Below are 57,159 nucleotides of genomic sequence, written 5' to 3' on the forward strand. Positions count from 1 at the left end.
TCCACCTCTCCGAGGAATTCCAGCTCCACCCCGAACAGTCCACCGACGCCATCGTCATCCACCACCCCGAAGCCAAATACTTCAACGCACGCTGAGACACGTCTCACCGAGCGCGCTGACCGGATAAGTCGTACACTGGTCGGTCCATCGCAGGCCGGTTCCCCATGTGGGAACCGGCCTGATCGTCCCTCAAGGAGGTGCGCCCGGATGACCAGTACGGTCCCTGCGCCAGACACTCGTACGGCCGAAGGCTCAGCCCTGCAAGCCGTGCTCCTCGACATGGACGGAACCCTGGTGGACACCGAGGGCTTCTGGTGGGACGTCGAGGTCGAGATCTTCGCCGGCCTCGGTCACACCCTCGACGACTCCTGGCGCCATGTCGTGGTCGGCGGCCCCATGAGCCGCAGCGCGGGGTTCCTGATCGAGGCCACCGGTGCCGACATCGCTATCGCGGAGCTCACCGGGCTGCTGAACCAGGGCTTCGAGGACCGTATCGACCGTGCCCTGCCGCTGATGCCGGGCGCGACCCGTTTGTTGGCCGAACTTGCCGCGCACGAGATCCCGACGGCCCTGGTCTCCGCGTCGCACCGGCGCATCATCGACCGGGTGCTCACCTCGCTCGGTCCCCAGTACTTCGCCCTGACGGTCGCCGGTGACGAGGTGGGGCGCACCAAGCCGCACCCCGATCCGTATCTCTTCGCCGCCGCCGGCCTCGGCGTGGATCCGGCCAGATGCGCGGTCGTCGAGGACACCTCGACCGGCGTGGCTGCGGCGGAGGCAGCGGGCTGCCATGTGGTGGCGGTGCCCTCCGTGGCGCCCATCGCCCCGGCCGCCCGGCGCACCGTTGTGACCTCGCTCGAAGAGGTGGACCTGGCATTTCTGCGCGGCCTGATGACGGAAATGCCTTAGGCGTTCACCCAGCGTGCAGCGCCGATAGGGTACTAATTCCACGAGGGTAATTCGGCCGCGACGGACGGCCGAATTCCGGTATTGGATCAGACCGCGGAGGATGTGACGTTCCCCACTCGGCGCGGGGTCGACAGGGTGCCGGGTGCATGGTCTTCGCTCCCTGTCGAGGCGCTGAGGCGTGCCCTTGTGTCCTGATTCGTGAAACCCTGCACTAATCCTTCCGTCCTCGGGTTTTCGGTCTGTCCGCAGCCGGTTTCGCTGCGTGATGGGGCCTCAACTCCGGTGGCTGCGAACCGTCCTGCAGGTGCGGACTAATCTCCTAGCGAGAACCTCGCCCTTACCCCGTGATCCGCTGCGACACCCATGCATGCCGGGTACACGGACTCGACAGCTCTGGAGAAACTCGAGCATGAACCGCAAGACTTTGGTGCTGCCGGCCGTGATCGGCCTGCTCGCGCCGGTGCTCGCCGCCTGCGGTGGGTCCGGCAGCGGGAGTGACAACGACGGTGCGATCGTCGTCGGCACCACGGACCGGTTCACCGCCTCGAAGGACGCCCCCGCGCCTCTCGACCCGGCGTACGCCTACGACGTCGGCACCTGGAACATCCTGCGCCAGACCGTGCAGACCCTGATGATCCAGCCGAAGGGCGAGGGTGAACCCGTACCGGAGGCCGCCCAGAGCTGCGGCTTCACCGACTCCGGCAACGAGCGCTACGCCTGCAAGCTCCGGGACGGCCTGAAGTTCGCCAACGGCGACGCCGTCACCGCCGAGGACGTGAAGTTCTCGATCGACCGCGCCCTCGCCATCAAGGCCGACAGCGGTGTGTTCGCCCTGCTGTCCACCATCGACACCATCGAAACGCAGGGCGACAACGAAGTCATCTTTCATCTCAAGACCGCGGACGCCACCTTCCCGTTCAAGCTGTCGACCCCCGTCGCCGGCATCGTCGACCCGGACGACTACGAGAAGGGCAAGCTGCGCGACGGCTTCGACGTGGACGGCTCGGGCCCGTACACGCTGCGGGCCGAGGTCAAGAACGACGAGCTCGTCGACGCCGTGTTCACCAAGAACCCCAACTACAAGGGGACGCTGAAGGTGAACAACGACGAGATCAGCCTGCGCTCCTTCGAGGGTGCCGACGCCATGGGGACCGCGCTCGACAAGGGCGACATCGACGTGATGACCCGCACCATGTCGCCGGAGCAGATCAACAAGCTCACCAACGCCACGGACGGCGACATCGACATCGTCGAGACGGCCGGCCTGGAGATCCGCTACCTGGGCTTCGACACCAACGCCCCGACGGTGAAGTCCAAGGCGGTCCGCCAGGCGATGGCCCAGCTGATCAACCGCAGCGAACTCGTCTCCAAGGTCTACGGCTCCCAGGCCGAGCCGCTGTTCTCCATGGTCCCGGCCAGCATCACGGGTCACTCCAACGCGTTCTTCAACAAGTACGGCGACCCGAACGTCACCAAGGCCAAGTCCCTGCTGAGCCAGGCCAACGTCACCGCCCCGGTGAAGCTGACGCTGCACTACACGACCGACCACTACGGCCCGGCCACCAAGCAGGAGTTCGAGGTGCTGCAGAAGCAGCTCAACGACAGCGGCCTGTTCGACGTCAGCATCGAGGGCGCCCCCTGGTCGACCTTCCGCTCCGCCGAGCAGAAGGGCGAGTACGACGTCTACGGCATGGGCTGGTTCCCGGACTTCCCGGACGCCGACAACTACCTCGCGCCGTTCCTGGACAAGGACAACACCATCGGCTCGCCGTATGTGAACAGCGAGATCCGCAACACCCTCATCCCGGAGTCCCGCCGTGAGGCGGACCGGCTGTCCGCGGCCGCCAGCCTGACGGACATTCAGGACATCGTCGCGGACGACGTTCCCGTCCTGCCGCTGTGGCAGGGCAAGCAGTACGTCGCCGCCCGCGACGACGTCACGGGGACCGCGTACGCGCTCAACTCCTCCTCGACTCTTCAGCTGTGGGAGCTCGGCCGTGGTGTGAGCGGCTGAACCTCCCCTGCCCGGGGCCCGGGAGGGTGGCCCCGGGGTCCCGAAATCGACGACAAGGCACCTGCTCGTGAATAAGCGCAACCCGTGGCCGGTCCTGCCCATCGTGGCAGGGCTGGCCTCCGGCCTGTTGACCGGCTGCGGAACGGGGTCCGGCGACTCCGGGGGGAGCGGCTCCTCGGTGGTGATGGGGATGTCCGACGACGTCCTGGCCACCGACCCCGCCTCCGGCTACGACCCCGGCTCCTGGCTGTTGTTCAACAACGTCTTCCAGTCGCTCCTGAGCTTCCCCAGGGGCGCCACGGAACCGCAGCCGGAGGCCGCCGAGGAGTGCTCCTTCACAGACACGCGGACCCAGGTCTACGAGTGCACCCTGAAGGACGGCCTCAAGTTCAGCAACGGTGACTCGCTCACCTCAGAGGACGTCAAGTTCTCCTTCGACCGCATGCTGAAGATCAACGACAACGCCGGTCCCGCGATCATGTTCCCCATGCTGGAGAAGGTCGAGACCCCGGACGAGAAGACGGTGGTCTTCCACCTCAACACGCCGGACGCCACCTTCCCGAGCAAGATCGCCTCGGGTGCCGGCTCCATCGTCGACCACACCCAGTACGACGCCGACGGGCTGCGCGAGGACGGCGAGGCCGTCGGCTCCGGCCCGTACGAGCTGGACTCCTTCGGCGAGGACGAGGCCGTCTTCTCGGTCAACGAGAACTACGAGGGCACCGCCGACCCGCAGAACACCGGCGTCACGCTGAAGTTCTTCCACGGAGACCAGTCCGCACTGAAGAAGTCCCTGCTCGACAACAAGGTCGACATCGCCTACCGCGGCCTGTCCGCGAGCGACATCGCCGACATCGAGCAGGCCGACGACAGCTCCGGCGTGGAGATCGTCGAGGGCAGCAGCGCCGAGGTCCAGCACCTGGTCTTCAACATGGACGACCCGGTCGCCGGACAGCTCGGCGTCCGCAAGGCCATCGCCCACCTGCTCGACCGCGACGCCCTCATCAAGGACGTCTACCAGGGCACCGCCACCCCGCTGTACTCGATCATCCCGGCGGGCATCTCCGGCCACAACACGGCCTACTTCGACACCTACGGCGCCCGCCCCTCCAAGGCCAAGGCCGCCGCCGCCCTCCAGGCCGACGGCATCACCGGCAAGGTGAAGCTGACCCTCTGGTCGACCCCGTCCCGCTACGGCCCCGCCACCGACGACGAGCTGACCGCGATCGCCGAACAGCTCAACGCCAGCGGCCTGTTCGACGCCGAGGTGCAGTCCGTCGCCTTCGACCAGTACGAGCAGGACATCGCCGACGGCAAGTACGGCGTCTACGTCAAGGGCTGGGTGCCCGACTACCCGGACGCCGACAACTTCACGGCCCCCTTCTTCGGCGAGGGCAACGTGCTGAGCAACAACTACGCCAACAAGGCGATCACCGGCACGCTCATCCCGCAGACCGCCGCCCAGAGCGACCGCGCCGCGACCGACGACCCCTACGGCAAGCTCCAGGACATCGTCGCCGACGAACTCCCGGTCCTGCCCGTCTGGCAGGCCAAGCAGTACGCCGTCACCCGCGACGACGTCTACGGCCTGGAGTACTGCCTCGACGCCTCGACCGTGTTCCGGTTCTGGGAGCTCAGCAAGGGCTGAACAACGGCCGTACGAACGCCGAGGGCGCCCCCGCTTGTGAGCGGGGGCGCCCTCGGCGTCGTAGGACCGCTTACTGTGCGCCGGGGCGCACCAGTCCGCTCTCGTACGCGTACACCGCCGCCTGGACCCGGTCGCGCAGCCCCAGCTTGGTGAGGACGTGACCGACGTGCGTCTTGACGGTGGTCTCGCTGACGAAGAGGTCGGCGGCGATCTCCGCGTTGGACAGGCCGCGCGCCACCAGCTTCAGCACCTCCACCTCACGGTCGGTGAGGGTGTGCAGCGTGTCCGGGACCGGTTCCTCGCCGGACGGCAGATGCGTGGCGTACTTGTCGAGAAGCCGGCGCGTGATGCTCGGCGCGAGCATCGCCTCGCCCGCGGCCACCACCCGGATCGCCTGGACCAGCTCGTTGGCCGGGGCGTCCTTGAGCAGGAACCCGCTGGCTCCCGCGCGCAGCGCCTCCACCACGTACTCGTCGAGGTCGAACGTGGTCAGCACCAGCACCTTGGCCGGACCGTCCCGCCCGGGCCCGGTGATCTGCCGCGTCGCCTCCACACCGTCCATCCGCGGCATACGGATGTCCATCAGCACCACATCGGGCTGCAGTGCACGCACCTGGTCGATGGCCTGGAGGCCGTCTCCGGCCTCGCCGACGACCGCGAGATCCTGCTCGGCCTCCAGAATCATCCGGAAGCCGGTACGCAGCAGCGGCTGGTCGTCGACCAGTAGGACGCGGATGGCCACGTAAGTCTCCTTCGCTAGTCCGGCCCCATTCTGCCCTGCGTCGCGTCCCCGGACTCCAGCGCCCTCACCGCCAGCGGATACGGCGGGGGAGTGCCGCCGAACTCCGGGCAGTGGGCCTGGTGGTCGCACCAGCCGCACAGCTTGGTGGGGCGGGGCCGCCATTCGCCGGTGTCCGTGGCCTCCCGGATCGCCTCCCACAGCGCGTGCAGCTTGCGCTCGACGCGCTCCAGGTCCGCGAGGACGGGGTCGTAGGTCAGGACGTCACCGCTGCCGAGGTAGACGAGCTGGAGCCGGCGCGGGATCACGTTCTTCAGCCGCCACACCACCAGGGCGTAGAACTTCATCTGGAACAGGGCACCCTCGGCGTACTCGGGCCGGGGCGCCTTGCCCGTCTTGTAGTCGACGATCCGCACCTCACCGGTGGGCGCCACGTCGACCCGGTCGATGATCCCGCGCAGCTTCAGCCCGGAGTCCAGCTGGGCCTCGATGAACAGCTCGCGCTCGGTGGGCTCGAGCCGGGTGGGGTCCTCCAGCGTGAACCAGCGCTCCACCAGCCGTTCCGCCTCGCCGAGCCAGCGCGCCAGCCGCTCGCCCTCCGGGTCGTCGGCGAACAGCTCGACGACCTCGGGGCGACTCTCCCTGAGCCGGTCCCACTGGCCGGGGATGAGCGACTTGGCGCGGGGCGCGGTCCGCTCCACGGCCGGGGCGTCGAAGAGCCGCTCCAGCACCGCGTGCACCAGCGTGCCTCTGGTCGCCGCCTCGCTCGGCTTCTCGGGCAGCCGGTCGATCACCCGGAACCGGTACAGCAGTGGGCACTGCATGAAGTCACTGGCACGCGAGGGCGACAGGGAGGTCGGCGCTATGGCCGTGGACCGGACCGGGGCCGACGTGGCCGCGGTGTCCACTGCCTCTGTCGCCGCCGGCTCGGCCGTGACCGGCTGCTCCACCTCTGTGGTGTCGCCGCCGGTGGCCGCTGTGACGCCCTCTGCGCTCGTCTCCATGACGACAGACCATACGGCCCGCCACTGACAGTGACCCAGTCGCGGTCGCGGCCGGTGCGAGGACGGAGGAAACACGGGGGTGCCGGGCGGAACGGGTCGCGACTGCCGCATACCATCGACCCGAGACCCTCCCGTCCGGCAGGCGCGGGAGACGCTTCGAACGAGGGGACACCGTGGACGAGAGCGGCGGTAGCGGACAGCCGCGGCCCGGCAACGACGAGTCGGCCGAGCACCACGCAGCACCTGCGACCCCGGCCCCGGATCCCGCACGCCCCGACCCGGCCCCGAAGCCCACCGGCACCGACAAGACCACTCCACCCGACGAACCGACCATGGTCGTACGACGGTTGGACCCGCCCCACGAGGACGAAACGGGGAGCGCCGCGACGGACAGCGACGCCGAGCGCCCCGAGGAGCAGGTCCCCGCAGACCAAGCGCAGGGCCCAGACGCCGCCCCGCCGCCCGCCGCCACGACCCGCCCCGAGGGCCGCCCTCACACCGAACCCCCCGTCGGCGATCATGCGCCCGCCGCCCCCACACCCGGCCCCGAGGACCGCCCCCACCACGACACCACTGCCGCCGACCGCACCCTCGCCCACTCCGGTCTCGCCAAGGGCCGTCCGCCCAGGCGCCCCCGGGAACCCGGGCCCGGCGGTGGGCTGCTGATGGGGCGGCCGTTCGGGGTGCCGGTGTATGTCGCGCCCAGCTGGTTCCTCGTCGCCGCCCTGATCACCTGGGTGTTCGGCGGCCAGCTGGACCGCGTGCTGCCGGAGCTCGGCGCCGCCCGCTACCTGGTCTCCCTCTTCTTCGCGATCGCCTTCTACGCCTCCGTGCTCGTCCACGAACTGGCCCACACGGTCGCGGCCCTCCGCTTCAAGCTGCCCGTCCGCCGCATCCAGCTCCAGTTCTTCGGCGGGGTCTCCGAGATCGAGAAGGAGGCCGAGACCCCGGGACGGGAGTTCTGGCTGGCCTTCGTCGGCCCGCTGCTCTCCCTCGCCCTCTCCGGCCTCTTCTACCTCGCCCTGCTGCCCGTCGAGCCCGGCACGGTCCCGGGCGTGCTGCTGGCCGGCCTGATGATCTCCAACCTCATCGTCGCCGCCTTCAACCTCCTGCCCGGCCTGCCCCTCGACGGCGGCCGCATGCTCCGCGCGATCGTATGGAAGATCACCGGCAAGCCGATGAGCGGCACCATCGCCGCCGCCTGGGTCGGCCGCGCCCTCGCCGTCTGTGTCCTGATCGGCCTTCCCCTGCTCACCCAGTCCGGGGCGCTCGGCTCCAACGCCGAGGACAACGTCGGCATGGACACCGTCATGGACGCCCTGCTCGCCGCGATCCTCGCCGCCATCATCTGGACCGGCGCCGGCAACAGCCTGCGCATGGCCCGCCTGCGCGAGCACCTGCCCGACCTGCGGGCCCGCAACCTCACCCGCCGCGCGGTCCCCGTGGAGACGAACACCCCCCTCTCCGAGGCCCTGCGCCGCGCCAACGCGGCCGGCGCCCGCGCCCTGGTCGTCGTCGACGCCGACGGCAACCCGCTGTCCCTCGTCCGCGAGGCCGCCATCGTGGGCGTGCCGGAGCACCGCCGTCCCTGGGTCGCCGTCAGCGGCCTCGCCCAGGACCTCACCGAGGGGATGCGCGTCTCCGCGGAGCTGGCCGGTGAGGACCTCCTGGAGACCCTGCGCGCCACCCCGGCCACCGAGTACCTGGTCGTCGAGGAGACCGGCGAGATCTACGGTGTCCTGTCGGCGGCCGATGTGGAGCGGGCTTTCGTGAAGGCGATGGCCCGCCCGAACTGAACACCGGGTGGTCGGCGCATCCCCCAAACGCCGGTAGGCTGGTCACATGTCCGAACCGACCGGTGCCGCCCGCAGGCGCGGGCCCTTCAAGGTCGGGGACCAGGTTCAGCTGACCGACCCCAAGGGCCGCCACTACACGTTCACGCTCGAGGCCGGGAAGAACTTCCACACCCACAAGGGTTCCTTCCCGCACGACGAACTGATCGGTGCTCCCGAGGGCAGCGTTGTCCGCACCACCGGGAACGTCGCCTACCTCGCGCTGCGCCCCCTGCTCCCCGACTACGTCCTGTCCATGCCCCGCGGGGCAGCCGTCGTCTACCCGAAGGACGCGGGGCAGATCCTCGCCTTCGCCGACATCTTCCCCGGCGCACGCGTCGTCGAGGCCGGCGTCGGCTCCGGCTCGCTCAGCAGCTTCCTGCTGCGCGCCATCGGCGACCAGGGCATGCTGCACTCCTACGAGCGCCGCGAGGACTTCGCCGAGATCGCCCAGCAGAACGTGGAACGCTACTTCGGCGGCCCGCACCCGGCCTGGCAGCTCACCGTCGGCGACCTCCAGGACAACCTGAGCGATCCCGACGTCGACCGGGTCATCCTGGACATGCTCGCCCCGTGGGAGTGCCTGGAGGCCGTCTCCAAGGCGCTCGTCCCCGGCGGCATCCTGTGCTGCTACGTGGCGACCACCACCCAGCTCGCCCGGACCGTCGAGTCCATCCGCGAGATCGGCTGCTTCAACGAGCCGTCCGCCTGGGAATCGATGATCCGCAACTGGCACGTCGAGGGCCTGGCTGTCCGCCCGGACCACCGGATGATCGGCCACACCGGCTTCCTGCTCACCGCCCGCCGCCTCGCCGACGGCGTCGAGCCGCCCATGCGCCGCCGCCGCCCCGCCAAGGGCGCCTACGGCGATGACTACACGGGCCCCAACGCCGACGCGGGCGCAGGCCGCTAGAGCACGCTCCCGGGGCGGCCCCCTGCCGCGACAACGCACAAACGCCGTGGCCGAGTTCCCCCAGACCTCCGGGAACTCGGCCACTGCGCATCCATGTTGACGCGGAGCCAGAATCCGTGGAAACCATGGCTCGGCCCGCAGAGCCAGTGCCCTGTGAACTGCCACCCCGCCGTTCCCCCGCACTGTGACGTGTGGCACCATGCAGGCCACCCCCACCGGTACAGCCCCACGGGAGACACTCCTAGTGCAGCAATCCGCCGTCCCGGAACTGGCACACACCCACACTCGTCCGATCCACTGGGTCGCCACCGCGACGGCCGTCGCCGCGGTGGTGGCCCTCTCCTCGGTCCTGCAACCCAACCCGGCCACGGCGGCCCAGGCGGCCGGCCCGGAGACCAAGGGCGCCCCGGCCGTCACCGCGCCCCCCGACCCCACGGGTGTCGACTTCCCGATCGAGTGCGGTCGCGTCAAGGAGCTCGTGCTGAAGAAGGCCTCCGGAGACCTTGACGGCGACGGCAGGCCGGAGACGGTGGTCGTGGTGCACTGCGACGCGGCGATGGGAACACCGCCCGACGGCGTGTACGTCCTCACCCGGGCGGCGGAGGGCGGCAAGCCCCGGGTGGTCGCCACCCTGGTCGACCCCAAGGACCGACGCACCGTGACCGACTTCGCCCTCCGGGACGGAGCCGTCCTCGCGACGCTCCTCGGCTACTCGTCCGCCGACGTGCCCAGTTGCTGCCCGGACGTCAAGGACAGCGTGAAGTGGGCGTGGAAGAACGGCGCGTTCGTGCGCTCGGCACCCGCCGGAGCACAGAACGTCTGAACCGCGCAACCCACGCTGTGAGAAATCAGACAGCGGTGACGGGATGTGGCGGCAAGGTCACTCGGCGTCAGGGCCGTAGAGCTCGACCTTGTCCGATACGCGGCGGACGTGGATGCAGTCGCCCGGACATTCCTTCGCGGAGTCCACCACATCGGTGAGAAGCGGCAACGGTACGGGCGTTGTGGCGCCCTTGTCCTGAAGGAGCTCGTCGCCGGAGCCCTTCACGTAGGCCAGGCCGTCGATGTCGAGCTCGAACACCTCGGGCGCGTACTGGGCGCAGATGCCGTCGCCGGTACACAGATCCTGGTCGATCCAGACCTCCAGATCCTCGCTGGTGGCCCCGGCCTGCTGCTGCACGCTCATCTCTCCTGCCGTTTCTGCGTCGAGCCGAACGGGAATCCGGCCAGCTCTGACGGGTGTTGAACACTTTGACCCTACCTCCGGCAGCTTTCCAATCATGTTCGGTGGGTATTCCCCTGGCGTGAGGGAGAGCGCAAGGGTGAAGATCGGACACACCTCGACAGTCTTTTGATCTAGGGGTTTCAATCGACACCCACCCAGGTAGGGTCTGGAAGCGTCCAGCTCCCCTTGGAGGAGGTGAGGACCGTGGCAGCCCACGACGACGACATGAACCGCGGCATCCGCCCGGGACGAGGGTCCGAAGACCCCGTCGGGCAGATTGCCTACCTTGAGCAGGAGATCGCCGTCCTGCGACGTAAGCTCGCCGACTCTCCGCGACACACGAGGATTCTCGAAGAGCGGATCGTCGAGCTGCAGACCAACCTGGCCGGCGTGTCCGCTCAGAACGAGCGGCTCGCCAACACGCTCCGTGAGGCCAGAGACCAGATCGTGGCTCTCAAGGAGGAAGTCGACCGGCTCGCGCAGCCGCCGGCCGGCTTCGGTGTCTTCCTGCAGGCGAACGAGGACGGCACCGCCGACATCTTCACCGGTGGCCGCAAGCTCCGGGTGAACGTCAGCCCCAGCGTCGAGGTCGACGAGCTCCGGCGCGGCCAGGAACTGATGCTCAACGAGGCTCTCAACGTGGTCGAGGCCATGGAGTACGAGAGCGTGGGCGACATCGTCACCCTCAAGGAGATCCTTGAGGACGGCGAGCGCGCCCTCGTGGTGGGGCACACCGACGAGGAACGGGTGGTACGGCTCGCCGAGCCACTGCTGGACGTCGTCATCCGTCCCGGCGACGCCCTCCTGCTCGAACCCCGTTCCGGCTATGTCTACGAGGTCGTACCGAAGAGCGAGGTCGAGGAACTCGTCCTCGAAGAGGTCCCGGACATCGGCTACGAGCAGATCGGCGGTCTGGGCGGCCAGATCGAGGCGATCCGCGACGCGGTCGAGCTGCCGTACCTCTACCCCGACCTCTTCAAGGAGCACGAACTGCGGCCGCCCAAGGGCGTCCTGCTGTACGGGCCTCCCGGATGCGGCAAGACGCTCATCGCCAAGGCCGTCGCCAACTCGCTGGCCAAGAAGGTCGCCGAGGTGACCGGACAGGCCACGGGCAAGAGCTTCTTCCTCAACATCAAGGGCCCCGAGCTCCTGAACAAGTACGTCGGCGAGACCGAGCGGCAGATCCGCCTCGTCTTCCAGCGTGCTCGTGAGAAGGCCAGCGAGGGCACCCCCGTCATCGTCTTCTTCGACGAGATGGAGTCCCTCTTCCGCACCCGTGGCTCCGGTGTCAGCTCGGACGTGGAGAACACCATCGTCCCGCAGCTGCTCGCCGAGATCGACGGTGTGGAGGGTCTGCAGAACGTGGTCGTGATCGGTGCCTCCAACCGTGAGGACATGATCGACCCCGCCATCCTGCGGCCCGGCCGGCTCGACGTGAAGATCAAGATCGAGCGTCCGGACGCCGAGGCGGCGAAGGACATCTTCGGCAAGTACCTCACCGAGCGACTCCCGCTGCACTCCGACGACGTCGGCGAGCACAGCGGCAGCAAGACCAGCACGGTCCAGAGCATGATCCAGACGGCCGTGGAACACATGTACGCCGAATCCGAGGAAAACCGCTTCCTGGAGGTCACGTACGCCAATGGCGACAAGGAAGTCCTCTACTTCAAGGACTTCAATTCCGGCGCCATGATCGAGAACATCGTGGGCCGCGCCAAGAAGATGGCGATCAAGGACTTCCTGGAACACAACCAGAAGGGCCTGAGGGTTTCCCACCTCCTGCAGGCCTGTGTGGACGAGTTCAAGGAAAACGAGGACCTGCCCAACACGACCAACCCGGACGACTGGGCCCGGATCTCCGGAAAGAAGGGCGAGCGGATCGTTTACATCCGAACGCTCATCACCGGAAAGCAGGGTGCGGACACCGGACGCTCCATCGACACGGTGGCGAACACCGGTCAGTACCTGTAAAAGACAGGGCGGCTGCGGGTGCCCTCACCGGGTACCCGCAGCCGACTGTTTTTCGGGCGAGGCTGGAGCAAGGCAATGACGCAAATGATCTCCCCACCAGCGCAGAGGCGTTCTAGGCTCTTCGGTACCGCCGAGTCGCGCAGTGCGGGGACGGGCACCGCACACGCACCGGAGCGCCAGCGGTACTTGAGCGGTGCCCCCGACCGAGGGCGCCGCCGGGCAAGGAGGGCCGCATGACCGTACGGCGAGTAATGGGCATCGAGACGGAGTACGGGATCTCCGTCCCCGGTCACCCCAACGCCAATGCCATGCTCACCTCGTCCCAGATCGTCAACGCCTACGCGGCGGCGATGCACCGGGCCCGCCGGGCCCGCTGGGATTTCGAGGAGGAGAACCCGCTGCGGGACGCGCGAGGCTTCGACCTCGCCCGCGAGGCCGCCGACTCCAGCCAGCTCACCGACGAGGACATCGGCCTGGCCAACGTGATCCTCACCAACGGCGCGCGGCTCTACGTCGACCACGCGCACCCCGAATACAGCTCTCCCGAGGTCACCAACCCCTGGGACGCCGTCCTGTGGGACAAGGCCGGCGAGCGGATCATGGCCGAGGCGGCCGAGCGTGCCGCCCAGCTCCCGGGCGCGCAGCCGATCCACCTCTACAAGAACAACACCGACAACAAGGGCGCCTCCTACGGGACGCACGAGAACTACCTGATGAAGCGGGAAACCGCGTTCTCGGACATCGTGCGCCACCTGACGCCGTTCTTCGTCTCCCGCCAGGTCGTCACCGGCGCGGGGCGCGTCGGCATCGGCCAGGACGGGCACGAGCACGGCTTCCAGCTCAGTCAGCGCGCCGACTACTTCGAGGTCGAGGTGGGCCTGGAGACCACCCTCAAGCGCCCGATCATCAACACCCGCGACGAGCCGCACGCCGACGCCGAGAAGTACCGCCGCCTGCACGTGATCATCGGCGACGCGAACCTCTCGGAGATCTCCACCTACCTGAAGCTGGGCACGACGGCGCTGGTCCTGTCCATGATCGAGGACGGCTTCATCGCCGTCGACCTGGCGGTGGACCAGCCCGTTCGCACCCTCCACCAGGTCTCCCACGACCCGACGCTCAAGCGTCTGGTCACGCTCCGCAGCGGCCGGACCCTCACCGCGGTCCAGCTGCAGATGGAGTACTTCGAGCTGTCGCGCAAGTACGTGGAGGAGCGGTACGGCGCGGACGCCGACGACCAGACCAAGGACGTCCTGGCCCGCTGGGAGGACACGCTCAACCGCCTGGAGAACGACCCCATGAGCCTGGCCGGCGAGCTGGACTGGGTCGCCAAGCGGGAACTCATGGAGGGCTACCGGCGCCGGGACGACCTCGACTGGGATGCCGCCCGGCTGCACCTGGTCGACCTCCAGTACGCCGACGTACGCCCCGAGAAGGGCCTCTACAACCGTCTGGCGGCCCGCGGCCGTATCAAGCGGCTGCTGAGCGACGACCAGGTCGAGCGGGCCCGTACGAAGCCACCGGAGGACACGCGCGCGTACTTCCGCGGCCGCTGCCTGGAGCAGTACGCCGACGACGTCGCCGCGGCCTCCTGGGACTCCGTGATCTTCGATCTGCCGGGCAGGGACTCGCTCCAGCGCGTTCCAACCCTCGAACCGCTTCGCGGAACGCGAAATCACGTCAAGGAGCTCCTGGACCGCTGCCGGACGGCAGAAGACCTGGTCAGGGTGCTGTCGGGCAACTGAGGGGGTACTCGGGGCCGACCCGGTCCCACAGGGTGGAATCCCCGGCGTCCGGGAATCATCGAGGTGGTCCCCGGACGTTGAGGGAACTGCGGGGCCGATCTCGGACCCTGCTTGTAGGGTCTGATCAAGAACGTCGAACCGAGCGGGGTGAGGGTTATGGCGACCAAGGACACCGGCGGCGGACAGCAGAAGGCGACGCGCAACACCGAGGAGGTCGAGGAGGCGCCCGAGGCGCAGGCATCCGAAGACCTCAAGGAGCGCCAGGAGAAGCTGAGCGACGACGTCGACTCGGTACTGGACGAGATCGACGACGTCCTCGAGGAGAACGCCGAGGACTTCGTGCGTTCCTTCGTGCAAAAGGGCGGTCAGTAACGCCCGTTGTCCGTCCCGGAGTCGGCCTGCGCACAGCAGGTCGTCGCCGGGACGGATGACCGGCGTCGGCACGGGTATGGTCCGTGCACAGATTTGATGATCGGCTCGGCCGTTCCCGTCGGGCCGCCGCCTTACGTGGAAGGAATCGCGTGGAAGCCAACCCTCGTAGCACCGGGCGTCTGCCGGCTGCCTTCCTGACGCCAGGCTCGTCCTCCTTCATGGACTTCCTGTCCGAACACCAGCCGGAGATCCTCCCGGGCAACCGGCAGCTCCCGCCCACCCAGGGCGTGATCGAGGCGCCGCACGGCACCACGATCGTGGCCGTGACGTTCCCCGGCGGTGTCGTGCTCGCCGGTGACCGGCGCGCCACGATGGGCAACGTCATCGCACAGCGCGACATCGAGAAGGTCTTCCCGGCCGACGAGTACTCGGCCGTCGGCATCGCCGGCACCGCCGGTCTCGCGGTCGAGATGGTGAAGCTCTTCCAGCTGGAGCTGGAGCACTTCGAGAAGGTCGAGGGTGCGCAGCTCTCGCTGGAGGGCAAGGCGAACCGCCTGTCGACCATGATCCGCTCCAACCTCGGCATGGCCATGCAGGGCCTGGCCGTGGTCCCGCTCTTCGCCGGGTACGACGTGGACCGGGGCAGGGGCCGCATTTTTTCCTACGACGTCACCGGCGGCCGTTCCGAGGAGCACAACTTCGCCGCCACCGGCTCCGGCTCGATCTTCGCCCGGGGCGCCATGAAGAAGTTCTTCCACGACGGCCTGACCGAGGCCGAGGCCACGATGCTCGTGGTGCAGGCCCTCTACGACGCGGCAGACGACGACTCGGCGACCGGCGGTCCCGATGTCGCCCGCCGGATCTACCCGATCGTCACCGTGATCACCGAGGACGGCTTCCGCCGCCTCAACGAGGACGAGTCCTCCGAGATCGCCCGCTCGATCCTGGAACGGCGCCTGGAGCAGCCCGACGGCCCGCGCGCCGCCCTGCTCTAGCCGACGAACCGGTTGGTGACAAGGTGATCCAGGGAATTCGACGGAACTCAGAAGAGAGGGACGGATAACCGGTGTCGACGCCGTTCTATGTCTCACCCCAGCAGGCCATGGCCGACCGGGCGGAGTACGCCCGCAAGGGCATCGCCCGTGGCCGCAGCCTGGTCGTGCTGCAGTACGCCGACGGCATCGTCTTCGTCGGCGAGAACCCGTCCCGTGCGCTGCACAAGTTCAGCGAGATCTACGACCGGATCGGCTTCGCGGCCGCCGGCAAGTACAACGAGTACGAGAACCTCCGCATCGGCGGCGTCCGCTACGCCGACCTGCGGGGCTACACCTACGACCGTGACGACGTGACGGCCCGCGGTCTGGCCAACGTCTACGCACAGACCCTGGGCACGATCTTCTCTTCCGCGGCCGAGAAGCCGTACGAGGTGGAGCTGGTCGTCGCCGAGGTCGGGGAGACGCCCGAGGGCGACCAGATCTACCGGCTGCCGCACGACGGTTCGATCGTGGACGAGCACGGCTCGGTCGCGGTCGGCGGCAACGCCGAGACGATCAGCACCTACCTGGACCAGCGTCACGAGGACGGCATGTCGCTCGCCGGGGCGCTGAAGCTGGCCGTCCAGGCCCTGTCCCGCGACACCAACGGCAGCGAGCGGGAGATCCCCGCGGAGCGGCTGGAAGTCGCGGTGCTGGACCGCACGCGCCCCCAGAAGCGCAAGTTCAAGCGCATCGTCGGCGGCCAGCTCGGCAGGCTGCTGGAGGCCGGCGGAGCGACCACCGAGGCGGAGAGCGCCGAGGAACCCGACGAGAAGTAGCCCACCGGGACCTGCTGTGCCCCGGCCGACCCTCGGCCGGGGCACAGGCGCTTCAGGAGGCCCGCGGTGGCGCCGTGGAGCCCCGTACGACCAGCTCGACGGGAATGTCCCCGGCCTCGGGCGTGCGGCCCTCCAGGACCGCCAGCAGGGCCCGCATCCCGCGTTCGCCGAACAGCTCCGCGTCCAGCCGTACGGTCGTCAGCTCCGGGTCGATGGCGGTGGCCAGGGCGAGGTCGTCGAGCCCGGTGACGGACACGTCGTCGGGCACCCGCAGGCCGAGGCGGCGCAGCGCCTTGTAGGCACCGGCGGCGAGCTTGTCGTCGTCGCAGACCAGCGCGGTCGGCCGGGGGCCGGGGGCGGACAGGGCGGCCTCGGCGGCGGTCACGGCGCCCTCGATGGAGATCGGCGCGCGAGCCGTGCGGACCGTGGTGCCGGGCACGGCGCCGACCCGGGCGGCCAGTTCGTCGGCACGCACCTCGAAGGTCCAGGACGGCACGTCCGCCGCGAGGTGCAGGAAGCGGCGGTGCCCCAGACCGAGAAGGTGCTCGGCGACCTGTCGTACGCCGTCCACGATGTCCAGGTTGACCGTGGCCGCTCCGAGGCTTCCGGAAGGGTCGCTGTCCAGCATCACCAGGGGCAGCTGGTCGCCGCGGATCGCGGTGAGCGCATCGGCGGCCATGGAGGAGGCGATGACGCCGTCCAGGGCGGCCTGCGCGGAGGCGAAGGGGTCCCGCGCGGGGCCGATGCCCTCGGGGGAGGGGTACAGAACCACGCCGAAGCCGTGTTCGGCGGCGACCCGGGCCGCGCCCGTGTAGACCCCCGCGAAGAACTCGGTCGTCAGCGCGGGGACCACCAGCAGCACCGTGCGGGTATGTCCCAGGCGCAGGTTGCGGGCGGCGAGATTGGGCCGGTAGCCCAGCTCGCGAGCGGCCTCCCGGACCCGCTCGGCCGTCGTCTCCGACACCCGTCCGCGCCACTTGTCGCCGAGGACCAGGGAGACCGCGGCCTGGGAGACGCCGGCGACCTGGGCGACGTCACGGCTGGTGGGGCGGGTGCTGCCTCGTGCCACCGGCTGCCTGCTCTTTCGTCTGGACGCGTGAACAGCGCACATGGTACGTATGACGGAGGACGTTATACGTAAAACCTCACGCGTCACCGGCGCACCGGGCGAGCGAAGGGCGGGACATGGCCGCGGGATACCTGGACATCCTCAGGGCGAGGCACGCCGTCCGGCTGCTCGCCGGCACGCTGGTGGGACGGCTGCCGAACGCGACCGCCGCGATCGCGATCGTGCTGTTCGTCCGCGCGGAGGGCGGCACCTACAGCCTGGCCGGCGGGCTCGCGGCCGCGTACGGCGTGGCCAACGCCGTGGGCCAGCCGGTGCTGGGTCGCCTGGTGGACCTGCACGGCCAGCCGCGCGTCCAACTGCCCGCCGCGCTCCTGTCGGCCCTCGCGATGGCCGCCTTCGCCTTCACGGGCACCGACCCGCTGCCGCTCGCCTACGCCGCCGTGGCGGCCGCCGGGCTCTTCACACCGCCCCTGGAGGGCGGCCTGCGCGCGCTGTGGCCGAACGTCCTCGCCAAGGAGGACCAGGTGCACACCGCGTACGCCATGGACGCGGTCGCCCAGGAAATCATGTTCACGGTCGGACCGTTGCTGGTGACGCTGTGCACGTCGCTGTGGTCGGCGCAGGCGGCGCTGCTCGTCCTGAACGCCGTCGGCGTGCTGGGCGCGCTCTCCGTGGTCGTTTCGCCGCCCTCGCGCGCGTGGCGCTCGGCGCCGCGCGAGGCGCACTGGCTCGGCGCCCTCAGGTCCCCAGGACTTCTCGCGCTCCTCGGCGCGTTCCTCTTCGTCGGCATCGCGCTCGGCTCCATCACCGTCGCCTCGGTGCCGTACGCGGACGACAACGGCGGTGACGCGGTGTATGGCTGGCTGATGGCGGGCATCGGCCTGGGCGCGCTCATCGGCGGCGTGTTCTACGGGGCGCGCCGGTGGACCGGCGAGCCTGCCCGGAGACTGCAGGTCCTGGTGGCCTTCCTGGCGGTGTGTTACCTGCCGCTGACGCTGATGCCGGGCGCGGTCGCCATGACACTGCTGACGGTCCTCGCCGGCGTCTTCCTCGCGCCCGCCATCGCCTGCGCGTTCGTACTGGTGGACCGGCACGCCCCGCGCGGGACGGTCACCGAGGCGTTCTCCTGGCTCGTGACGACGTTCACCGTGGGCGCGTCCCTCGGAACGGGCCTCGCGGGTCCGGTCGTCGAGGCGGGCGGGGCCCTGTGGGGCTTCGTCATGCCGGGCGCCGCGGGAGGCGTGTCGCTGCTGGTTCTGCTGGCCACCGGGCGGGTCCTCGCAGCTTCCGCCGGGGGCGCGGTGGTTGCGTCTTCATCGGAAAATGATCCAAACCGTGCTGTCGAACCCCGTTTCAGCTCGGGGGATCGGGCGTAATGTTCACTCATGGACCGCCGCATTTTCGGGCTGGAGAACGAGTACGGCGTCACGTGTACGTTCAGGGGACAGCGGCGCCTGTCTCCCGACGAGGTGGCGCGGTACCTCTTCCGCCGTGTCGTGTCATGGGGCCGCAGCAGCAATGTCTTTCTGCGAAACGGCGCCCGCCTCTATCTCGACGTGGGGTCACATCCGGAATACGCGACACCCGAATGTGACAACGTGACCGAACTGGTCACCCACGACAAAGCAGGCGAGCGCATTCTCGAAGGACTACTGGTGGACGCCGAACGACGCCTGCACGAGGAAGGAATCGCGGGCGACGTCTACCTCTTCAAGAACAACACCGACTCGGCGGGCAACTCCTACGGCTGCCACGAGAACTATCTGGTGGCCCGGCACGGGGAGTTCTCCCGGCTCGCGGACATCCTCATTCCGTTCCTCGTCACGAGGCAGCTTCTCTGCGGCGCCGGCAAGGTGCTGCAGACCCCGCGGGGCGCGGTGTACTGCGTCAGTCAGCGGGCCGAGCACATCTGGGAGGGCGTCTCCTCGGCGACGACCCGCTCCCGGCCGATCATCAACACCCGCGACGAACCGCACGCCGACGCCGAGCGCTACCGCCGCCTGCACGTCATCGTGGGCGACTCCAACATGTCCGAGACGACCATGCTGCTCAAGGTCGGCGCCACCGACCTCGTGCTGCGCATGATCGAGGCGGGCACCGTGATGCGCGACCTCACGCTGGAGAACCCGATCCGGGCGATCCGCGAGGTCAGCCACGACATCACCGGCCGCCGCAAGGTCCGCCTGGCCAGCGGACGCGAGGCCTCCGCCCTGGAGGTGCAGCGCGAGTACTACGAGAAGGCCGTGGACTTCTGCGAGCGCCGCGGCATCCGCACCGGCACCGTGGAACAGGTCCTGGAGCTGTGGGGCCGCACCCTGGACTCCATCGAGGCCGAGGACCTCGACCGGATCGGCACCGAGATCGACTGGGTCATGAAGTACAAGCTCATCGAGCGGTACCGGGCCAAGCACAACATGACCATGTCCCACCCGCGGGTCGCGCAGATAGACCTCGCCTACCACGACATCCACCGGCGTCGTGGCCTGTACTACCTGCTGGAGAAGAAGGGCCAAGCCGCTCGGATCTGCAACGACTTGAAGATCTTCGAAGGCAAGTCGGTTCCGCCGCAGACCACTCGCGCGCGACTGCGCGGCGACTTCATCAGGCGGGCGCAGGAACAGCGCCGTGACTTCACGGTCGACTGGGTCCACCTCAAGCTCAACGACCAGGCTCAGCGCACGGTGTTGTGCAAGGACCCGTTCCGTTCCGTGGACGACCGGGTGGAGAAGCTGATCGCGGGAATGTGAGTCGACGCGTTCCGGAAGAACGTCCGGAACGCAACACGGGCGCCGTACGTTTCACGTACGGCGCCCTTCTCACGCCGTAGAGTTGCGCGCACGCCATCAACAAGATCGATGATTACGAGGCCCCCACCGTGCGCCGACGCTCACTCCTCATCGCCGTACCCACAGGACTGGTCACGCTCGCCGGATGCGGCGACGACGAGTCCGGCTCCAGTGAGGCGAGCGACAGCGCGTCGCCCTCGGCGTCGGCCTCGCAGTCCGTCCCGGCGCCGAAGATCGTCGACGGGCCGCTTCCGGCGATCACCGCGGGCACCAAGTTCGGCGAGAAGCCGACGGTCGCCAAGGGCAGCGGCGACCCCTCCAAGAACCTCGCGGTGAAGACGGTCACTCCGGGCAACGGCACCACCGTGGCCGAGAACGACTACATCCAGGCGAACTACCTCGGTCAGATCTGGGACACGGCGAAGGTCTTCGACAACTCCTACGACCGTAAGACGCCCCTGCTCATCCAGCTCGCCACGAGCAGCATCATCGACGGCTGGCGGTATGCCCTGGCCGGCAAGAAGACCGGCAGCCGGGTCGAGTTCTCCGTGCCGCCCACCTGGGGATACGGCAAGGAGGGCTACGCGGAGGGCGGTATCAAGGGCACCGACACGCTGGTCTTCGTCGTCGACCTGCTGGAGACGTTCAACGCCAAGAGCTCCGCCAAGGGCACGAACGTCGCCCAGGACAACGTGGACGTGCCGAAGGTCGGCACCAACACCGACGGCAAGGCGCCCTCCATCGAGATCCCCAAGAGCGACGCGCCGAAGAAGCTGGTCGCGAACTACGTCATCGAGGGCGACGGCGAAGAGGTCACCGCCGAGAACACCGTCCTCGTGCAGTACAAGGGTGTTCTGTGGGACTCCGGCAAGGAGTTCGACTCGACCTACGGCCGCAAGGCGCTGACGTCGTTCTCGCTCAAGCAGGTCGTCAAGGGCTGGTCGCAGGGCCTGACCGGCAAGAAGGTCGGCAGCCGCGTCCTCGTCGTCGTCCCGCCGGACCTGGGTTACGGCGACAGCCCGCCGGCCGGCAGCGACATCAAGAAGGACTCCACGCTGGTCTTCTCGGTGGACATCCTCGCGAAGATGTGACCCCACCGAGATGCAAGACTGTGTCTGTTGCCTTTCCGTACACAAGCAGGAGCTAGAGACGTGAGCATCGACAAGCCCGAGATCGACTTCCCGGGCGGCGAGCCCCCGGCGGACCTGGAGATCAAGGACATCTGGGAGGGCGACGGCGAGGTGGCGCAGGCGGGCCGGACCGTCACCGTCCACTACGTCGGCGTTGCCTTCAGCACCGGCGAGGAGTTCGACGCCAGCTGGAACCGTGGCACTCCGTTCAGCTTCCCGCTGGGCGGCGGCCGGGTCATCAAGGGCTGGGACCAGGGCGTGCAGGGCATGAAGGTCGGCGGCCGCCGCCAGCTGACCATCCCCGCCCACCTCGCCTACGGCAACCAGAGCCCGACCCCGGCGATCAAGCCCGGCGAGACGCTGATCTTCGTGGTCGACCTCCTCGGAGTCTGATCGCCGCAGACCGGTCTCGACCACCTGGGGCCCATGCCTGTCCGGGCATGGGCCCTCGGCTTTTGCCGCGCCACTTCGGGGCGGTACGGTCATCGTCCGTAAGCACCATAGGGAGGCGAAGGGCGTCGATGGCCATTGCCAAGGCCGAGCGACTGATGAACCTGGCGCTGTGTCTGCTCGGGACGCGGCGGCCGCTCAGCAAGCGCGAGCTGCGTGAGTCCATCGAGGCCTATCTGGAAGCCGGGTCGGACGACTCCTTCAACCGCATGTTCGAGCGCGACAAGGATGATCTGCGCGAACTCGGCCTGGTCATCGAGACCGTCGAGAACCTGGACGGTGAGATCGGCTACCTGGCCCGCCGCGACAGCAACCGCCTCCCGCCCGTCACCCTGGACGCCGAGGAGGCCGCCGCCCTGGGGCTGGCCGCCAAGGTCTGGCAACAGGCACGGCTCGCGGGCGCGGCCAGCGGCGCCCTGCAGAAGCTGCGCGCCGCCGGGCTCCCCGAGGACTTCGACCCGTACGAGACCCATGGCGCCCTGGAACCCCGCATCCCGGTGCACGAGGCCGCGTTCGAACCGCTGATGCTGGCCTGCCGTGACCGCCGCCCGGTCGTCTTCGACTACCGCAAGGCCACCGCCGCCCACCCCGAGCCCCGGCACGTCGAGCCGTGGGCACTGGAATGCTGGCGCGGCCACTGGTACCTGGCGGGCTGGGACCGCGACCGGAACGCCGAGCGGGTGTTCCGGCTGTCCCGGATCACCGGCAAGGTGCGCACCCGCGGCGCCCGGTACACCGCCCCGGTGCCCGACGTCGTCACCGTCCGCGAGACCGTCGCGAGCTGGGCCGGCGAGACCGCCGACCGCTCCGCGCTCATCCGGCTGCGCTCCGGCGCGGGCTTCCCCCTGCGGGCCAAGGCCGTCTCGGTCCGGGAACTGGGGGACGGCTGGGACGAGTTGGAGATTCCGTACGGCCACGGCCTGGACGCCTGGCTGGTGGAGTTCGGGCCGGACGTGGTGGTCCTGGAGCCGGCCGAGCTGCGGGCCGACGTACTGGACCGGCTACGTGCCGTGGCCAAGGGCTGAGGGGGCGTAAGAACGTGGTGGGAAAACCGGCCAGGCCGACGAACGCCATCGACCAGACCCGGCGGATGCTCTCGCTGATGACGTATCTGAGGGAGCGCCCCGGCGCCCGGGTCGAGGACGTCGCCCGGGCCTTCGGGATCACCGAGGACGAGCTGGTCTCCGACCTCGACGTGCTGCCCATGTGCGGCACCAGCTTCCGCGGCGGCGATCTGCTCGACATCGACACCGACGGCGAGCGCATCTGGTGGCACAACCCCGATGACGTCGCCGAGCCCCTGCGGCTCGCCGCCGACGAGGCCACCGCCCTGCTGGTCGCCGCCCGCGCGGTGTCCACGCTGCCCGGCCTGCGTGAGAGCGACCGGCAGGCGCTGCTGCGGGCCACCGCCAAGGTGGAGGCCGCGGCCGGCGAGCAGGCGGGGGCCAGCTCCCGGCTGTCGGTGACCTTCGAGTCCGAGGGCGGCGTCTTCGCGGACGTCGACCGGGCCATCTCCGAGCGGCGCCGCCTGTGGATCCGCTACTACTCGCCCGCCCGCGACGAGGTCACCGAGCGCGAGATCGACCCGATCCGGCTGGTCAGCGTCGGTCACACCTACGTCGAGGCCTGGTGCCGCCGCTCCGAGGCGCGCCGTACGTTCCGGCTCGACCGGGTCGCCGAGATCCGGATCCTCGACGAGCCGTCCGCCCCGCCCGAGATCGAGCTGCGGGACCTGTCCGAGGGGCTCGTGCAGCCCGCCGCCGAGGACCCGGAGGTCGTCGTCGAGGTCGGCCCCGGTGGGCGCTGGGTCGCCGAGTACTACCCGCACGACAGTGCGGACGAGCTTCCGGACGGCGGGCTGCGTATCACCCTGCGCACCCCGGAACCGGCCTCGCTCAAGCGGCTGGCGCTGCGGCTCGGGCGGGACGGCCGGATCGTCTCCCCGCGGGACCTCGCCGACAGCGCCCGCGAGGCGGCCCGCGAGGCGCTGGCGGCGTACGACGGGATCGAGGCGCACGGCGCTGCCGGAGCGCCCGTGGTCCACGACGGGCAGCACGAGAGGCAGGAGCAGGGGCTTTGAGCGAGTCGTCGACGCCCGGCGCGGGAGTCACGGTGGCCGCCGCGTTCGCCGGGATGCGGAACGTGACCCCGGTGACGTTCAGGGCGGGCTGCCCGGACTGCCGAGGCCGCTTCGAGCTCGCCGCGAGCGCCCTGCGCCTGGCCATCGGCGCCACGAGCCGCACCACCTTCTACTCCTTCACCTGCCCCGACTGCGCAACGGTCGTCCGCAAACCGGCGGGAGAGCGGATCGTCGAGCTGCTGACGGGCGGCGGGGTCAGGACCTTGCGGCTCCACTCGACCCTCTAGGCTCGGCACCATGTTCTGGCCGATGTTCGCGGTAGCTGTGGGTTTCCTGGGTCTCGCCGTTCTCGGTGTGCTCGCCGTACGGGTCTTCCTGGAGGCGCAACGTCTGGCCAGGCAGGTCACGGACTCGACGCGGCGCATCAACCGGGCCGCCGAGGACCTGGAGCGTGCCTCCATGAGCGTGGCCCGCTCCGTGGACTCACTGTGAGTCGTCCCGTGTGTTTCCTGTGAGTCACGGGTGTGATGCGCTTTGGGCCACTTCGCCCTGTCAACTTGGTGGTTCCGCCAGGTACGCTGCTCGTCGCGGCCCGGAGAACGAGGCCCGGGCCGCGGACCGGGAGTACGCACAGGGATTGCCACGCGTTTACCCCTGAGCGTTACGATCGCTGTCAGCACGGTCGATCGGACACATGTCCGACCGGTCGGACAGCTCCCCACTCCAGCCGCCTCGGTGAGAAGGTAAAGACTTATGTTCGGAAGGCTCGGCGCCCCCGAGATCATTCTCATCCTCGTCGTCATCATCCTGCTGTTCGGCGCCAAGAAGCTTCCGGACATGGCGCGCTCGCTCGGCAAGTCCGCGCGGATCCTCAAGAGCGAGGCCAAGGCGATGAAGTCCGAGGGCCAGGACAACGCGTCCGCTCCCGCGGCCCCGCCGCACGACGACCAGCAGCCCCCCGTCCAGCGCACCATCCAGGCCGCCCCCGGTGACGTGACGAGCTCGCGCCCGGTCACCGAGCCGACGGACACGACCAAGCGCTGACGCAGGGCCGGTGACCTCCGGCCCGCCGCACGAGATGGGAACGTGGGTTGCTGAAGTCTGCCCGCACAGAGGAGAAGGATCCCGAGGGGCGGATGCCCCTCGCGGAACACCTTCGCGAGCTTCGCAACCGGCTCGCGAAGGCGATGCTGGCCATCGTCGCCATCACTGTCGTTGCCGCCTTCTTCTACAACGACATCATCAATCTCATCACCAGGCCGATCCTGGACTCGGTCGGCTGTGAGCAGACCTTCGAGCAACTGGCCAAGTCGAAGTCCAGCGAACCGTGTGCGCAGATCACCATCAACGGTCTGCTCACCCCCTTCACCCTGGCCTTGAAGGTCTCGCTGATGGCGGGTGTGGTTCTGGCCTCGCCGGTGTGGCTCTACCAGCTGTGGGGCTTCGTCGCGCCCGGACTGCACCGGCACGAGAAGAAGTACGCCTACGCGTTCGTCGGTACCGGTGTTCCGCTGTTCCTCGGCGGTGCCTACTTCGCCTACACGGTGCTGCCCACCACGGCGAAGGTGCTGCTCGAGTTCACGCCGGCCGACGCTTCCAACCTGCTGCCGCTGGACGACCTGCTCGATCTCGTCATCCGCATGGTGCTCGTCTTCGGCCTCTCCTTCGAGCTGCCCCTGCTGCTGGTCTTCCTCAACCTCACCGGGGCGATCACCGGCAAGCGGATGCTCGGCTGGTGGCGCGGCATGATCATGGGCATCACGGTGTTCGCGGCTGTCGCCACGCCCAGCACCGACCCGCTGACGATGCTGGCGCTCGCCGGACCGATCTGGGTCCTGTACTTCGGTGCGGTGCTCTTCTCGCTGCTCAACGACCGGCGCAGGCGCCGCCGCGACGAACTGGGCCCCGACGACGACGAGGCCTCGGAGCTCGACCTCACCCCCGAGGAGATCGGTGAGGTGGAGACCGTCTCGGCCACCCGGGCGCTGCCCGAGCAGGCGAGCACGGAACGGGTCAACGGTTATGACGACGTGACCTGATCGAGTCGGCCGCCCTTGTAACGTCCGGGGCGTGACCAGCGAGATCACCCTCTTCGTCAACCCCACCGCGGGTCGCGGCCGGGGCGCCCACGCGGCGCAGCCGGCCGCTTCGGCTGTCCGGGCGGCCGGCTTCTCGGTGCGTACGGTCGTCGGTGCGAACGCCGAGCACGCCCTCACGCGCGCGCGTGCCGCCGTCGCCGACGGCACCGGCGCTCTGATCGCCGTCGGCGGGGACGGCATGGCGAATCTGGCTCTGCAGGCCGTCGCCGGGACGCGTACTCCGCTCGGCCTGGTCGCCGTCGGCACCGGCAACGACTTCGCCCGTGCCCTTGGTCTGCCGGTGCGCGACCCCGCCGCGGCGGGCCGTCTGATCGCCGACGCCCTCAAGGGCGCGCGGATTCGCGACGTCGACCTCGGCCGGGCGGACGGCCGGTGGTTCGGAACGGTCCTCGCCTCCGGCTTCGACTCCCGGGTCAACGACCGCGGCAACCGCATGCGATGGCCGACAGGGCGTCTCAAGTACGACCTGGCGATGCTCGCCGAACTCGCCGCCTTCCGCCCCTGTCCGTACCGGATCACGCTGGACGACGGCGGCGTCAGGGAGGTCGAGGCGACCCTGGTGGCCGTCGGCAACGGGTCCTCGTACGGCGGCGGCATGCGGATCTGTCCGGGCGCCGACCTCACCGACGGGCTGTTCGACGTCACGGTGGTGGGGGACTGCAGTCGTACGACGCTGCTCAGGGTGTTCCCGACGGTGTACCGGGGCCGGCACGTCGACCACCCGAAGGTCACCGTGCTGCGGGCGGCCAAGGTGGAGATCGCCGCGCAGGGGATCACCGGGTACGCGGACGGCGAGCCGCTCGGGCCGCTGCCGCTGACCGCGCGTTGTATGCCCGCTGCCGTCCGGATCGTAGGGCCGTGAGCTGCGGTAATTCGATGTTTATCGTCATCGGATCCGGATAATGATCGTCCTGTTGTCAGTGGGGCCCGGTAGTCTCGAAAGCACGATGACAGAGGACCTCTCACCGGCCGAGCGGTATGCGGCAGCACGTAGGCGCGCTGTCGAGCAGGCCACCGCGCTCGCCGGCTTCCGCGAGATGTACGACTTCGGCCTCGACCCCTTCCAGATCGAGTCCTGTCAGGCACTCGAGGCCGGCAAGGGCGTCCTGGTGGCCGCGCCCACCGGCTCCGGCAAGACGATCGTCGGCGAGTTCGCCGTCCACCTCGCCCTGCAGCAGGGCAAGAAGTGCTTCTACACGACGCCCATCAAGGCGCTGTCGAACCAGAAGTACGCCGACCTGTGCCGCCGTTACGGCGCGGACAAGGTCGGCCTGCTGACCGGCGACAACAGCGTCAACTCGGACGCCCCGGTGGTCGTGATGACCACCGAGGTGCTGCGGAACATGCTGTACGCGGGCTCGCAGACCCTCCTCGGACTCGGGTACGTGGTCATGGACGAGGTGCACTACCTCTCTGATCGCTTCCGCGGGGCCGTGTGGGAGGAAGTGATCATTCACCTCCCGGAGTCGGTCACGCTGGTGTCGCTGTCGGCGACCGTGTCGAACGCCGAGGAGTTCGGCGACTGGCTCGACACCGTGCGCGGCGACACCGAGGTGATCGTCTCCGAGCACCGGCCCGTGCCGCTGTTCCAGCACGTGCTCGCCGGGCGGCGGATGTACGACCTGTTCGAGGAGGGTGAGGGCCACAAGAAGGCCGTCAATCCCGACCTCGCGCGGCTGGCCCGGATGGAGGCCAGCCGGCCGTCGTACCAGGACCGCAGGCGTGGCCGTGCGATGCGCGAAGCCGACCGTGAGCGGGAGCGCCGGCAGCGCTCCCGCATCTGGACACCGAGCCGGCCCGAGGTCATCGAACGGCTGGACGCCGAGGGTTTGCTGCCCGCCATCACCTTCATCTTCAGTCGTGCCGCCTGCGAGGCCGCCGTCCAGCAGTGCCTGCACGCGGGACTGCGACTCAACGACGACGAGGCGCGGGAGAGGGTGCGCACCCTGGTCGAGGAGCGCACGGACTCCATCCCGACGGAGGATCTGCACGTCCTCGGCTACTACGAGTGGCTGGAGGGCCTGGAGCGCGGCATCGCGGCCCACCACGCGGGCATGCTGCCGACGTTCAAGGAGGTCGTCGAGGAGCTGTTCGTACGCGGCCTGGTCAAGGCGGTGTTCGCGACCGAGACGCTCGCGCTGGGCATCAACATGCCCGCTCGGTCGGTGGTGTTGGAGAAGCTCGTCAAGTGGAACGGCGAGCAGCATGCCGACATCACCCCCGGCGAGTACACCCAGCTGACCGGTCGCGCGGGGCGGCGCGGCATCGACGTCGAGGGTCACGCGGTCGTGCTGTGGCAGCGCGGGATAAGCCCCGACCACCTCGCGGGACTGGCCGGCACGCGCACGTATCCGCTGCGCTCCAGCTTCAAGCCGTCGTACAACATGGCGGTCAATCTGGTGGAGCAGTTCGGGCGGCATCGTTCGCGGGAGCTGCTGGAGACGTCCTTCGCGCAGTTCCAGGCCGACAAGTCGGTTGTCGGCATCTCGCGGCAGGTGCAGCGCAACGAGGAGGGGCTGGAGGGCTACAAAACCTCCATGACCTGCCACCTCGGCGACTTCGAGGACTACGCGCGGCTGCGCCGCGAACTCAAGGACCGGGAGACCGAGCTGGCCCGGCAGGGTGTCAGCGAGCGGCGCGCCGAGGCCGCCGTCGCGCTGGAGAAGCTCAAGCCGGGGGACGTCATCCACGTCCCGACCGGCAAGTACGCGGGCCTCGCGCTGGTGCTGGACCCGGGGCTGCCGGCCGGGCGGTCGAACGGCCATCGCGGCTTCGAGCACCATGACGGCCCGCGCCCGCTGGTGCTGACCGCCGAGCGGCAGGTCAAGCGGCTCGCGTCGATGGACTTCCCGGTGCCCGTCGAGGCGTTGGAGCGGATGCGGATCCCGAAGTCCTTCAACCCCCGCTCCCCGCAGTCCCGTCGGGATCTCGCCTCCGCGCTGCGCACCAAGGCCGGGCACATTCCGCCGGAGCGGGCCCGCAAGAAGCGGTCCCAGGCTGCCGACGACCGGGAGATCGCCCGGCTGCGCACGGCCATCCGCGCGCATCCGTGCCATGGCTGCAACGACCGGGAAGATCATGCGCGTTGGGCCGAGCGCTACCACCGGCTGCTGCGTGACACCTCGCAGCTGGAGCGGCGTATCGAGGGGCGTACGAACACCATCGCTCGGACGTTCGACCGGATCGTCGCGCTGCTGACCGAGCTGGACTACCTGCGCGCCGACGAGGTCACCGAGCACGGCAAGCGGTTGGCCCGGTTGTACGGCGAGCTGGATCTGCTGGCGAGTGAGTGCCTGCGGGCCGGTGTGTGGGAGGGGCTGGCCCCTGCCGAACTGGCCGCATGTGTCTCGGCGTTGGTGTACGAGTCCCGGGTCTCCGACGACGCCATGGCGCCCAAGGTGCCCTCGGGCAAGGCGAAGGCCGCGCTCGGCGAGATGGTCCGGATCTGGGGGCGTCTGGATGCCCTTGAGGAGGACTTCCGGATCACCCAGACCGAGGGCGTGGGCCAGCGTGAGCCGGACCTCGGCTTCGCCTGGGCGGCGTACATGTGGGCTTCAGGGAAGGGCCTCGACGAGGTGCTGCGCGAGGTGGAGATGCCTGCGGGGGACTTCGTGCGGTGGTGCAAGCAGGTGATCGATGTGCTGGGGCAGATCTCGGCGGCGGCGCCGGTTTCCGGCAGTGCGGGGTCGGCTTCGGTGGCGAAAAACGCGCGCAAGGCCGTTGACGAGTTGCTGCGGGGGGTTGTCGCTTATTCGTCGGTGGGCTGAGTCCCTGGCGTCGCGCCTTCGGGTGTGGTGGGGGGTCGGGGCCGTGTCGGGGGGTGTCCGTCCTCGGAACGGCGCGGAATCGGTTGCCTTTCCAGGTGCTCGTGCTGACGTGCCAACCGCTGCGGGCGGACACCCCCCGACACGGCCCCTCGCCGCCGTACGCGGGTGCCGCGCCGCGGGGGCGGGTGCCGGGGCGGGTGCCGGGGTGTTCGTCGGCTGACTTCAGCGGCTCAGGTACGCTCGCCAGCCGCCGTACGAGGTGATGTCCTCGGCGTCTGTGAGAGCGTCCGGTTCGCACAGGAAGCCGGGGAGTCGGCTGCCGTCCGCCAGTTCCACGCTGCCCAGCGTCATCGGGCGGGGGAGGGCGGTCAGGAGTCTGCCGAGGCCCTCTGCGGGGAGGCGCCATACCTCTGTCTCGATGGCGGAACCGCCGTCGCCGATGTGCACGAGGCCCGGCTTCGGCGGTTCGGTGGCCAGGGTGTGCAGGCGGTACAGGGGTGCCGTCGTGGTCGTACGGTCCAGGCGGGCGCCCAGGGCCAGGAGTTGGGGGTTCAGGGGCTGGCCGGACAGGTGGGCGCCCATCACTGCCAGGCGCGTCTCCGGCTGGAGCAGGGCGGCGATCCTCGCCAGGCGTTCGTCCGTGAACGCCGGGCCGATCAGCATCACGCCGAAGGGCAGGCCGTTGACCTCGCCGGCCGGGGCGGCGACCGCCGCGAGGTCGAAGAGGTTGGTGGAGTTGGTGAAGCGGCCCAGGCGGGCGTTGGCGCCCAGGGGGTCGGCGGCCACCTCGGCGAGGGTGGGGTGGCCTGGGGCGGTGGGGAGGAGGAGGGCGTCCGCGTCGGCGAGTTCGGTGCGGGCGCGGGTGCGCAGGGCCGCCAGACGGTCGGCGTCGGCGAAGAGCTGGTGGGCCGGGATGTCGCGGGCGCGGGTGATGATGCCGGCGACCGTGGGGTCGAGGGACGCGTCCCCCTCGGCCATCGCCTTGTCGACAAAGGTGCCGACTGCTGTGTAGCGCTCGGCCACGAACGCGCCCTGGTAGAGCATCGCTGCGGCCTCGGTGAAGGGGCCGAGGTCGAGCTCCTGCACCGATGCGCCCGCCTCGACGAGCTTTGCTACCGCGGCTTCGTACGCCTGTGCCCAGCCGTCGTCCAGTTCGCCGAGCTGGTGGCGTGGCGGCACCGCGATCCGCCACGGGCCCGGCGCTCGCTGGGGGAGCGGTGGGAGGTCTCGGTCGGGCGGGGAGGCCATTTGGGCGAGTGCCTGCTCGGCCTCCGGGAGGGTGCGGGCGAAGACCGTCACGCAGTCGAGGGAGGCGCAGGCCGGGACCACGCCCGTGGTCGGGACCAGGCCGCGGGTCGGCTTCAGACCGACGATGCCGTTGAAGGCGGCCGGGACGCGGCCCGAGCCGGCGGTGTCGGTGCCGAGGGCGAAGTCGACGATGCCCAGGGCCACCGCCACGGCCGAGCCGGAGCTGGAGCCGCCGCTGATCCTGGTCGGGTCGTGGGCGCCTCGGACGGCTCCGTGCGGGGAGCGGGTGCCGACCAGGCCCGTCGCGAACTGGTCCAAATTCGTGGTGCCCAGCACGATCGCGCCCGCGGCACGCAGGCGGGCGACGACCGGCGCGTCGGCCTCGGGGTCGTAGGCGTACGACGGGCAGCCCGCGGTGGTGGGCAGGCCGGCCACGTCGATGTTGCCCTTGGCGGCGAGCAGACGTCCGGCGAGGGGGAGTGGTTCGCGGGAGGCGACTCGTTCGTCGATCGTGCGGGCCTCCGCCTCGACCTCCGGCTGTGGGCGCAGGTCGATCCAGATCTCGGGGCGGTCGACCGCCTCGATGCGGGCGTAGGCGGCGCGGACTCGGGAGAGGGTGGTGGCCATGTGTCGTTCCTCTTTCAGTTCGCGGCAGGGGCCAGGACGACCAGTGCCGTCCCCGCCTCCACCTGGTCCCCGGGCCTGGCCAGGATCTCCGCGACCACGCCGTCCATCGGCGCGTGCACCCTGGACTCCATCTTCATCGCCTCCAGGGCGAGCAATGGCTGTCCGGCCGTCACCTCGTCACCCGGCGTGACGTTCAACTGCCAGACGGAAGCGGCGAACTCGGCCTCGATCAGACGGCCGCCCGGCGGGACGGTCACCTCGGCCGGGGGAGCGGCCGGCGCGGCCGCCGCCTCCGCCCGGGTGAACTCGCCCGCCGCCTCCCACGCGTCCCGCTCCGCCGAGAACGCCGTCTGCTGGCGGGACCGGAACCCGGCGATCGACTCGGCGTTCTCGGCCAGGAAGGCCTGGTACTCGGCCAGCGAGAAGGTGCCCTCCTCGATGCGCGGCACGAAGCGGCCGGACGCGATGTCGGCGCGGAGGTCGAGGAGTTCGTCGGCGTCGACCGGGTACCACTTGATCCGGTCGAAGAAGCGCAGGAGCCACGGGGAGCCGGGCTCGAAGGCGCCGCGCTGCTGCCAGCCCGACCAGACCTGCGTCGTCCGGCCCACGAACTGGTAGCCGCCGGGGCCCTCCATGCCGTAGACGCACAGGTACGCGCCGCCGATGCCGACCGAGTTCTCGGCCGTCCAGGTGCGTGCCGGGTTGTACTTGGTCGTCACCAGGCGGTGGCGGGGGTCGAGGGGGGTGGCGACCGGGGCGCCCAGGTAGACGTCGCCGAGGCCGAGGACCAGGTACTCCGCGTCGAAGACCGTGTCGTACACGTCCGCCACCGACTCCAGGCCGTTGACGCGGCGGATGAACTCGATGTTCCACGGGCACCAGGGCGCGTCGTCGCGGACGCCCGCCATGTAGCGGGCGATCGCCTCGCGGGTCGCCGGGTCGTCCCAGGAGAGGGGGAGGTGGACCGTGCGGGAGGGGACCACCAGTTCGTCGCTCGGGGGGAGGTGTGTGGTGATCTCCCGTACCGCGGTGAGGAGTTCGTGCTGTGGCAGGCGGCGCGGGTCCGTCCGGATCTGGAGGGAGCGGATGCCCGGCGTCAGGTCGGTGATGCCCTCCGGGCCCTGCTCGGCCACCGCCTCCATCAGTGCGTGGACGCGCATGCGCTGGGCGAGGTCGAGCTCCATCGGGCCGAACTCGACCAGGAGGTTGTCGTCGCCGCTGCGGCGGTAGGTCACCTCGCCGTCCCGGGCGAGGATGCCGCCGTCCACGATGGTGGGGCGGGGGGCGCCCGCCACGTCGACCGGCGTGAACCGCACGGTGTCGCCGGGGCGCAGCTGGCCCAGCTTCCAGCGCTCGGTGCTGATCACCGTCGCCGGGCACACGAACCCGCCGAGGGAGGGGCCGTCCGGGCCGAGCAGCACCGGCATGTCGCCGGTGTAGTCGACGGCTCCCACGGAGTACGGGGTGTCGTGGATGTTGGACGGGTGCAGGCCCGCCTCGCCGCCGTCGGTGCGCGCCCAGCGCGGCTTCGGGCCGACCAGGCGGACGCCCGTGCGCGCCGAGTTGAAGTGCACCTTCCACTCGGCGGCGTAGAAGTCGTGGATGTCCTCCTCGGTGAAGAACTCCGGTGCGGCGTGCGGGCCTTCGACAGCCTTGACGTGCCACACGGCGGAGAAGTCCGGGCGGTCCGTCTGCGGGACCGGCGTGCCTTGGACGGTCGTCCCGCCGTGCAGGACGTCGCCCGTGCGCAGCGCCCGGCCGCCGTGTCCGCCGAACCGGCCCAGGGTGAAGGTGCTCGCGCTGCCCAGGAAGGCGGGCACGTCGAGGCCACCGGCGACGAGGACGTACGTCCGCAGGCCGTGCTCGGAGGGCGTGCCGATCTCCAGTACAGCCCCTGCGGGCACCGTCACCGGCTCCCACTGCGCGACCGCCGTACCGTCGACGGTGACCGGGGCCGGTGCGCCCGTCACGCACACGGTCGTGGGGTGGGTGAACCTCAACGACGGGCCCTGGAGGGTGCACTCGAGGCCGGGAGCGCTCTCTTCGTTGCCCAGGGCGCGGTTTCCGAGCCGGAAGGACAGGTCGTCCATCGGTCCGCACGGGGGTACGCCCACCTGCCAGTAGCCGGTGCGGCCCGGCCAGTCCTGCACGGTGGTGAGGGTGCCGCCGGCGACGACCTCGATGCGCGGCGTCGGATCGCTCACGGAGGCGAGCGTCGCGGTGGAGTGCGTGGCCGTGGTGAAGTTCCGGTTCGCGAGTGCCGCCCGGACCAGGCCCAGGTTCGTCTCGATGCCGTCGACGCGGGTGCGGGCCAGCGCCTCGTCCAGCCTGCGCAGGGCGTGTGCCCGGTCCGGGCCGTACGCGACGACCTTCGCGAGCATCGGGTCGTACGACGTCGTGACCTCGGTGCCGGTCTCCACCCAGCCGTCGACGCGCACGCCCGGCGGGAACTCGACCCGTGTCAACAGGCCCGCGCTCGGCCGGTGGTCGCGTGAGGGGTCCTCGGCGTAGACGCGGGCCTCGACGGCGTGACCGCGCGGTGCGCCCGGATCGCGGACGACGTCCCGCTCGCCGCGCGCCAGCCGCAGCATCCAGGCGACCAGGTCGACGCCGTAGATCTCCTCGGTGACCGGGTGCTCCACCTGGAGACGGGTGTTGACCTCCAGGAAGTACGCCTCCTCGCGGGCGGCGTCGTAGACGAACTCGACGGTTCCGGCGGAGCGGTAGCCCACGGAGGCGCACAGGTCGCGGGCGGACACAGCGAGTTGCTCACGGATGCGGTTGGGAAGGCCCGGCGCCGGGGCCTCCTCCAGCACCTTCTGGTTGCGGCGCTGGAGCGAGCAGTCGCGGTCGCCGAAGGTGACGACTTCGCCCTCGCCGTCGCCGAAGACCTGCACCTCGACATGGCGGGCCCGCTCCACCAGGCGCTCCAGGAAGACGCCGGCGGAGGAGAAGGAGGCGGCGGCGACGCGCTGCACGCGCTCCCAGACGTCGGCGAGTTCGTCGGCGGAGCGACATGCCGACATGCCGATTCCGCCGCCACCGCCGGTCGCCTTGAGCATGACCGGGTAGCCGATCCCAGCGGCTTGCGCCTGTGCTTCGTCCAGTGACGCCAGCAGGCCCGTCCCCGGCGCCAGCGGCACCCCGGCCGCCTGGGCCGCCGCCCGGGCCGTGTGCTTGGCCCCGAACAGCTCCAGTTGCTCGGGCGTCGGGCCGACGAACACGATCCCGGCGTCCTCGCAGCGGCGCGCGAAGGACGCGTCCTCGGACAGGAAGCCGTAGCCGGGGTGGATCGCGCCCGCGCCGGTGTCCTTGGCCGCCTTCAGCACCAGGTCGGCGTCGAGGTACGACTCCTTCGCGGGCGCCGGGCCGAGCCGCACCGCCTCGTCGGCGAGCCGGACGTGCGGGGCGGAGCGGTCCGGGTCGGAGTACACCGCGACCGTGCGCAGGCCGAGCTCGCGCGCGGTGCGGATGATCCGGACCGCTATCTCGCCCCGGTTGGCGACGAGGAGCGTGTCGAAGCTCATGCGGTGCCCGCCTCGGTGATCGTCATCTCCACGGCCGTCGGCTCGAAGCCGTTGCACGGGTTGTTGATCTGGGGGCAGTTGGAGACGAGGACGAGGACGTCGCGCTCGGCCCGCAGGCTCAGCTTCAGGCCCGGGGCGGACAGACCGTCGACGATGCCGAGGGTGCCGTCCTTCTCGACCGGCACGTTCATGTACCAGTTGATGTTGGAGACAAGGTCCCGCTTGCCGAGGCCGTACCGCGCGCCCTCGGCGAGGAAGTTGTCCACGCACGCGTGCTGCGACCAGGTGTGATGGCCGTACCGGAGCGTGTTCGACTCCTTGGAGCAGGCGCCGCCGACCGTGTCGTGCCGGCCCACCTCGTCGGCGAGGACGGTCATCAGCGGGGTGTGCTCGTTGGACAGCAGCACACTGCCCGTGGTCAGGAAGATGTTGCCCTGCGCGTGGATCGTGTCGGGGGCGCTGTAGCGGACCGACGTGTCCTGGGCGTCGTAGACGAGGAAGTCGACGGCCTGGTTTCCGTGCAGGTCGGTGATGGTGAGGGTCTCACCGGCGTGGATCACGGACGACCATGCCGCACGGGCGGCGACAACGGACGTGTTCGCCCGGGTGCTCATGCGATCCCCCTCGCGGCAAGGAACTCGGCGGTGTTCAGGAAGGCGCGGCGGCCCTCGGGTGTGGCGTCCCACCGCGGGTCGCCAGGCGAGGTGGCCTCGGCGCGCCAGGCGAGCACCTCCAGCGGAGTGCTGACGTACTCGGCGCGAGGGTCGGCCGGATGCGGGACGTTGACGAGCAGGACCGTCACGTCCTGCTCGGCGCGCAGCGTCACGCTGCTGCCGGGGCCCGCCGAGCCGGTGAAGTCCAGGACGCCGTCCTCACGGATCTCCACGCCCTGGAAGAACGAGAGCGAGGGCGGCAGGTCGCGGGGCTCCAGGCCGTTCTTGGCGGCGGCCAGCTTGAACAGCTCGCGCCCTGCCGGGGAGGGGCTCTGCGGGGTGCCGTCGCCGTACCGCTCGGAGTTGCGCACGAGGGTGGAGGTGCCGCACAGGGCGTCGTGCCGTCCGGAGGTGTCCGAGACCACCGAGGCGAGGACCCGGCCCTGGTCGGAGAGGAGCAGTCCGCCCTCGCCGAGGTAGGCGTTCCACTGGACCTTCACCGTGTCGGCCACGTTGAGCCGCTCCCAGGGCCGGTCGGCGACGAACAGCAGGAGGTGTGCGCAGGCGTCGCCGTGCAGGTCGGTCAGGCGCAGTTCGGTGCCGCGGGCCAGTACCCGGTGTGTGTAGTTGCCGCCCGCCACCGTCTCGGCCCACACCAGGTGGCCCGCCTCGCAGGGCGGGTTCGGCCAGGTGCCGGCCGGTACGACGGGCATGGCCTCGGTGCGCGTGCCCTCCTGGGCGCGGGCATGGGCGCGGGCTCCGTACGTGGTCGCTGTCGCCATCGCGGGTCCTCCGGCTCCGTGTGTCGTCGTCCTGCTGAGGTCTAATTTCTGTCGCTCGACAGAAATTAATGGCGGGGCGGGTCGCCGGCATTGCCGCGTCGTTGCCGCTCGGTTACCGGGCCCTCACGAAGATCACCGCGGGCGCGCGTGTGCGAGGATCGAACGCATGGGGACAGCAGGTGCAGACCGGAGCCGACGGGTCGGCAGGCCGCGGGCCGCGCAGCGGCCGGACAGTGGTCTCGAACCGCGCGAGGAACTGCTCGCCGCCGCCGCGGAGTTGTTCACCACGCTCGGCTACGCGGCCACCTCCACCCGTGCCCTCGCCGAGCGCGCGGGCATGCGGCAGGCGTCCATGTACCACTACGTCTCCGGCAAGGAGGGGCTGCTCGCCGAGCTTCTGGAGTCCACGGTCACGCCCTCGCTGGCGTACGCCCGCGAGCTCCTCGCCGACGACGCCACCCCGGCCGAGGGCCGGCTGTGGGAGCTGTGCCGCGCGGACGTGGAGGTGCTGTGCGGTGGGCCGCACAACCTCGGCGTCCTCTACCTGCTGCCCGAGGTGCGCACCGAGGGGTTCGCCGGCTTCCACGCCGTGCGCGCCGAACTCAAGGACGCCTACCGGCAGTTGCTCGCGGCCACCGCGGCGGGCGGTGCGCTCGCCAAGAGTGAGCTCGATCTGCGTACGGACCTGGTGTTCGGGTTGATCGAGGGCGTCATCCTCGTCCATCGCTCCGACCCCGAGCGCCCGGTGTCGGCGTTCGCGGAGGCCACGGCGGACGCCGCGCTGCGCATCGCGGGAGTCTGAGCTCTTCGCACCGCTCCCGCCAGGGGCACTTCACTCGTCACGGTGGGTGTTTTCGTATGCCCGTACGCCGTGACGCACGGTGTGCGAATGAATCCTCAGCGTGTAAATGGGGCTGAGGGTACTCCTCTCCTCCGTCCCGTTTCAGGTGCTTGCTGAATATGACACGGCGATGATCCGGTCGGACTAAGCTCGCCCGCAGCGCACCGAGTTGAGATGTATTCGTGCGCTTGTTCCCAAACATACCGAAGATCCCGACAGATCCATGACAAACCCCCCTGCAAGCTCCCCAGACTCCCAGCCGATTTGTTTCAGAGGGCCCACATGGTGAGTGTTCAATCTCCTCCAGGTCGACGCGAACTCCCCTACGCACGCGTGCTGTTGCTGCCCGCCATAGTGATGGCCGCGGTGACCGGGGCCGCCGTCGCCGTGGTGACGGAGCCGGCCCGGGTGGCCGTCGGCTTGTGCGGAGCCGTCGCCACGCTGCTGGTGATCGTGACGGCGGCCGACGCGACGCGGCGCCGCCGCGCACTGCGGGACCTGCGGACGGACCACGCCCGTCACACCGCGTATCTGGAACGGCGGATCGCCGCCCACGACGAGGAGATGACACGCCTCGCCAAAGAGATCGCGCCGGCCGCGCTGGACCGACTGCGCCGTGGAAATACACCCCTGGAGGTGATTCGCGACCTCGGCCTGATCAACCCCGCGTGGAGCGACCTCCCCGAAGCGCAAGTGTCGTTGATCAAGACCGTGCTCAAGATCGTCGACCAGGAAGAAGTCCTGCGCGACTCCACGCAGCGCTCCTTCGTCAACATCGCCCGCCGCGTCCAGGCGATCGTCCACCAGCAGGCCAGTGAACTCCGCGAGATGGAGGAGGACCACGGCCGCAACCCCGAGGTCTTCGACGACCTGCTGCGCATCGACCACGGCACCGCGCTGATCGGCCGGCTCGCCGACTCCATCTCCGTCCTCGGCGGCGGCCGGCCCGGTCGTCAGTGGCCCGAACCGGTGGCGCTGTACAGCGTGCTGCGCGGTGCCATGTCCCGGATCCTGGAGTACGGGCGCATCGACCTCTCCTCGATCGCCAAGGTCAACGTCAAGGGCACCGCCGTCGAGCCCGTCATCCACGCCGCGGCCGAACTCCTCGACAACGCCACCCGCTACTCCCCGCCGCAGACCAAGGTCCACGTCACCGCCACCGAGGTGCAGACCGGCGTCGCCATCGAGATCGAGGACGCGGGCGTCAGCCTCAGCGAGGAGACCCGCGCCAAGGCCGAGGGCATGCTGGAACGCGCCAAGGCGGGCCTCGACCTCGAGGACCTCGGCGAGTCCCCGCGCCTGGGCCTCGCCGTCGTCGGCCGGCTCTGCAAGACGTACGACATGCAGGTGTCGCTGCGCGCCTCCGCGTACGGCGGTGTCCGCGCGATCCTCGTCGTGCCGAGCGACATGCTCACCTCCGAGCCCGGCGTCGGACTCGCCCACGGCATCGGCGCCACCGCCGTGCCCCAGGTCGACCTCGGCGCCCTCCCGGGCCCCAAGCGCACGGTCAAGAAGCGCCGCCCCACCAGCCCCAAGTTCACGGCCGCGCTCTCCCTGGAGGACGACGTCCCCGAGGTCACCGAGTGGACCGCGGGCGGCCTGCCGCAGCGCCGCAGCCGGGTCAAGACCTCGCTCACCCAGAGGTACGCCGAACAGGCCGCCATCGAACAGGCAGAACGGGAGGGCCGGCCGACCATCTGGTCGACCGCCAAGCGCGAGCCCGAGCCCGAGCCCGAGCCGAAGGCGCCCGAGCCCCCGCCGGGCCTGTGGGTCCAGGCGTTCTTCGACGGACTCAAGCGCCCGGGCACCACCGCATCCACCCAGCCGACCAATGAACCGGCCCACGTCGAGGCCGACGACGAGGGGAACCTCAAGTGATCCAGCAGCGAGGCAATTTCGACTGGATGCTCACGGACCTCGCCAAAGGCGTACCGGGCATCCAGATGATCGTGGTGCTGTCCGCCGACGGCCTGCGCATCGCCCGCCACGGCGGCGACCCGGACACCGCCGACCGTGTCGCCGCGGCCTGCGCCGGCCTGCAGAGCCTGGCGACCGCCGTCGCCCAGGAGATCCCGGGCAGCGACGGCGAGATGAAGATGGTGCTCATCGAGATCAACGGCGGCTACTTCTACCTGATGGCCGCCGGCGCCAACGCCTACCTCGCGGTGCTCTCCGACGTGCGCGCCGAACCCGGCTTCATGAGCTCCCGCATGAGCGACCTGGTCATCCGGATCGGCGCGCACCTCACCAGCCCGCCCAGGCGCAACGGCCAGACCGTATGACTCCTCCGCAGCGCCAGCGGCGATTCCCCAAGTCAGAAGCGGTTCCGCAACCCCTCCAGGAGGAACAGCAACCCCCGGAGGGGCCGAAGAAGAACCCCGAGCGGCTGTACGTGATCACCGGGCCCGACGGCGTCGAGCGCGTCGAGCTCGACCTGGTCACGTTAATCGTGGCGCGCGCCGACCCACCGCTCTCCGCCACGCCCGAGCAGGCGGCGCTGCTCCGGCTGTGCACCGCCCCCCTGTCCGTGGCCGAACTGTCGGCCTATCTCAGCCTGCCGTTCAGCGTGGTGACCGTCCTGCTCACCGAGCTGGTGGCGGCCGAACTGGTGACGGTCCGCGCCCCGATCATCCGCCAGGCGCTGGCCGACCGTTCCCTCCTCGAAGCGGTGATGCATGGACTTCAAAAGCTCTGACACCATCACGGGTCCACGAACCGAGGACCACCTCCCGCACACCGCCGAGGCCGCGGTGAAGATCGTCATCGTCGGCGGCTTCGGGGTCGGCAAGACGACCATGGTCGGCTCGGTCAGCGAGATCAGACCGCTGACCACCGAGGAGACCATGACGCAGGCCGGCGTCGGAGTCGACGACAACTACGGCTCCGACACCAAGACGGCCACCACCGTGGCCATGGACTTCGGCCGCATCAGCATCACCGACCAGCTCGTGCTGTACCTCTTCGGCACCCCCGGCCAGGAACGCTTCTGGTTCCTGTGGAACGGCCTGTTCGAGGGCGCGCTCGGCGCGGTCGTGCTGATCGACACCCGCCGGCTCGAGGTCAGCTTCGACGTCATGGGTCGCCTGGAGGAGCGCGGCGTGCCGTTCGTGGTCGCCGTCAACTCCTTCCCGGACGCGCCCCGTTACCCCGTCGAGGAACTGCGCACGGCACTCGACCTGAGCCCGGACATCCCCATCATCGAGTGCGACGCGCGCCGCCGCGCCTCCAGCCGGGACACCCTGATGACCCTGATGCGCTTTTTGCACTCCCTCGCGACGACGGGCTCGCTACGACGATGACCGCGCACCCGCCGCGACCAGCCGGCCCCGGCCGGATACGGCTCCCACGCCGGACACGGCTTCCCAGCCAGACCCGGCCCCGCAGACAGACACGGACACCGGATCCCCTTCGGAGCAACCACTGTGACGCCTGAATCCCACTCCCTGACCGGTACGGACCCCTCCCTCGGCCCGCCGCCCGGCTGCCCCGCCCACGGCCGCGGACCCGGCGGACTGCACCGGCTCTACGGACCCGAGGCGGAGGACCTCGGGTCCCTGTACGAGCAACTCCGGGAGGAGCACGGCCCGGTGGCACCCGTGCTGCTGCACGACGACGTACCGATGTGGGTGGTGCTCGGCCACACCGAGAACCTGCACATGCTGCGCACCCCCTCGCAGTTCTGCCGGGACAGCCGCATCTGGACCCCGCTCCAGGAGGGCATGGTCAAGCCCGACCACCCGCTCATGCCGCACATCGCCTGGCAGCCCATCGCCTCGCACGCCGAGGGCGACGAGCACCTCAGGCTGCGCGGCGCGGTCAACGGCGCCATCTCGACCATCGACCACCGGGGCATCCGCCGGCACATCAACCGCCACACCCAGCGGCTCGTCAACCGCTTCTGCGAACAGGGCACGGCCGACCTCGTCAGCGAGTTCGCCGAGCACCTGCCGATGGCCGTGATGTGCGAGATCCTCGGCATGCCCGACGAGTACAGCGAGCGGCTCGTGCAGGCGGCCCGCGACGCGCTCAAGGGCACCGAGACCGCGATCGCCAGCCATGGCTACGTCATGGACGCGCTGAGCCGGCTCACCGCCCGGCGCCGCGCCCAGCCCGAGGAGGACTTCACCAGCCACCTCATCACCCACCCGGCCCGTCTGACCGACGACGAGGTCAGGGAGCACCTGCGTCTCGTCCTTTTCGCCGCCTACGAGTCCACGGTCAACCTCATCGGCAACGTGCTGCGCATGGTGCTCACCGACCCGCGTTTTCGCGCCCAGCTCAGCGGCGGCCAGATGACGGTTCCCGAGGCGGTGGAGCAGTCCCTGTGGGACGAGCCGCCGATCAGCACGGTCCTCGCGTACTTCGCCAAGCAGGACACGGAGCTGGGCGGCCGGCGCATCCGCAAGGGCGACGGCATGCTGTTCGGCATCGCGCCGGGCAACATCGATCCACGAGTACGCCCGGACCTGTCCGCCAACATGATGGGCAACCGCTCCCACCTCGCCTTCGGCGGCGGACCGCACGAGTGCCCCGGCCAGGACATCGGCCGCGCCATCGCCGACACCGGCGTCGACGCGCTGCTGATGCGACTGCCGGACGTCGAACTCGACTGCGACGAGGAACAGTTGAGCTGGGCCGAGTCGATCGCCTCGCGCCACCTGGCGGAACTGCCCGTGCGGTTCGCCCCGAAGCCGCAGCAGGACGTGAAGGAGAAGCCCGGCCACGCCGCGGTTCCCTCCCAGCGGTCCAACTGGCAGGTCGGCACCCACCCGCCGGAGCCGGCTCCGGCGGCCGTGGCCCAGCCCCAGCCCCAGCCGGTCGCGGCCCCGCCGCAGCCGCCCGCGCCGACACCGGAGCCGGTCCGGCCGATGGGCGCCTGGCGGCGCTTCGTGCGCTGGTGGCGCGGTTACTGACCGGCCCACTCGTCGTACGAGGACCAGGCCTGAAGAGTCCTCGCGCTCCGGAACAGGTGCGCCACCCCCGTGACCGGATCGGTGAACTCCAGGCTCCGCGCCAGAAGTTGGAGCGGACGCCGGAAGTCACCGGCCGGCACGGGGCCGGTCACCACCGGGTAGAGCGGGTCGCCGACGATGGGCACGCCGAGGGCGTTCATGTGGACCCTCAGCTGGTGGGTCTGCCCGGTGGCGGGAGTGAGCCGGTACCTGCCGAGGCCGGGACCGCCGTGCTCGGCCAGTTCGACGCGGCTGACCGCGTTCGGCTCGCCCTCGACCTCGTAGGCGGCCAGCACCCCGCGTTCCTTCACGATCCGGCTGCGCACGGTCCGGGGCAGGACGAGCGAGGGATCGTACGGCGCCACCGCCTCGTACTCCTTGCGCACCGAGCGGTCGCCGAACAGCGACTGGTACGCGCCGCGCTCCTCGGGCCGTACGGTGAACAGCACCAGCCCGGCGGTGAGCCGGTCCAGCCGGTGCGCGGCGCCGAGCGTGGGGATGTCCAGTTCCCTGCGCAGCCGGGCGAGCGCGGTCTCGGTGACATGGCTGCCGCGCGGGATGGTGGCCAGGAAGTGCGGCTTGTCGGCGACGACGATGTGCTCGTCGCGGTGCACCACCTCGATCGGGAACGGCACCGGCACCTCGGCCGGCAGGTCCCGGTGGAACCACACGAACATCCCCGGCACGAAGGCCGCGTCCGGCGCCACCGCCCGCCCGTCCGCCCCGACGACCCGCCCGGCGTCGAACAGCCCGTCGACCACACCGGCGCCCGCTCCGGACAGCCGTTCCGTCAGGTGGGCGCGCACGGTGGCCCACGGCCCCTCGACGGGCAGCCGCACCCGCACCGGATCCACCCCCTCGCGCTGCGGCAGGGGAGAGGGCGGGATCCGGCGGCTGCGTGTCATCACGGGCAAGCGTAAGCGTGTACGCCGCGACCGGGCGGGGTGTTACGCCGCGACCGCCTCGGGCACCTCCGCCAGTGCCGCACGAGCCTTGTACGCCCGGTAGACCACGCCGATCACCACGGTGACCGTGAGGAACAGCACCGTGAACCACTGGAAGTACCAGTGCCCGCCCGCCGGGTCGTACACCGCTGCCCGCGGCCAGGCGAGGTTGACGGTCATGAACAGGCCGTACAGGAGGGCGAGGGCGTTGACGGGAACGCCCCAGCGGCCGAGCGAGAAGAGGCGGGCGCCCGTCTCGTCGGTGGCCTCGGCGCCCTCGGCGCCGAACTCGCCGCGCAGGCGGCGGACCAGGAGCGGGCCGGTGACCATCGCGTACGCCAGGTACAGCATCACGATGCAGGTGGTGCCGATGGCCAGGAAGGCATCCGGGGAGGCGAAGTTGAGCAGCAGCAGGGCCGCCGCCAGGACGCCGACCACCAGGGCCGGGGCGCTCGGCATGCCCGTGCGCGGGTTGACCTTGGCGAGGCGGCCGGAGAAGGGGAGCTGGCCGTCGCGGGCCATGGAGAACAGCATCCGGCAGGCGGCCGTCTGGATGGCCAGGGTGGCCACGGCGATCGCCACCACCACGTCGGCCAGCAGGACGCGGCCGACGCCGTCGCCCAGGCTGCTGGTGAGGACGTAGCTCAGGCCGTCGACGGCCAGACGCCCGTCGGTGAGGCTGGGGGCGGCGAGCAGGCCGCCGAGGACGATCAGCGTGGCGAGCAGGCCGGCCGCGCCGAGCGCGACGAGGATGGTGCGGGGCGCGGTGCGCCGCGGATGGTGCGTCTCCTCGCTCATCTCGCCCGCGCTGTCGAAGCCGATCATCACGTAGGCCGCCGCGAACGAGCCCACCAGCAGGGCCCCGAGCAGGCCGGACTGGGCGGCGCCCTCGGTGTGGAAGGTGATGCCGGGGGTGCGCTCGGAGTGGGTCAGCAGCAGGACGACGATCAGGACCGCACCGATGATCTCGGCGGTGACGCCGACGCGGTTGATCACGGACATCACGCGGTTGTCGAGGATGTTCACCAGTGTGGTCAGTGACAGCAGGATCACGCCGAGGACGGCCGCGTTGGCCGCGCCGTCCGCCGAGGTGATCGCCGAGTCGGTGCCGATCAGCTGGAAGCCGGACCAGATCGCCGGCAGCACCAGTTGCAGGGCCAGTGCCGCGGCCGCGACCACCACGATCTGCCCGATCACCATGATCCAGCCGGCGAACCAGCCGAAGGTGAGGTTCGAAAGACGCGACGACCACTGGTAGATGGCGCCGGAGATCGGATAGCGGGCGGCCAGTTCGGCGAAGCAGGCGGCCACCATCAGCTGCCCGACCAGTACCGCCGGCCAGGTCCAGAAGAAGACGGGGCCGCCGAAGGCGTACCCGAAGGCGAAGAACTGGAAGACGGTCGTCAGGACGGAGATGAAGGAGAACCCGGCTGCGAAGGACGCGTACCGGCCCAGGCTGCGGTGCAGTTCCTGGCGGTAGCCGAACTCGGTGAGGGAGCGGTCGTCGGGGGAGTGCGGTGGATCGGGGCGTACCTCGGAGGGGGTGGTGGTCGTCACGGCGGCACCTGCCTTCGACGCAGGGAGCGGAATTCCTGTCGGGTGACAGAAATTAGGGAGGTGCTGTTTCGCCCGCATGACGTCGCCGTATCTGTAGCGGGCCCAAGTCCTCACGCTCTTGCCGCACTCGGTAGGTCGCGATATGTCGCGTGTCGTGGGTATGGGTGCCCTGCCTGTCGACGGGGATGCGGTTCCGCCGGACAACGCGAAGGCGGCCCGTGCTCCAGCACGGGCCGCCCTTGACGTCGACGTGTCACGCGGCGGGTGCCGCCCCCTCCTGCTCCGCCTCGATGCGCGCGTTCCAGTCCCGCTTGGAGGCCTGCCAGCCGTCCTCGTTGTGGCCGAGCCGCCAGTAGCCGGAGATCGACAGGTCCTCGCGGGCGACGGCCCGCTCGACCCGCAGGAGATGGCGCAGCTGCTTCACGAAGTGCGCCTCGCCGTGCACGAACGCGTGCACGCGGCCCTCCGGGAACTCCAGGGCGCGTACGGCTTCGGTCAGCGCGTCGCCGATGCGGCCCTCGCCGCGGTGCAGCCAGACGACCTCCACATCGGAGTCGATCTTCTGCTCCTCCTCCGGACCGGAGACCTCGATGAAGGCGTGGGCACGGGCGCCGGCGGGCAGCGCCTCCAGCGAACGGGCGATCGCGGGCAGCGCGGACTCGTCACCGACGAGCAGATGCCAGTCGGCGGTCGGGTCGGGGGCGTAGGCGCCGCCGGGGCCCATGAACCACACGGTTTCACCCGGTTGGGCACGCAGGGCCCACGGTCCGGCCAGGCCCTCGTCGCCGTGGATCACGAAGTCCAGCGTCAGTTCGCGGTGTTGGGGGTCCCAGGCGCGGACCGTGTAGGTCCGGGTCACGGGCCACTGCTCGCGCGGGAACTCCTCGCGGATCCGCTGCAAGTCGAAGGGTTCGGGGTAGGTCACGCCATCCGCCGGGAACAGCAGCTTCACGTAGTGGTCGGTGCAGGTGTCCGGGGCGAAGTCGGCCAGCCCCTCGCCGCCGAGCACGACGCGCTGCATGTGCGGGGTCAGCCGTTCGGTCCGGACGACCTGTGCGAAGTGGGGCTTCCGCGGCTGTCGTCCCGGTCGTTCTGCCATGGCGGCCTCCCAGTTCCCTTTGCTTAGGCTTACCTAAGTTAGCACTTCCTCCCAGTGAACACCCCCCACATGAGAGGTTGGTAAGCAAACACCTCTTCAAGAAGACCTCGACCCCCGGAGCACCGCCTACGCGACAAGCGTCGCGAGCAGCCGCTGCAATGATCCACCCAGCCCCCAGTGGGCCGCCAGCTCCTTCAGCGCCACCGCATCGCGCGGCACCCGCGGCAGTGCCGTGTCGACATCCGGCAGCGGAACGTCGTCCGCGACCTTGACGACCTTCGGCGCCACCGCCAGATACGGCCGTGACTCGTCCAGGCGCCTGCGCTGTGTCGGCGTGAGCTTCGCCTTCGGGTCGTCCACCGCGGCGATGATCCCGGCCAGGTCGCCGAACTCGGCGAGCAGCTTGGCCGCGGTCTTCTCGCCGATGCCGGGCACCCCCGGCAGGCCGTCGCTGGGGTCGCCGCGCAACAGCGCAAGATCCGCGTACCCCCTGCCGTCGACCCCATACTTCTCCCGCAGCCACGCCTCGTCCGTCAGCTGCAGCGTGCCGACGCCCTTGAGCGGGTACAGCACGCGCACCCCGCGTCCGTCGTCCACCAGTTGGTACAGGTCGCGGTCGCCGGTGACGATGTCGACCGGGCCCTCGGCCCGCGCCGTGAACGTGCCGATCACGTCGTCCGCCTCGTACTCCGCCACGCCCACGCGCGCGATGCCCAGCGCGTCGAGGACGGCCTCGATGACCGGCACCTGCGGGGAGAGCGTGTCCGGCACCTCCTCCTCGTCGGGGCCCACCGGGTGCTCCTCGGCGACGCGGTGTGCCTTGTAGGAGGGGATCAGCTCGACCCGCCAGTGGGGGCGCCAGTCGGCGTCCATGCAGGCCACCAGGTGATCGGGGCGGTGGTCCTTGACCAGGCGGTCGATGAATTCCAGAAGCCCGCGCACGGCGTTCACCGGCGTGCCGTCCGGGGCCTTCACGGAGTCCGGCACGCCGAAGTAGGCGCGGAAATAGAGCGAGGCGGTGTCGAGGAGCATCAGTCGTCCGGTCACGCCACGCATCATGCCGTACGCCACCCACAGAGACGTGTCGGCGACGCAGCGCTTACCGTGCGTAAACGTCCTGTGAACTGGACCACCTGCGCGTTTGACCCGTACCGGCCAGGGCAGGTGCGGCTTCCGGAGCGATGCTGGTTGCGCATTCAACTGTCAGTGGCCCTTCGCCTCCGCGTTCCTGGCCGTCGAGACAAGAGGTACGCGTGTCATCCAGACTTGAGGCCGAAGCGCTTTACAAGGTGTTCGGCAGACGACCGGACGAAGCAGTCGAACGGCTCCGGCAGGGCGCCGACCGGGAGGAACTGCGTGCCGACGGCACCACAGCCGCGGTGATCGACGCCTCCTTCACCGTGGAACCGGGCCAGATCTTCGTGGTGATGGGCCTGTCCGGATCCGGCAAGTCCACGCTGCTGCGCATGCTCAACGGCCTCCTGGAGCCGACCGCGGGAAGTGTCCGCTTCGACGGCGACGACCTGACCGCGCTCTCCGACCGCGACCTGCGCGCGGTCCGCGCGAAGAAGATCAGCATGGTCTTCCAGCACTTCGCGCTCTTCCCGCACCGCAGCGTCCTGGAGAACGCGGCCTACGGCCTGTCGGTCCAGGGCGTGCCCCGCCGCGAGCGTGAGGCGCGTGCCGCCGAGGCGCTGGCCATGTGCGGCCTGGACGGCTGGGAGAAGTCCTGGCCCGACGAACTGTCCGGCGGCATGCAGCAGCGCGTGGGCCTGGCCCGCGCCCTCGCCACCAACGCCGACCTGCTGCTCATGGACGAGTCCTTCAGCGCGCTCGACCCGCTGATCCGCCGGGACATGCAGGACCAGCTCCTCCAGCTCCAGCAGACCCTGAAGAAGACGATCGTCTTCATCACCCACGACCTCAACGAGGCCATGCGGCTGGGCGACCGCATCGCCGTCATGCGCGACGGCCGCATCGTCCAGAACGGCACGGCCGAGGACATCCTCATCCGCCCGGAGAACGACTACGTGGCCTCCTTCATCCAGGACGTCGACCGCTCCCGCGTCCTGACCGCGTCCGCCGTGATGGACACGGACGTGCGCGGCGACGAGGGCCGGTGCGGATGCGAGACCGCGACGCCCGACACCCCCTTCACCGAGCTGTGCGCGATCAGCGCCCGCCTGTCCCACCCCGTCACGGTTCTGGACGCGCACGGCGCACCCGTCGGCGTCGTACCGAGACAGCGGCTCGTCGGGTTCCTCGGCGACGAGCAGGGCGCCCCCGTGGCCTGCGACTCCCCCCGGGACAAGGGTGGGGACAAGGTGGTGTCCCGTGCCTAGGATTCCGCTCGGCGACTGGGTCAACGACGCCGTCGACTGGCTGCTCGGCCACATGGCCTGGCTCTTCGACTTCCTCAAGACCGTCTTCACCGGCACCTACGACGGCATCAACGCCGTCCTCCAGGCGCCCGAACCCCTGATCCTCGCGGGCATCTTCGCCGTGCTCGCGTTCTGGCTGCGCGGCACGCTGGCCGGTGTCCTCACCTTCGCGGGATTCGCCTTCATCGACTCCCTCGAACTGTGGGACAACGCGATGGTGACCCTGTCGCTCGTTCTCGTCGCGACCCTCATCGCGCTGGTGATATCCGTTCCGGTGGGCATCTGGGCGGCGCGCTCCGACCGGGTGAGCGGTCTGGTCCGGCCGGTGCTGGACTTCATGCAGACGCTGCCCGCGATGATCTACCTCATCCCGGCGATCCTGTTCTTCGGCACCGGCGCCTCCGCGGGCATCGTCGCGACCCTGATCTTCGCGCTCGCTCCCGGCGTGCGCATGACGGAGCTGGGCATCCGCCAGGTCGACAAGGAACTGGTCGAGGCCGCCCAGGCGTTCGGCACCACCCCGCGCGACACACTGCTGCGCGTCCAGCTGCCGCTCGCACTGCCCACCGTCATGGCCGGCGTGAACCAGGTCATCATGCTGGGCCTGTCCATGGCCGCGATCGCCGGCATGGTCGGCACCGGCGGCCTCGGCGGGGACGTCAACCAGGCCATCGGCCAGCTCAACATCGGCCTCGGCTCCGAGGCCGGCCTCGCCATCGTGATCCTCGCGATCTACCTCGACCGCATGACCAGCGCCCTGGGCGTCCACGTCTCCCCGCTGGGCCGCCGCGCCGCCGCCAGGGCACGCGCCGCGCAGGGCGTGAAGGTCTGGTCGTACCGGCCGCGCCCGCAGATCGCCGTGGTCGGCATCGTCGTCCTCGCCCTCGTGGCGGGCGGCATGGGCATCTTCGGTGGCAGCACGGGCGGCTCCACGGCCGTCGCCGACGGCAAGGACGTCGGCCAGGGCAAGAAGATCACCATCGGTTACATCCCGTGGGACGAGGGCGTCGCCTCCACCTACCTGTGGAAGGAGATCCTGGAGGAGCGCGGCTACCAGGTGGACACCAAGCAGTTCGACGCCGGCCCGCTCTACACCTCGCTCGCCCAGGGCAGCGTGGACTTCCAGACCGACGCCTGGCTGCCGACCACCCACGAGCAGTACTGGAAGAAGTACGGCAGCAAGCTCGACGACCTCGGTGCCTGGTACGGCCAGACCTCCCTGGAGCTGAGCGTGCCCTCCTACATGAAGGGCATCGACTCGCTGGAGGACCTCAAGGGCAAGGCCGCCACCTTCGGCGGGAAGATCACCGGCATCGAGTCCAGCGCCGGCATGATGAGCCTGCTCAAGAGCAAGGTCCTCAAGGAGTACGGCCTCGACAAGGAGTACCAGGTCGTCGACAGCTCCACGCCGGCGATGCTGGCCGAGCTCAAGCGGGCCTACAGCAAGAAGGATCCGATCGTCGTCACGCTGTGGTCGCCGCACTGGGCGTACAGCGACTACGACCTGAAGAAGCTCAAGGACCCCAAGGGCGCCTGGGGCAAGGGCGACGGCGTGCACACGGTCGCCCGCAAGGGCTTCGCGAACGACAATCCGGTCGTCGGTGAGTGGCTGAAGAACTTCACGATGGACGAGAAGCAGCTCACCGGCCTCGAAGCCGAGATCAACAAGGCGGGCGAGGGCAAGCAGCAGGACGCCGTCCGTGCCTGGCTGAAGAAGAACCCGGGCGTCGTCGACAAGCTGGCCCCGGTCGCGGGTGGCGCCGGCGCCACCCCCGCCGAGGCCAAGAACCCCATCGACGTGGCCTGGTTCCCCTGGGACGAGGACATCGCCGTCACCTACCTGTGGAAGAACGTCCTGGAGCGGCGCGGCTACCAGCTGAACCTGAAGCAGATGGACGTCGGCCCGGTCTACACGGGCCTCGCCTCCGGTGACCTCGACCTCAACTTCGACGCCTGGCTGCCGTACGCGCAGAAGAACTACTGGGACAAGAGCAAGGACAGACTCGCGGACCTGGGCACCTGGTACGAGCCGACCTCGCTGGAGGTCGCGGTGCCCTCGTACGTCAAGGGCGTCAAGTCCTACGAGGACCTCAAGGGCAAGGCCGGCCTCTTCGACGGGAAGATCATCGGCATCGAGCCGGGCACCGGCGAGATGAACCTGCTCAAGACGAAGGTGCTGCCCGGCTACGGCCTCGACAAGGAGTACGAGGTCGTCGACGGCTCCACGCCGGCGATGCTGGCCGAGCTCAAGCGCGCCTACGCAAAGAAGGAGCCGGTCGCGGTCGTCCTGTGGTCGCCGCACTGGGCGTACAGCCAGTACGACCTCACCAAGCTGAAGGACGACAAGAAGTTCTTCGGCGAGGGCAACACGATCCGCACCATCTCCAACGAGAAGTTCCCCGGGCAGTACCCGCAGCTCACGAAGTGGATCAAGAACTTCAAGATGAGCGAGGGCGAACTCGGCAGCCTGGAGGCCGAGATCAACAAGCGCGGCCAGGGCCAGGAGGAGGAAGCGGTCGCCGCCTGGCTGAAGGAGCACCCGGACATGGTCGACCGGATGACCCCGCGGTAACCGCCGCACCGAAGCCGCCCGAGGGGCGGGCCTCCCCACGCGTCCTGACAGCGTGTGGTGAGGCCCGTCCCTCGGGCCATGTCCGGAACCCCTCGCCCACGGGCGGGATCCGGCCAATCACACAGAGCTACCCGGCTCTGGCCGCGACCCACGTACGGCCTGCCGGTCGGCCCCTTCGCCACGCGGGACACGACCGTGCCCGGCGACCGCGGGGAGCCGATCCACTGGCGCGATCTGTGAGGTCCCGTGACATACGGTGTGTCGTCGATGTGGCGGCCGCATGAAACGGTTTGCCGAACATGCGTAGGGTGCAGAGAAGTCATCAAAAGCAGTGAGTCCGAGCCGTGGCACAGGGGATGCGGACCGACGAGCCGAGGAGGGAGCCGGAGCGATGGGCGACCACAAAGAACAGCCCCTTCGGGTGGGCGCGGCCGTACGGCGTCGGCGCCGGGCGCTGGAGCTCACCCTCGCCGTCGTGGCCGAGCGCAGCGGGCTGTCGGTCCCGTTCCTGAGCCAGATCGAGAACGAACGCGCGCGCCCCAGCCGCAGCTCCCTCGAGAAGGTCGCCGACGCCCTGCGCACCACCGCCGTCGAACTGCTCGCCGCCGCCGACCCGGCGTGCAGTGTCGACGTCGTGCGCCTCGAGGAGACCGAGGCTCTGCCGCTCGAACCCCGGGTGCGTTCCCTGGTGCGCGGTCACCACCAGATGCACGCCTCGGAGTTCACCGGCGACCACGACGCGGGCCGTGAATTCCAGTACCGCAACGACCAGTTGATGTACGTCGCCGACGGCGGCGTCGAGATCGAGGCCGAGGGCCGCGCCTACCGCCTCGGCCGCGGCGACACCCTGTACCTGACCGGTGGAGTCCGGCACCGCTGGCGGGCGACGGTGGCCGACACCCGCGTGGTCGTCGTCGCCGTGGCCGAGCACGTCGAGGCGGTCCAGGACCGACCGCGCCAGTGAGGGCCGTCTCGCTCGTCCCGTCGCTCACGGAGGCCGTGGCCGAGACCGGCACCCTGGTCGGCGCCACCGACTGGTGCACGCACCCCGCCGGCCTCGACGTCGTCCGAGTCGGCGGCACCAAGAACCCGCGCGTCGACCGGATCCTCGCCCTCGCCCCCGACCTGGTGATCGCCAACGAGGAGGAGAACCGCGCCCCCGACCTCACCGCCCTGCGCGAGGCGGGTGTCGAAGTGCTGGTGACCGAGGTGCGGGACGTGCCGCAGGCCTTGGCGGAACTCCAGCGCGTGCTGCGCGCCTGCGGGGCGAGGAGCCGCCCGCGCTGGCTGGACGACGCCGAGGAGGCGTGGTCGGCGCTACGGCCGCCCGAGCACCGCAGGACAGCGGTCGTCCCGATCTGGCGTCGGCCGTGGATGGTCCTGGGCCGGGACACCTTCGCGGGCGACGTCCTGGCCCGCCTGGGCGTCGACCACCTGTACGCGGGACACGCGGAGCGTTATCCGCGCATCCCCGTCGAGGACCTGCGGGCCGCCGCCCCGGACGTCGTCGTCCTCCCCGACGAGCCCTACCGCTTCACCGCCGACGACGGCCCCGAGGCCTTCCCCGGCCTGCCGTGCGCGCTGGTCAGCGGGCGGCACCTGACGTGGTACGGACCGTCGCTGGCCGAGGCGCCGCGGGTGCTGGGCGAGGCGCTGCGAGCAGCGAGCCGCTGAGCAGACCGCGCGCGGTGTGCACGGCGGCGGTGGCCCAGGCGACGACGAGGACGCCGTACAGGCCGACGGCGAGCCAGTCGTAGGCGAGCAGCCCGGTGTGCCGGGCCAGCGTCTCCGCGCCCGTGACGCAGGTGCCCACCGGGAAGGTGAACGCCCACCAGGTCATCGCGAAGCCCATGCCCTGCCGCCGCGCCCGCAGGACGTGCGCGGCGGCGAGCCCGAACCACAGCAGGGCGAAGCCCATGACGGGAACGCCGTAGAGGACCGCGAAGACACCGAATCCCTCGCCGTACGGAGCCGGTACGACTCCGGGCGCCACGTCCGCGAAGTTGCCGGCGGCGGTCGTGGACTGGCCGAGCGGGCCGAGCACCAGGAACAGGGTCGGGGTGAGGGCGAGGGGCAGCGGCCCGCCGGCGACCAGCCGGGCGAAGACCATGGGCAGCATCGCCAGGGTCGCGAGCAGGCTCAGGCCGAACATCGCGCAGCAGGCGAACAGCAGGGTCTCCCGCGGCTGACCGGGCGGCAGGTGCGGCACGAGCAGCGGCCCGAGCGCGGCGGACACCATGGGCGCGACGACGGGCAGCAGCCACACGGGCGTCGCCTGTCCGACCTCCAGGCGATGGCGTACGGCCATCAGGTACGGCACGGCGACGGCGGCCGTCAGTCCCACGACCGTTCCGGCGGTGAACAGCACGGCGTCGACGGCGACCGCCGCCTCGGTGCCGATCCAGTCCCGGCCGACGGTGAGGGTGGCGCCACCGACGGCGAGCAGGGCCATGGCGAGGCAGCCGTAGAAGGGAGCCGTGGCCGGGTCGAGGAGGTGGGCGCGGGCCTGGTCGCGGTGGTGCCTCCAGTGCAGGGCCCGGGCGCAGAGCAGGGTGAGGAGGAGCGCCACCGAGAAGGCCCAGACGCCGGCGCAGGCGGCACGCAGGCCGGGGACCGGCAGGGGGAGGGCGGCTCCGGCGGTGGCGACGATGGCGGTGCCCATGACGCAGGCGTACCAGTTCGGCCCGAGGTGACGGACGGCGAGGGCGCGCGGCGAGTGTGCGGTGGCACGCGGGAGGGGCCGGGCTGCGGTGACCATGTGTCCACCGTCTCGCCGGTGATGGGCCGCTACCAGGGAGTATGCCTCTATGAGGACATAAGCTGTCTTTATGAGCGGCGATGCGGAACAGGAGAACTCCCGGTACGAGGTGGGCGGCTCGCTGTCGCACCGGGTGCCGGAACTCGGGGCGCTGGAACTGCTGCTGGCGGTGGCACGGCTCGGAAGTCTGGGCCAGGCCGCGCGCGAGCTGGGCATCACGCAGCCGGCGGCCAGCAGCCGGCTCCGCTCCATGGAACGCCAACTGGGTGTGGCGCTGGTGGACCGTTCGCCGCGCGGCTCCCGGCTCACCGACACCGGGGCGCTCGTCACGGACTGGGCCCGGCGGATCGTGGAGGCGGCCGAGGCGTTCGACGCGGGGGCGCAGGCACTGCGGGATCGGCGGGACTCGCGGCTGCGGGTGGCGGCGAGCATGACCATCGCCGAGTACCTGCTGCCGGGCTGGCTGCTCGCCCTGCGCGCCCAGCGGCCGGACACCGCGGTGTCGCTGCTCGCGGGCAACTCGGCGGCGGTGGCGGAGCGGTTGCTGTCGGACGAGGCGGACCTGGGGTTCGTCGAGGGGCTCAGTGTCCCGACCGGCCTGGACTCGGTGGTCATCGCCCACGACCGGCTGATCGTGGTGACGGCGCCGGGGCATCCGTGGGCCCGCCGTCGCCGTGCCCTGGAGGCGTCGGAGCTGGCGGTGACGCCGCTCATCCTGCGGGAGAAGGGCTCCGGTACGCGTCAGGTCCTCGACAGGGCGCTGGGCGGCCTGGCGCGTCCGCTGATCGAGTTGTCGTCCACCACGGCGGTGAAGGCGGCGGCGGTGAGCGGGGCGGGCCCGGCGGTGCTGAGCGAGCTGGCCGTGCGGGAGGAGCTGGCGATGCGGCGGTTGGTGAGCGTGCCAGTGGCGGACGTCTCGCTGGCCCGGGATCTGCGGGCGGTGTGGCCCACGGGACACCGGCCGGTGGGACCGGCGAGGGAACTGCTGTCGCTGACGCGGGGATGAGCGGGCGCTGCCGGGGCTTCCGCTACGAGGAAGCGGCCTCGACCAGCGCCCGCATCACCCGCACGTCCTCGCCCATCTCCGGATGCCACTGCACACCCACCACCCAGGGGGAACCCGGCAGTTCGACCGCCTCCACCGTCCCGTCCGCCGCGTGCGCCGAGGCGACCAGGCCCGTGCCCAGACGGTCGACCGACTGGTGGTGGAAGGTGGGCACCGAGGTCTCCTCCGGGACGATGTCGCCGTACACCGTGCCGGGGACCGGCTTCACGGGGTGCCGGCCGAAGACCCCGGGCGCCTCCGCGTGCCCGTCGATGTGCTGGACGAGGGTGCCGCCCAGGGCGACGTTCAGCAGCTGCATGCCCCGGCAGATGCCCAGCAGCGGGATCCGCGCGGCCAGCGCCGCCTCGATGAGGGCGAGTTCCCAGGCGTCCCGGGCACGGGCGGGCGGCCCGGTGCGGGGGTCGGCCCGCGCGCCGTAGCGGACCGGCTCGACGTCCGGGCCGCCCGCGATCACCAGGCCGTCGAGGCGGGCTACGGCCGCCCGGGCGTGCTCCGGGGCGTCCGGCGGGAGCATCGCGGCCAGCCCGCCCGCGAGCTGCACCAGCCGCGGGTACCCGGCGGGCAGCAGCGCCGCCTCCAGCTCCCACACGCCCCAGCGCGCCCGGGCCTCCAGGTACGTACTGACACCGATCAGCGGCCTGCCCGACATGTGTCCCTCCGGCCTCTCAATGGACTTCCGCCAAACCTTTCCCGCATGGCAGGTCTCCTCCTCACGCCAGGAACCCCCGCAGCAGCGCCGCCGTCCCCGCGCAGTGCTCCCGCATCATCTCCCGCGCCCCGTCCGCGTCCCCGTCGAGGACCGCCTCGACCAGCGCGGTGTGCTGGCGCTGGGAGTGCTCCAGGTTGCGCACCAGGAGCGGGATGCAGTCGAGGAGGTCGTTCACCGAGGCGCGTACCGCCGCGTACCGCGCGGTCAGCGTAGGCGAACCGCACAGCTCGGCGAGCGTGAGGTGGAGCAGCGTGTCCAGGCGCCGGTACTCGGACAGCGGCGCGTCCTGCGTCGCGGCCAGCGCGTCCCGCAGTCGCCCTCCCTGCTCGCTCGACAGCCCGTGCGTCGCGCACAGCCCCGCCGCACCGACCTCGAGGACCTCCCGGAAGCGGAGCACGTCCTCGATGTCGACCTCGGCGATGCGCCGCCGCAGCTCGTCCTCGCCGCCCGCGTCGGTACGCGGCAGGACGAACGTTCCGCCGTACCGGCCGCGCCGCGACTCCACCAGCCCCTGGTCCTGGAGCACCTTCAGCACCTCGCGCAGCGTGACCCGGCTGATCCCGAGCCGTTCCGCCAGCTCCCGCTCCGCGGGCAGCCGCTCCCCGCCCTTCACCAGGCCGAGCCGTACGACCTGGAGGATCTGCTCCAGGGCCTCCTCGAAGCCGTTGCCCGCCCGCACCGGGCGCAGCACCGGTGTCAGCCGGTCGTCCGGGCCGCCGCCGTCAGCGTCCGCCGCCATATGGCCGTGCCCCCTTCCCAAGCAATGGTTCTCCGCAATACCTTATGGCTTCCGGCTGACCGAAGAAGCCGAAGGAGGCTTTCCCGTGGCAGACCGCACACCCCCGCTCAGCGTCGAGGAGCTGCACACCCTCGTCGCCGGCGGTGAGATCGACACTGTCGTCCTGGCCTTCCCGGACATGCAAGGGCGGCTCCAGGGCAAGCGGTTCGCCGCCCGTTTCTTCCTCGACGAGGTCCTCCACCACGGCACCGAGGGCTGCAACTACCTCCTCGCCGTCGACACCGACATGAACACCGTCGACGGGTTCGCCATGTCCTCCTGGGACCGCGGCTACGGCGACTTCGCCATGCACCCCGACCTGTCCACACTCCGCCGCGTCCCCTGGAACGCCGGCACGGCGATGCTGGTCGCCGACCTCGCCTGGACCGACGGCTCCCCGGTCGTCGCCGCCCCCCGCCAGATCCTGCGCCGCCAGCTGGAGCGCCTCGCCGAGCACGGCTTCACCGCCCAGGTGGGCACGGAGCTCGAGTTCATCGTCTTCAAGGACACCTACGAGCAGGCGTGGGACGCGAACTACCGCGGGCTCACCCCGGCCAACCAGTACAACATCGACTACTCGGTGCTCGGCACCGGCCGCATCGAGCCCCTGCTGCGCCGCATCCGCAACGAGATGGCCGCCGCCGGACTCACCGTCGAGTCCGCCAAGGGCGAGTGCAACCCCGGCCAGCACGAGATCGCCTTCCGCTACGCCGACGCCCTGGTCACCTGCGACCAGCACGCCGTCTACAAGACCGGGGCCAAGGAGATCGCCTCCCAGGAGGGCGTCTCGATCACCTTCATGGCCAAGTACAACGAGCGCGAGGGCAACTCCTGCCACATCCACCTCTCGCTGGCGGACGCGGCCGGAAACAACGCCATGGCGGGCTCCCCGCAGGACGAGGGCGGCATGTCGGAGGTCATGCGCCACTTCCTCGCCGGACAGCTGGCCGCACTGCGCGACTTCTCGCTCCTCTACGCCCCCAACATCAACTCCTACAAGCGGTTCCAGCCGGGCTCCTTCGCCCCGACGGCCGTCGCCTGGGGCTACGACAACCGCACCTGCTCGCTGCGCGTGGTCGGCCACGGCCGCTCCATGCGC

50 protein-coding genes (1 of these 50 only partly in view) are annotated in these 57,159 nt (G+C 70.3%); 35 read left to right on the plus strand and 15 right to left on the minus strand.

Annotated features, from left to right (window positions below; translation table 11 throughout):
- Nucleotides 1-207: 207 nt before the first annotated feature.
- The 3 genes from ACFWWR_RS23215 (at nt 208) to ACFWWR_RS23225 (ending at nt 4,571) form a co-directional block, all read left to right on the plus strand.
- Nucleotides 208-909 (plus strand): HAD family hydrolase, encoded by a 702-nt coding sequence (locus ACFWWR_RS23215; protein ID WP_384305065.1) that lies wholly within the window; start codon nt 208-210, stop codon nt 907-909.
- Between the two features lie 409 nt (nt 910-1,318).
- Nucleotides 1,319-2,923, plus strand: coding sequence for an ABC transporter substrate-binding protein (locus ACFWWR_RS23220; protein ID WP_384305067.1), 1,605 nt, complete (start codon nt 1,319-1,321; stop codon nt 2,921-2,923).
- A 67-nt stretch (nt 2,924-2,990) separates the two neighbouring features.
- A complete protein-coding gene (locus ACFWWR_RS23225; RefSeq protein ID WP_383865047.1) occupies nt 2,991-4,571 on the plus strand; it encodes an ABC transporter substrate-binding protein in 1,581 nt (526 codons plus the stop codon).
- A gap of 70 nt (nt 4,572-4,641) precedes the next feature.
- Here the strand turns inward: ACFWWR_RS23225 and ACFWWR_RS23230 are convergent, their stop codons facing one another.
- Nucleotides 4,642-5,313 (minus strand): response regulator transcription factor, encoded by a 672-nt coding sequence (locus ACFWWR_RS23230; protein ID WP_166628136.1) that lies wholly within the window; start codon nt 5,311-5,313, stop codon nt 4,642-4,644.
- Between the two features lie 14 nt (nt 5,314-5,327).
- Nucleotides 5,328-6,314 carry a RecB family exonuclease gene (locus ACFWWR_RS23235; protein ID WP_384305069.1) on the minus strand — a complete coding sequence of 329 codons (987 nt, stop codon included), beginning with the start codon at nt 6,312-6,314 and terminating at the stop codon, nt 5,328-5,330.
- Between the two features lie 173 nt (nt 6,315-6,487).
- Between ACFWWR_RS23235 and ACFWWR_RS23240 the strand changes: the two genes are divergently transcribed.
- The 3 genes from ACFWWR_RS23240 to ACFWWR_RS23250 all read left to right on the plus strand — a co-directional run bounded on the left by ACFWWR_RS23240 (nt 6,488) and on the right by ACFWWR_RS23250 (nt 9,882).
- Nucleotides 6,488-8,110, plus strand: coding sequence for a site-2 protease family protein (locus ACFWWR_RS23240; protein WP_383865041.1), 1,623 nt, complete (start codon nt 6,488-6,490; stop codon nt 8,108-8,110).
- A 46-nt stretch (nt 8,111-8,156) separates the two neighbouring features.
- A complete protein-coding gene (locus tag ACFWWR_RS23245; protein WP_383865038.1) occupies nt 8,157-9,059 on the plus strand; it encodes a tRNA (adenine-N1)-methyltransferase in 903 nt (300 codons plus the stop codon).
- Nucleotides 9,060-9,303: 244 nt separating this feature from the next.
- The gene (locus ACFWWR_RS23250) at nt 9,304-9,882 is read left to right on the plus strand and encodes a hypothetical protein (protein ID WP_383865035.1); all 579 of its coding nucleotides are present in this window, start codon (nt 9,304-9,306) and stop codon (nt 9,880-9,882) included.
- Nucleotides 9,883-9,939: 57 nt separating this feature from the next.
- On the opposite strand, the gene ACFWWR_RS23255 is transcribed toward ACFWWR_RS23250, so the two are convergent.
- Nucleotides 9,940-10,245 (minus strand): ferredoxin, encoded by a 306-nt coding sequence (locus ACFWWR_RS23255; RefSeq protein WP_383865032.1) that lies wholly within the window; start codon nt 10,243-10,245, stop codon nt 9,940-9,942.
- A gap of 243 nt (nt 10,246-10,488) precedes the next feature.
- On the opposite strand from ACFWWR_RS23255, the gene arc reads away from it, so the two are divergent.
- The 5 genes from arc (at nt 10,489) to prcA (ending at nt 16,185) form a co-directional block, all read left to right on the plus strand.
- Nucleotides 10,489-12,255 (plus strand): proteasome ATPase, encoded by a 1,767-nt coding sequence (arc, locus tag ACFWWR_RS23260; RefSeq protein ID WP_383865029.1) that lies wholly within the window; start codon nt 10,489-10,491, stop codon nt 12,253-12,255.
- Between the two features lie 233 nt (nt 12,256-12,488).
- Nucleotides 12,489-14,000 (plus strand): depupylase/deamidase Dop, encoded by a 1,512-nt coding sequence (gene dop, locus ACFWWR_RS23265; protein WP_383865026.1) that lies wholly within the window; start codon nt 12,489-12,491, stop codon nt 13,998-14,000.
- A gap of 156 nt (nt 14,001-14,156) precedes the next feature.
- The gene (locus tag ACFWWR_RS23270; RefSeq protein ID WP_030038375.1) at nt 14,157-14,372 is read left to right on the plus strand and encodes a ubiquitin-like protein Pup; all 216 of its coding nucleotides are present in this window, start codon (nt 14,157-14,159) and stop codon (nt 14,370-14,372) included.
- A gap of 149 nt (nt 14,373-14,521) precedes the next feature.
- A complete protein-coding gene (prcB, locus tag ACFWWR_RS23275) occupies nt 14,522-15,367 on the plus strand; it encodes a proteasome subunit beta (protein ID WP_383865022.1) in 846 nt (281 codons plus the stop codon).
- Between the two features lie 71 nt (nt 15,368-15,438).
- Nucleotides 15,439-16,185, plus strand: a complete 747-nt coding sequence (gene prcA / locus ACFWWR_RS23280; RefSeq protein WP_383865019.1) for a proteasome subunit alpha — start codon at nt 15,439-15,441, stop codon at nt 16,183-16,185.
- A gap of 52 nt (nt 16,186-16,237) precedes the next feature.
- Here prcA and ACFWWR_RS23285 read toward each other — a convergent pair whose 3' ends face one another.
- Nucleotides 16,238-17,254 (minus strand): LacI family DNA-binding transcriptional regulator, encoded by a 1,017-nt coding sequence (locus tag ACFWWR_RS23285; protein ID WP_384305071.1) that lies wholly within the window; start codon nt 17,252-17,254, stop codon nt 16,238-16,240.
- Nucleotides 17,255-17,370: 116 nt separating this feature from the next.
- Between ACFWWR_RS23285 and ACFWWR_RS23290 the strand changes: the two genes are divergently transcribed.
- The 12 genes from ACFWWR_RS23290 (at nt 17,371) to ACFWWR_RS23345 (ending at nt 29,566) form a co-directional block, all read left to right on the plus strand.
- Nucleotides 17,371-18,630: an MFS transporter gene (locus tag ACFWWR_RS23290; RefSeq protein ID WP_383865013.1), complete on the plus strand. Its 1,260-nt coding sequence runs from the start codon at nt 17,371-17,373 to the stop codon at nt 18,628-18,630.
- A 9-nt stretch (nt 18,631-18,639) separates the two neighbouring features.
- Nucleotides 18,640-20,001: a Pup--protein ligase gene (gene pafA, locus ACFWWR_RS23295; protein WP_053192758.1), complete on the plus strand. Its 1,362-nt coding sequence runs from the start codon at nt 18,640-18,642 to the stop codon at nt 19,999-20,001.
- A gap of 128 nt (nt 20,002-20,129) precedes the next feature.
- Complete coding sequence (locus tag ACFWWR_RS23300; RefSeq protein ID WP_383865010.1) at nt 20,130-21,131, plus strand: FKBP-type peptidyl-prolyl cis-trans isomerase; 1,002 nt, start codon at nt 20,130-20,132, stop codon at nt 21,129-21,131.
- A 60-nt stretch (nt 21,132-21,191) separates the two neighbouring features.
- On the plus strand, nt 21,192-21,563 hold the full coding sequence (locus ACFWWR_RS23305; protein WP_383865007.1) for an FKBP-type peptidyl-prolyl cis-trans isomerase: 372 nt from the start codon (nt 21,192-21,194) through the stop codon (nt 21,561-21,563).
- Between the two features lie 128 nt (nt 21,564-21,691).
- Complete coding sequence (locus tag ACFWWR_RS23310) at nt 21,692-22,645, plus strand: helix-turn-helix transcriptional regulator (RefSeq protein WP_384305074.1); 954 nt, start codon at nt 21,692-21,694, stop codon at nt 22,643-22,645.
- 14 nt (nt 22,646-22,659) lie between these two features.
- The gene (locus ACFWWR_RS23315; RefSeq protein ID WP_383865002.1) at nt 22,660-23,700 is read left to right on the plus strand and encodes a helix-turn-helix transcriptional regulator; all 1,041 of its coding nucleotides are present in this window, start codon (nt 22,660-22,662) and stop codon (nt 23,698-23,700) included.
- Nucleotides 23,697-23,987, plus strand: coding sequence for a hypothetical protein (locus ACFWWR_RS23320; RefSeq protein WP_383864999.1), 291 nt, complete (start codon nt 23,697-23,699; stop codon nt 23,985-23,987). The genes ACFWWR_RS23315 and ACFWWR_RS23320 overlap by 4 nt, the downstream gene beginning before the upstream one ends.
- A gap of 10 nt (nt 23,988-23,997) precedes the next feature.
- Nucleotides 23,998-24,192: a hypothetical protein gene (locus ACFWWR_RS23325; protein WP_383864996.1), complete on the plus strand. Its 195-nt coding sequence runs from the start codon at nt 23,998-24,000 to the stop codon at nt 24,190-24,192.
- Between the two features lie 261 nt (nt 24,193-24,453).
- Entirely contained in the window at nt 24,454-24,744 is a 291-nt protein-coding gene (gene tatA / locus ACFWWR_RS23330; RefSeq protein WP_383864993.1) for a Sec-independent protein translocase subunit TatA, read from the plus strand.
- Between the two features lie 47 nt (nt 24,745-24,791).
- Nucleotides 24,792-25,739: a twin-arginine translocase subunit TatC gene (gene tatC / locus ACFWWR_RS23335; RefSeq protein ID WP_383864990.1), complete on the plus strand. Its 948-nt coding sequence runs from the start codon at nt 24,792-24,794 to the stop codon at nt 25,737-25,739.
- A gap of 31 nt (nt 25,740-25,770) precedes the next feature.
- Nucleotides 25,771-26,661: a diacylglycerol kinase gene (locus ACFWWR_RS23340; RefSeq protein ID WP_384305077.1), complete on the plus strand. Its 891-nt coding sequence runs from the start codon at nt 25,771-25,773 to the stop codon at nt 26,659-26,661.
- Between the two features lie 40 nt (nt 26,662-26,701).
- Nucleotides 26,702-29,566 (plus strand): DEAD/DEAH box helicase, encoded by a 2,865-nt coding sequence (locus ACFWWR_RS23345; protein WP_383864984.1) that lies wholly within the window; start codon nt 26,702-26,704, stop codon nt 29,564-29,566.
- Nucleotides 29,567-29,788: 222 nt separating this feature from the next.
- Here the strand turns inward: ACFWWR_RS23345 and atzF are convergent, their stop codons facing one another.
- Genes atzF through ACFWWR_RS23365 form a run of 4 tightly spaced genes read right to left on the minus strand, consistent with a single transcriptional unit; the run spans nt 29,789 to nt 36,403 of the window.
- A complete protein-coding gene (gene atzF / locus ACFWWR_RS23350) occupies nt 29,789-31,441 on the minus strand; it encodes an allophanate hydrolase (protein ID WP_384305079.1) in 1,653 nt (550 codons plus the stop codon).
- Between the two features lie 14 nt (nt 31,442-31,455).
- Entirely contained in the window at nt 31,456-34,968 is a 3,513-nt protein-coding gene (locus ACFWWR_RS23355) for a 5-oxoprolinase/urea amidolyase family protein (protein WP_384305081.1), read from the minus strand.
- Nucleotides 34,965-35,582: an urea amidolyase associated protein UAAP2 gene (locus tag ACFWWR_RS23360; RefSeq protein ID WP_383864975.1), complete on the minus strand. Its 618-nt coding sequence runs from the start codon at nt 35,580-35,582 to the stop codon at nt 34,965-34,967. The genes ACFWWR_RS23355 and ACFWWR_RS23360 overlap by 4 nt, the downstream gene beginning before the upstream one ends.
- Complete coding sequence (locus ACFWWR_RS23365; protein WP_383864972.1) at nt 35,579-36,403, minus strand: urea amidolyase associated protein UAAP1; 825 nt, start codon at nt 36,401-36,403, stop codon at nt 35,579-35,581. The genes ACFWWR_RS23360 and ACFWWR_RS23365 overlap by 4 nt, the downstream gene beginning before the upstream one ends.
- Before the next feature lie 166 nt (nt 36,404-36,569).
- On the opposite strand from ACFWWR_RS23365, the gene ACFWWR_RS23370 reads away from it, so the two are divergent.
- The 6 genes from ACFWWR_RS23370 to ACFWWR_RS23395 all read left to right on the plus strand — a co-directional run bounded on the left by ACFWWR_RS23370 (nt 36,570) and on the right by ACFWWR_RS23395 (nt 42,157).
- Nucleotides 36,570-37,205, plus strand: a complete 636-nt coding sequence (locus ACFWWR_RS23370) for a TetR/AcrR family transcriptional regulator (RefSeq protein WP_383864969.1) — start codon at nt 36,570-36,572, stop codon at nt 37,203-37,205.
- Between the two features lie 321 nt (nt 37,206-37,526).
- Nucleotides 37,527-39,122, plus strand: coding sequence for a sensor histidine kinase (locus ACFWWR_RS23375; RefSeq protein ID WP_383864966.1), 1,596 nt, complete (start codon nt 37,527-37,529; stop codon nt 39,120-39,122).
- Nucleotides 39,119-39,526 carry a roadblock/LC7 domain-containing protein gene (locus ACFWWR_RS23380; protein ID WP_383864963.1) on the plus strand — a complete coding sequence of 136 codons (408 nt, stop codon included), beginning with the start codon at nt 39,119-39,121 and terminating at the stop codon, nt 39,524-39,526. The genes ACFWWR_RS23375 and ACFWWR_RS23380 overlap by 4 nt, the downstream gene beginning before the upstream one ends.
- On the plus strand, nt 39,523-39,939 hold the full coding sequence (locus ACFWWR_RS23385) for a DUF742 domain-containing protein (RefSeq protein WP_383864960.1): 417 nt from the start codon (nt 39,523-39,525) through the stop codon (nt 39,937-39,939). Before ACFWWR_RS23380 ends, ACFWWR_RS23385 begins: the two co-directional genes overlap by 4 nt.
- Entirely contained in the window at nt 39,920-40,543 is a 624-nt protein-coding gene (locus ACFWWR_RS23390) for an ATP/GTP-binding protein (protein WP_383864957.1), read from the plus strand. Before ACFWWR_RS23385 ends, ACFWWR_RS23390 begins: the two co-directional genes overlap by 20 nt.
- Before the next feature lie 123 nt (nt 40,544-40,666).
- A complete protein-coding gene (locus tag ACFWWR_RS23395) occupies nt 40,667-42,157 on the plus strand; it encodes a cytochrome P450 (RefSeq protein WP_383864954.1) in 1,491 nt (496 codons plus the stop codon).
- On the opposite strand, the gene ACFWWR_RS23400 is transcribed toward ACFWWR_RS23395, so the two are convergent.
- The 4 genes from ACFWWR_RS23400 to ACFWWR_RS23415 form a co-directional block, all read right to left on the minus strand.
- Nucleotides 42,151-43,101 (minus strand): RluA family pseudouridine synthase, encoded by a 951-nt coding sequence (locus tag ACFWWR_RS23400; RefSeq protein WP_383864951.1) that lies wholly within the window; start codon nt 43,099-43,101, stop codon nt 42,151-42,153. The genes ACFWWR_RS23395 and ACFWWR_RS23400 overlap by 7 nt on opposite strands.
- Nucleotides 43,102-43,143: 42 nt before the next feature.
- Nucleotides 43,144-44,697 (minus strand): amino acid permease, encoded by a 1,554-nt coding sequence (locus ACFWWR_RS23405; RefSeq protein WP_384305083.1) that lies wholly within the window; start codon nt 44,695-44,697, stop codon nt 43,144-43,146.
- A gap of 253 nt (nt 44,698-44,950) precedes the next feature.
- Complete coding sequence (locus tag ACFWWR_RS23410; protein ID WP_383864946.1) at nt 44,951-45,796, minus strand: siderophore-interacting protein; 846 nt, start codon at nt 45,794-45,796, stop codon at nt 44,951-44,953.
- A 126-nt stretch (nt 45,797-45,922) separates the two neighbouring features.
- Entirely contained in the window at nt 45,923-46,828 is a 906-nt protein-coding gene (locus tag ACFWWR_RS23415; protein WP_383865070.1) for a 5'-3' exonuclease H3TH domain-containing protein, read from the minus strand.
- Nucleotides 46,829-47,049: 221 nt separating this feature from the next.
- Between ACFWWR_RS23415 and ACFWWR_RS23420 the strand changes: the two genes are divergently transcribed.
- From ACFWWR_RS23420 to ACFWWR_RS23435, 4 genes are all read left to right on the plus strand, one after another.
- Nucleotides 47,050-48,138: a glycine betaine/L-proline ABC transporter ATP-binding protein gene (locus tag ACFWWR_RS23420; protein ID WP_383864943.1), complete on the plus strand. Its 1,089-nt coding sequence runs from the start codon at nt 47,050-47,052 to the stop codon at nt 48,136-48,138.
- Nucleotides 48,131-50,749: an ABC transporter permease/substrate binding protein gene (locus ACFWWR_RS23425; protein ID WP_384305086.1), complete on the plus strand. Its 2,619-nt coding sequence runs from the start codon at nt 48,131-48,133 to the stop codon at nt 50,747-50,749. The genes ACFWWR_RS23420 and ACFWWR_RS23425 overlap by 8 nt, the downstream gene beginning before the upstream one ends.
- A gap of 391 nt (nt 50,750-51,140) precedes the next feature.
- Complete coding sequence (locus ACFWWR_RS23430; RefSeq protein ID WP_383864938.1) at nt 51,141-51,713, plus strand: helix-turn-helix domain-containing protein; 573 nt, start codon at nt 51,141-51,143, stop codon at nt 51,711-51,713.
- Entirely contained in the window at nt 51,710-52,423 is a 714-nt protein-coding gene (locus tag ACFWWR_RS23435) for a helical backbone metal receptor (protein ID WP_383864935.1), read from the plus strand. Before ACFWWR_RS23430 ends, ACFWWR_RS23435 begins: the two co-directional genes overlap by 4 nt.
- Here the strand turns inward: ACFWWR_RS23435 and ACFWWR_RS23440 are convergent.
- Nucleotides 52,335-53,507, minus strand: a complete 1,173-nt coding sequence (locus ACFWWR_RS23440) for a TDT family transporter (protein ID WP_384305089.1) — start codon at nt 53,505-53,507, stop codon at nt 52,335-52,337. The two genes, ACFWWR_RS23435 and ACFWWR_RS23440, sit on opposite strands and share 89 nt — an antisense overlap.
- A gap of 70 nt (nt 53,508-53,577) precedes the next feature.
- On the opposite strand from ACFWWR_RS23440, the gene ACFWWR_RS23445 reads away from it, so the two are divergent.
- Nucleotides 53,578-54,513, plus strand: a complete 936-nt coding sequence (locus ACFWWR_RS23445; protein ID WP_383864930.1) for a LysR family transcriptional regulator — start codon at nt 53,578-53,580, stop codon at nt 54,511-54,513.
- A gap of 22 nt (nt 54,514-54,535) precedes the next feature.
- On the opposite strand, the gene ACFWWR_RS23450 is transcribed toward ACFWWR_RS23445, so the two are convergent.
- Both ACFWWR_RS23450 and ACFWWR_RS23455 read right to left on the minus strand, forming a co-directional pair.
- Nucleotides 54,536-55,222, minus strand: a complete 687-nt coding sequence (locus ACFWWR_RS23450; RefSeq protein WP_383864927.1) for a gamma-glutamyl-gamma-aminobutyrate hydrolase family protein — start codon at nt 55,220-55,222, stop codon at nt 54,536-54,538.
- Between the two features lie 61 nt (nt 55,223-55,283).
- Nucleotides 55,284-56,021, minus strand: coding sequence for a FadR/GntR family transcriptional regulator (locus tag ACFWWR_RS23455; RefSeq protein WP_383864924.1), 738 nt, complete (start codon nt 56,019-56,021; stop codon nt 55,284-55,286).
- Nucleotides 56,022-56,106: 85 nt separating this feature from the next.
- On the opposite strand from ACFWWR_RS23455, the gene ACFWWR_RS23460 reads away from it, so the two are divergent.
- Nucleotides 56,107-57,159, plus strand: the 5' portion of a protein-coding gene (locus tag ACFWWR_RS23460; protein ID WP_383864922.1) for a glutamine synthetase family protein. Its footprint extends 318 nt past the window's final position; 1,053 of the gene's 1,371 nt are visible here — the first part of the coding sequence; its start codon is at nt 56,107-56,109; its stop codon lies beyond the right edge, outside the window.

Origin of the sequence: Streptomyces sp. NPDC058678 (assembly GCF_042714835.1) — a bacterium.
GTDB lineage: Bacteria > Actinomycetota > Actinomycetes > Streptomycetales > Streptomycetaceae > Streptomyces.

Excerpts from the sequence above, each read along its gene's own strand:
- ACFWWR_RS23215 (WP_384305065.1), top strand. The coding sequence starts at position 208 with ATGACCAGTACGGTCCCTGCGCCAGACACTCGTACGGCCGAAGGCTCA.
- ACFWWR_RS23220 (WP_384305067.1), top strand. The coding sequence starts at position 1,319 with ATGAACCGCAAGACTTTGGTGCTGCCGGCCGTGATCGGCCTGCTCGCG.
- ACFWWR_RS23235 (WP_384305069.1), bottom strand. The coding sequence starts at position 6,314 with ATGGAGACGAGCGCAGAGGGCGTCACAGCGGCCACCGGCGGCGACACC.
- ACFWWR_RS23245 (WP_383865038.1), top strand. The coding sequence starts at position 8,157 with ATGTCCGAACCGACCGGTGCCGCCCGCAGGCGCGGGCCCTTCAAGGTC.
- ACFWWR_RS23255 (WP_383865032.1), bottom strand. The coding sequence starts at position 10,245 with ATGAGCGTGCAGCAGCAGGCCGGGGCCACCAGCGAGGATCTGGAGGTC.
- dop (WP_383865026.1), top strand. The coding sequence starts at position 12,489 with ATGACCGTACGGCGAGTAATGGGCATCGAGACGGAGTACGGGATCTCC.
- ACFWWR_RS23270 (WP_030038375.1), top strand. The coding sequence starts at position 14,157 with ATGGCGACCAAGGACACCGGCGGCGGACAGCAGAAGGCGACGCGCAAC.
- ACFWWR_RS23290 (WP_383865013.1), top strand. The coding sequence starts at position 17,371 with ATGGCCGCGGGATACCTGGACATCCTCAGGGCGAGGCACGCCGTCCGG.
- pafA (WP_053192758.1), top strand. The coding sequence starts at position 18,640 with ATGGACCGCCGCATTTTCGGGCTGGAGAACGAGTACGGCGTCACGTGT.
- ACFWWR_RS23310 (WP_384305074.1), top strand. The coding sequence starts at position 21,692 with ATGGCCATTGCCAAGGCCGAGCGACTGATGAACCTGGCGCTGTGTCTG.
- ACFWWR_RS23325 (WP_383864996.1), top strand. The coding sequence starts at position 23,998 with ATGTTCTGGCCGATGTTCGCGGTAGCTGTGGGTTTCCTGGGTCTCGCC.
- tatA (WP_383864993.1), top strand. The coding sequence starts at position 24,454 with ATGTTCGGAAGGCTCGGCGCCCCCGAGATCATTCTCATCCTCGTCGTC.
- ACFWWR_RS23345 (WP_383864984.1), top strand. The coding sequence starts at position 26,702 with ATGATCGTCCTGTTGTCAGTGGGGCCCGGTAGTCTCGAAAGCACGATG.
- atzF (WP_384305079.1), bottom strand. The coding sequence starts at position 31,441 with ATGGCCACCACCCTCTCCCGAGTCCGCGCCGCCTACGCCCGCATCGAG.
- ACFWWR_RS23355 (WP_384305081.1), bottom strand. The coding sequence starts at position 34,968 with ATGAGCTTCGACACGCTCCTCGTCGCCAACCGGGGCGAGATAGCGGTC.
- ACFWWR_RS23360 (WP_383864975.1), bottom strand. The coding sequence starts at position 35,582 with ATGAGCACCCGGGCGAACACGTCCGTTGTCGCCGCCCGTGCGGCATGG.
- ACFWWR_RS23365 (WP_383864972.1), bottom strand. The coding sequence starts at position 36,403 with ATGGCGACAGCGACCACGTACGGAGCCCGCGCCCATGCCCGCGCCCAG.
- ACFWWR_RS23370 (WP_383864969.1), top strand. The coding sequence starts at position 36,570 with ATGGGGACAGCAGGTGCAGACCGGAGCCGACGGGTCGGCAGGCCGCGG.
- ACFWWR_RS23375 (WP_383864966.1), top strand. The coding sequence starts at position 37,527 with ATGGTGAGTGTTCAATCTCCTCCAGGTCGACGCGAACTCCCCTACGCA.
- ACFWWR_RS23385 (WP_383864960.1), top strand. The coding sequence starts at position 39,523 with ATGACTCCTCCGCAGCGCCAGCGGCGATTCCCCAAGTCAGAAGCGGTT.
- ACFWWR_RS23390 (WP_383864957.1), top strand. The coding sequence starts at position 39,920 with ATGGACTTCAAAAGCTCTGACACCATCACGGGTCCACGAACCGAGGAC.
- ACFWWR_RS23400 (WP_383864951.1), bottom strand. The coding sequence starts at position 43,101 with ATGACACGCAGCCGCCGGATCCCGCCCTCTCCCCTGCCGCAGCGCGAG.
- ACFWWR_RS23410 (WP_383864946.1), bottom strand. The coding sequence starts at position 45,796 with ATGGCAGAACGACCGGGACGACAGCCGCGGAAGCCCCACTTCGCACAG.
- ACFWWR_RS23415 (WP_383865070.1), bottom strand. The coding sequence starts at position 46,828 with ATGCTCCTCGACACCGCCTCGCTCTATTTCCGCGCCTACTTCGGCGTG.
- ACFWWR_RS23430 (WP_383864938.1), top strand. The coding sequence starts at position 51,141 with ATGGGCGACCACAAAGAACAGCCCCTTCGGGTGGGCGCGGCCGTACGG.
- ACFWWR_RS23440 (WP_384305089.1), bottom strand. The coding sequence starts at position 53,507 with ATGGTCACCGCAGCCCGGCCCCTCCCGCGTGCCACCGCACACTCGCCG.
- ACFWWR_RS23445 (WP_383864930.1), top strand. The coding sequence starts at position 53,578 with ATGAGCGGCGATGCGGAACAGGAGAACTCCCGGTACGAGGTGGGCGGC.
- ACFWWR_RS23450 (WP_383864927.1), bottom strand. The coding sequence starts at position 55,222 with ATGTCGGGCAGGCCGCTGATCGGTGTCAGTACGTACCTGGAGGCCCGG.
- ACFWWR_RS23455 (WP_383864924.1), bottom strand. The coding sequence starts at position 56,021 with ATGGCGGCGGACGCTGACGGCGGCGGCCCGGACGACCGGCTGACACCG.